Raw genomic sequence first — 55,899 nt, 5'->3', positions numbered from 1 at the left:
CGCCAGCTTCCTCGTTCACAAGGAAGCTACCCTGGCGGCCGAAGAAACGGCCAACGCCTTGTTTGACAAGCGCCTGGCCCAGGAAGAAGTCTGGATCCGTCAAGGCATCAAGGCGCGCCGCACCCGTAACGAAGGCCGCGTACGTGCCCTGAAAGCCCTGCGCGTCGAGCGTAGCGAGCGTCGCGAGCGCACCGGCAAAGCCAACATTCAGCTGGATACCGCTGACAAGTCCGGCAAGCAAGTGATGGTCCTCGAGAACGTCAGCTTCGCCCACCCGGATGGCCCGTTCCTGATCAAGGATTTTTCCATGGTCCTGCAGCGCGGCGACCGTATCGGTCTGCTGGGCGCTAACGGCACCGGCAAAACCACCTTGCTGAAGCTGATGCTCAGCGGTTTGCAGCCGACCAGCGGTAAAGTCGAAGAGGGCACTCGCATCGATGTGGCCTATTTCGACCAACTGCGCCATCAACTGGATCTGGAAAAGACCGTGATCGACAACGTCGCCGAAGGTCGCGACTTTATCGATATCGACGGTCAGAGCCGTCACGTATTGAGCTACCTCGGCGACTTCCTGTTCAGTCCGCAGCGTGCCCGCACGCCGGTCAAGGCGTTGTCGGGTGGTGAGCGTGCGCGTCTGTTGCTGGCCAAGTTGTTCAGCAAGCCGGCTAACCTGCTGGTGCTCGACGAACCGACCAACGACCTCGACGTGGAAACCCTCGAACTGCTGGAAGAGGTCTTGCTGACCTTCAACGGCACCGTGCTGATGGTCAGCCACGACCGGGCATTCCTCGACAACGTGGTCACCAGCACCCTGGTCTTTGAAGGTGAAGGCAAGGTTCGTGAATACGTCGGTGGTTATCAGGACTGGCTGCGTCAGGGCGGCTCGCCGCGCCTGTTGGGCGTGACTGAGAGTAAGTCCGGCAAGGCCGACCTGAACTCTGCGGTCGTCACCGCCGCACCTGCGCCAGTGGCTGCTCAAGAAGCGCCAGCGGCCAAGAAAAAGCTCAGCTACAAGCTGCAGCGTGAGCTGGAAGCGCTGCCGGGCGATATCGATAACAAGGAACAACAGATCGCCGCTGTGCAAGCCGACATGGCTGATGCGGGTTTCTATCAGCGTCCTGCTGCCGAAACCGCCAAGGTCATCGCGCAGCTTGAGCAGTTGCAAGCGGAACTCGATGTACTTGTCGAGCGCTGGGCCGAGCTGGATGCCTGATTGATCCGTTGCTGATGTAAAAAAAGCCCGGCCTCACCGATGTGAGTGCCGGGCTTTTCGTAGGAGGTGTCAGCAGAGGTGTCAGCTTTTGATCAGGCGCACCGCCAGTACATCGCAAGGCGCACCATGCAGCACGTCATTGGCGGTGGAGCCCAGCAGCAGTGCGAGACCGTGTCGGCCATGGCTGCCGACGACGATCAGGTCGCACTCCTGTTCCTTGGCCATATGATGGATTTCCTGGCGTGGTTGGCCATAGGTCAGGTGGCTGTATTCCTTGGAGAGCTCAGGGTACTTGTTGATCAGGCGCTCAAGGCGCTCCTTGGCCTGATCGAATTGCTGTTGCTGCAACTGCGACAGGTCCATCGGCACGTCACCACCAAAGGCCATGGCCATCGGTTCGACAATGTGAACCAGGGACAATTTGGCACCGCTGCCGACCGATAACTCTCGAGCGCGGTGAATCACAGGATCGCACTCTTCGGTTAGATCTACGGCGACCAGAATATGGTGGTAGGGCATGAGGTGCTCCTCCTGAGGATTGCGATAACGGTAAGTATGGCTGGTTTCAAGCAGATTGGTCCCGACAGGGATCAATCAGCCCATCAAGAATCGGGAGTACAGATATGACGGTCTGGATAGTGGTGTCAATCCTCGCAGTGGTGCTGAGCCCGTTGGCGTGGCTGCGGCCTTCGCGTAAGCAGGGTGGGCAGATGGCGTTGCGCATGGAGGCGCGACGTATGGGGCTGGCCATGCAGCTGGCGCCGCAGGAGTGGCCACATTGGCTGGAGCCAGAGCCGCCCAGCCCGTGCGCGCAATATCATCGTCCGCGGCGGGGCAATCAGCCGGCGTGCTGGATTTACTGGCAAAGTGCGCCCGGCGTGTGGGTCAATCAATGGCGAGAAGTTTGTCAGGATGAGTCGTTGCTGATTCATTTCCGGAAGTTGCCAGCCAACGTCTACAAGATCGAGGCTGACAAGCAAATGATCACTTTGTATTGGGGGGAGCGGGGCGAGGCCAGTGTTTTAAATGAGATCGATGCAGTGCTGAAGGCATTTGCCTGAAACGCACACAGGCAAAAAAAGCCCGACATCTTCATCGGGCCGGAGTTGGCCAGGCAGGCCGGTAATTCGCTAATTCGTCACGCTATCTCAGGCGTGGCGCTGATCTTGCGCTTGGCGTTCGCCATAAGTGCTTCTATTTTTCGTTTGCCGTCCCCGACGAGCGTAGCTGTGTATTTCCAGTTGCGCCGGTAATTAGGGCGACGTTTCTAAATATTGATTCTATGAATAGCTGCACATGCATCCGCGTGTTGCAGGTCTTCGTGGTACGGATATGACCGCAAAGTCGAGTGACAACCCGCATTTTGGGCGATTGACAATTGTCGGAAATTCCGTGAAGGTGGCGTACCCAAATCAAACGGGCGTATGAATTGAGCGTTTGTATTACAGACTGCTCCTACAGAATCCCGACTATCGCGTTGGCGGGTGTGCCTGGTGGAATGGCGTAGCATCGACGGTAAACGTCCATGCTGCGCCTGAACGTCAGCGTCCGACGTGTACTGTTCAGCTTCCATATCGTGGAGATCAGTTGATGATTTACGAAGGTAAAGCCATCACGGTTAAGGCTCTTGAAAGTGGCATCGTCGAATTGAAATTCGACCTCAAGGGTGAGTCCGTCAACAAGTTCAACCGTCTAACCCTGAACGAATTGCGTCAGGCCGTAGACACCATCAAGGCAGATGCTTCGATCAAGGGTGTGATCGTCAGCAGTGGCAAGGACGTGTTTATCGTCGGCGCCGACATCACCGAATTCGTCGACAACTTCAAGCTGCCGGATGCAGAGCTGGTTGCTGGCAACCTCGAAGCCAACAAGATTTTCAGCGATTTCGAAGACCTCAACGTTCCAACCGTAGCCGTGATCAACGGCATCGCTTTGGGTGGCGGTCTGGAAATGTGCCTGGCAGCGGACTACCGCGTCATGTCCACCAAGGCCAAGATCGGTCTGCCGGAAGTCAAGCTGGGCATCTACCCAGGCTTCGGCGGTACTGTTCGCCTGCCGCGCATCATCGGTGCCGACAACGCCATCGAGTGGATTGCCGCCGGCAAGGAAAACCGTCCGGAAGACGCGCTGAAAGTCGGCGCAGTCGATGCGGTGGTTGCTCCAGAGAAGCTGCAGGAAGCAGCCCTGGAACTGATCAAGCGCGCCATTTCCGGCGAGTTCGATTACAAGGCCAAGCGTCAGCCTAAGCTGGAAAAGCTCAAGCTGAACGCTATCGAGCAGATGATGGCGTTCGAAACCGCCAAAGGTTTCGTGGCAGGTCAAGCGGGTCCGAACTACCCGGCGCCGGTCGAAGCGATCAAGACGATCCAGAAAGCCGCGAACTTCGGTCGCGACAAGGCTCTGGAAGTTGAAGCTGCCGGTTTCGTCAAACTGGCCAAGACCTCTGCTGCGCAGTGCTTGATCGGTCTGTTCCTGAACGATCAGGAACTGAAGAAAAAAGCCAAGGCCTACGACGAAATTGCCAAAGACGTGAAACAGGCAGCCGTACTCGGCGCCGGTATCATGGGGGGCGGCATCGCTTATCAGTCGGCGTCCAAAGGTACGCCGATCCTGATGAAGGACATCAACGAGCACGGTATCGAGCAGGGTCTGGCTGAAGCCGCGAAACTGCTGGTTGGCCGCGTTGATAAAGGCCGCATGACCGCAGCCAAAATGGCCGAAGTGCTCAACGGCATTCGTCCAACCCTGTCCTACGGTGACTTCGGTCACGTCGACCTGGTGGTCGAAGCGGTTGTCGAGAATCCTAAGGTCAAGCAAGCGGTATTGGCCGAAGTCGAAGACAAGGTCAAAGAGGACACCATCCTCGCGTCGAACACCTCGACCATTTCCATCAGCCTGTTGGCCAAGGCCCTCAAGCGTCCGGAAAATTTCGTCGGCATGCACTTCTTCAACCCGGTGCACATGATGCCGCTGGTTGAAGTCATTCGTGGCGAGAAGTCCAGCGAGCTGGCTGTTGCCACCACCGTTGCCTACGCCAAGAAAATGGGCAAGAACCCGATCGTCGTCAACGACTGCCCGGGCTTTCTGGTCAACCGTGTACTGTTCCCGTACTTCGGTGGTTTCGCCAAGTTGGTCAGCGCCGGTGTGGACTTCGTCCGTATCGACAAGATCATGGAGAAGTTCGGCTGGCCAATGGGCCCGGCATACCTGATGGACGTGGTCGGCATCGACACCGGTCACCACGGTCGTGACGTGATGGCTGAAGGCTTCCCGGACCGCATGAAAGACGACCGTCGTTCGGCTGTTGACGTGCTCTACGAAGCCAAGCGCCTGGGCCAGAAGAACGGCAAGGGCTTCTACGCCTATGAGACCGACAAGCGCGGCAAGCAGAAGAAAGTAGCCGATCCATCGGTACTCGAAGTGCTCAAGCCAATCGTCTTCGAACAGCGTGAAGTGACCGACGAAGACATCATCAACTGGATGATGATCCCGCTGTGCCTGGAAACCGTGCGTTGCCTGGAAGACGGCATCGTCGAAACCGCTGCCGAAGCCGACATGGGCCTGGTCTACGGTATTGGTTTCCCTCCATTCCGTGGCGGTGCACTGCGCTACATCGACTCGATCGGTGTTGCAGAGTTCGTTGCCCTGGCTGACCAGTACGCTGATTTGGGCGCGCTGTACCACCCGACCGCGAAGCTGCGCGAGATGGCCAAAAACGGCCAGAGCTTCTTCGGTTAAGCGCCTCCAGGGAGAAATGAAAACGTCGCGAGCGAAGGCAAGACAAGGCAAAAACAGGCGAGGACGCGGAGTTTACAAGTTGTAAATGAGCAGTCCGAGCCTGTTTTTAACGCAGTATTGCCAAGCGCAGCAGTTTTCAGTCTCCCTGACCTACTAGAGCGAGAGTGATATTTATGAGCTTGAATCCTAGAGACGTCGTGATTGTCGACTTCGGTCGTACTCCGATGGGCCGCTCCAAGGGCGGCATGCACCGCAACACCCGCGCCGAAGACATGTCGGCGCACCTGATCAGTAAATTGCTGGAACGCAACGTCAAGGTTGACCCGAGCGAAGTCGAAGACGTGATCTGGGGCTGTGTGAACCAGACCCTGGAGCAGGGCTGGAACATTGCCCGCATGGCGTCCTTGATGACTCAGATCCCGCACACCGCTGCCGGCCAGACCGTCAGCCGTCTGTGTGGCTCGTCGATGAGTGCATTGCACACCGCAGCCCAAGCGATCATGACCGGTAATGGTGACGTGTTCGTGGTTGGCGGCGTCGAGCATATGGGTCACGTCAGCATGATGCACGGTGTCGATCCGAACCCGCACATGTCGCTGTACGCGGCGAAAGCCTCGGGCATGATGGGTTTGACCGCAGAAATGCTCGGCAAGATGCACGGCATTACCCGTGAGCAGCAGGATGCCTTCGGCGTGCGCTCCCACCAGCTCGCCCATAAAGCGACGGTGGAAGGCAAGTTCAAGGACGAAATCATCCCGATGCAGGGTTACGACGAGAACGGTTTCCTGAAACTGTTCGACTACGACGAAACCATCCGTCCGGAAACCACCCTGGAGAGCCTGGCGGCGTTGAAGCCAGCGTTCAATCCAAAGGGCGGCACCGTGACAGCCGGTACTTCGTCGCAGATCACCGATGGTGCTTCGTGCATGATTGTGATGTCGGCGCAGCGTGCACAGGACCTGGGTATCCAGCCGATGGCGGTGATCCGTTCGATGGCAGTGGCAGGTGTGGACCCGGCGATCATGGGCTATGGTCCAGTACCGGCGACACAGAAAGCACTGAAGCGTGCAGGTCTGGGTATTGCCGATATCGACTTCTTCGAACTCAACGAAGCTTTCGCTGCACAGGCCCTGCCGGTGCTGAAAGATTTGAAAGTGCTCGACAAGATGAACGAGAAGGTTAACCTGCACGGTGGCGCGATCGCCCTGGGCCACCCATTCGGTTGCTCCGGTGCACGTATCTCCGGCACGCTGCTCAATGTAATGAAGCAGAATGGCGGCACCTTCGGTGTATCGACCATGTGCATTGGCCTCGGCCAGGGCATTGCCACCGTCTTCGAACGCGTTTAAGCGATTCGTCGACGGAAGCCGGGGCCCAGTGCCCCGGTTTTTGTTTTTCTGAAGATTTTTTTTGTTTTTTATTTCAAGTGATTTGAGTGAGGGCCAAACCATGCCGATACAACCTGGGCTCTACCAGCATTACAAAGGTCCGCAGTACCGGGTATTCAGTGTTGCGCGGCACTCCGAGACCGAAGAAGAAGTGGTCTTCTACCAAGCCCTGTATGGCGATTACGGCTTTTGGGTACGTCCCTTGAGCATGTTCCTGGAGTCGGTCGAAGTTGACGGCGAACAGGTCCCACGCTTTGCTTTGGTGCAGGCCGAGCTGAGCCTTTTTTCAAGGCCATAAGCCGAGTGCGCGCAGAACCCTGCGCTTGACCTCACCTTGTTGCCACTATATATAGCGGTGCCGCGTCAGGCGCCAACCGCCTTTCACTTCTAGAATTCAGGAATTTTCTGATCCATGGGCAAATCGCTGGTCATTGTGGAATCCCCGGCTAAGGCCAAGACCATCAACAAGTATCTGGGTAACCAATACGTGGTGAAGTCGAGTATCGGCCATATCCGAGACCTGCCCACCAGCGGTTCGGCTAGCGCCAGCAAAGAGCCTGCTGCCAAGCGTGGCAAGGCTGCTGTTGGTGAAGCACCGGTGCTGTCGCCTAAAGAAAAGGCGCGTAAGCAACTGGTCTCGCGCATGGGTGTCGATCCCGATCATGGCTGGAAAGCCAAGTACGAGATCCTCCCGGGCAAGGAAAAGGTCATCGAAGAGCTGCGCCGGCTCGCCAAGGATGCTGACACCATCTATCTCGCAACCGACTTGGATCGCGAGGGGGAAGCCATTGCCTGGCACCTGCGCGAAGCCATCGGTGGTGACGACAGCCGCTACAAGCGCGTGGTGTTCAACGAAATCACCAAGAAGGCGATTCAGGAAGCCTTCTCCCAGCCAGGCGAGCTGGACATCGATCGGGTCAACGCTCAGCAGGCGCGTCGTTTTCTCGACCGAGTGGTGGGTTACATGGTTTCGCCGCTACTGTGGGCCAAGATCGCTCGCGGTCTGTCTGCCGGTCGTGTGCAATCGGTAGCCGTCAAGCTGGTGGTGGAGCGTGAGCGCGAGATTCGTGCGTTCAACCCGGAAGAGTACTGGGACGTTCACGCTGACCTTGGCACTGCCAAGGGCGCCAATGTGCGTTTTGAAGTGGCCCGTGAAAACGGCGAAGCCTTCAAGCCGCTCAACGAGGCCCAGGCCATGGCTGCGCTGGAGAAGCTCAAGGCTTCCAGCTACACCATCGCCAAGCGCGAAGACAAACCGACCAGCAGCAAAGCGTCGGCCCCCTTCATCACTTCCACGCTGCAACAGGCTGCCAGTAACCGCCTGGGCTTCGGCGTAAAGAAAACCATGATGATGGCCCAGCGTTTGTATGAAGCCGGTTACATCACCTATATGCGTACCGACTCGACCAATCTTTCGGCTGATGCCGTGGCGATGGCGCGTACTTACATTGACGGCGAGTTCGGCGGCAAATACCTGCCGGAAACACCGAACGTCTACAGTAGCAAGGAAGGTGCGCAAGAGGCTCACGAAGCGATTCGTCCTTCTGACGTGAATACCGATCCAAGCAAGCTGTCGGGTATGGAGCGTGACGCTGAGCGTCTCTACGAGCTGATCTGGCGCCAATTCGTCGCTTGCCAGATGCTGCCGGCAAAATACCTGTCGACCACCGTCAGCGTCGCAGCTGCCGGCTTCGAGCTGCGTGCCAAGGGCCGCATCCTGAAGTTCGACGGTTACACCCGCGTCATGCCGCAAATGGCCAAGCCTGGTGACGACGATGTGCTGCCGGACATGGCGCAGGGCGATGTGCTGAAGCTGATCAAGCTCGACCCGAGCCAGCACTTCACCAAGCCGCCGGCACGTTACTCGGAAGCCAGCCTGGTTAAAGAAATGGAAAAGCGCGGTATCGGTCGCCCTTCGACCTACGCGGCGATCATTTCGACCATCCAGGACCGCGGCTACGTCGCACTGCACAACCGTCGTTTCTACTCGGAAAAGATGGGCGACATCGTCACCGAGCGTCTGTCCGAAAGCTTCTCGAACCTGATGGACTACGGCTTCACCGCCGGCATGGAAGAGAACCTCGATGACGTCGCCCAGGGCGAACGTGACTGGAAAAACGTGCTCGACGAGTTCTACGGCGACTTCAAGAAGAAACTCGAAGTGGCCGAGAACGCAGAAAACGGCATGCGTGCCAACCAGCCGGTCATGACCGACATCCCGTGCCTGACGTGTGGTCGTCCGATGCAGATTCGCACCGCATCGACCGGCGTGTTCCTCGGTTGCTCGGGCTACAGCCTGCCGCCAAAAGAACGCTGCAAAGCTACCGTCAACCTGGTGCCGGGCGATGAAATCGCTGCGGACGATGAGGGTGAGTCGGAGTCTTTGGTGCTGCGTGGCAAGCATCGTTGCCCGATCTGCAGTACCGCGATGGACGCTTACTTGCTGGATGAGAAGCGCAAACTGCACATCTGCGGCAACAACCCTGATTGCGCAGGCTACGAGATCGAAGAAGGCAGCTATCGCATCAAGGGCTACGAAGGTCCGAGCCTGGAGTGCGACAAATGCGGCAGCGAAATGCAGCTGAAGACGGGTCGTTTCGGCAAGTTCTTCGGGTGCACCAACGCGACCTGCAAGAACACCCGCAAACTGCTGAAGAGCGGTGACGCGGCGCCGCCGAAGATGGATCCGGTGAAGATGCCAGAGCTCAAGTGCGAGAAGGTCAACGACACCTACATTCTGCGTGACGGTGCTTCTGGCCTGTTCCTGGCGGCGAGCCAGTTCCCGAAAAACCGCGAGACCCGTGCTCCGCTGGTGATCGAGATCGTGCCGCACAAGGATGAGATCGATCCGAAGTACCACTTCCTCTGCGAAGCACCAAAAAAGGACCCGGATGGTCTCCCAGCGGTGATCCGCTACAGCCGCAAGACCAAGGAGCAGTATGTGCAGACCGAGGTCGAAGGCAAGCCTACCGGTTGGAAGGCGTTCTACGACGGTGGCAAGTGGGTGGTTGAAGACAAGCGCGTAGCCAAGTAAACGGGCAATGCGATGCAAAAGGCCGCATGCGAACCCTCGGGTTTTCATGCGGCCTTTGTTTTTGGCTTGCACTGGGCTTGTCTGATCCATGACACTGTCAGGCCTGCATCACGCGTCTTATTTCGTTGTGGAGACTGCCGTCATGGCCTTTGAGCTCTATACCCGTACCAATCAGAAAATTTACTTCGCCGGTCTGTCGCTTGAGGCGTTGGCCCGAGCGGAGGAGGGGCGGGCGATGAACTCCCTGGCGTTGATCCAGGCAGGGCGTGAGTCAGCGTTGTTTCATTTATACGGCGCGCTGCTGGGTTTGTGCCATGAGATTGCCGGTTTCTACCGTTTGCCTCAGGCCAATGCGCCGAGAGCAGAATTGCTGCTGACCCGTGAAGTACTTGAAGCCATCGCTATTCCAGAGATGGCGGAGATGGTCGAGTTGGCGAACAATCCTGAAACCTGGCTGGCAAAGCTTCTGGCTGCCCATGCCGCGCTGTTTCAGCCACCACGCGTGCCGCACAAACCCAAAGGCGATGTGACGCGGCCGTTGATCATGGCGGTTAACCTGGACGAAGAAGAGACGCCTCAAGCGTTGAGTCGAGAAGAGCTGGAAAGCTGGCGCCAGAACCTCAAAGACTTGGCGATTCGGTTTCGCGAAGGGTTGAATGAGTGCTGAATCTCTGTACTGAACGCTGAGCGTTCAGCGATGGTCATGAATCAGGGATGATCTTCAGTATTGGTTTCGGTGACGTGCAGCCGGTCAAGATCCCGAGCGAAGCTGTGCTGATGACTATATAATCCCCGCCTTTCGTGGAGAACAGACCTTTATGCCAACGTCCTTTCTAGAAATTGTCGAGCTGCCAGACGGTCGTATTGAGCTGCGCAGAGCTGAGGATGAGGGTTCTCTGGTGACTTTGAACTTCTCTGAAGACGCCAAAGCGTTCCTGCAGGGCCAGCACGTTGAAGTCGCCAAGGCGATGTTGAGCGTGGGTGTGCAGATGGCTGGGCGCTTGGTTGAAGGCGAATTCGACAAAGAAGAAGGGCCGCGGATTCTTCATTGATTCCGTTCGACGTCTTTTCGTAAGGCATCATTTCACATCAGCGTTACAGATTGGCTTCTCTGTTCTGGAGAAGCCCTGCGCTTTTCAAGTGTACAGTGCGTATCACTTAACCCAGCCGAATATTCAGACTTTGAGCATCCCCGGTACGGGCGGCGCTGATCAGCTGTTGGCGCACGCTGGAGCTCAACGGGTTCAGCCAACTCACAACGGTGTGGCTGCGGCCCAGGCGCAAGGCTTCGCAAGCAAGTTGCTGGGCGCTTTGTGTTCCCCGTGGTTGCAGCAGCAGAATGCGTTCGCGGTTCAGGCCGGCATCTCGCAGCCAGGCTTGAGTCAGGCTGGCAGGCGGAGCGATCAGCGTCAGCCAGCGAGCGTCCTTGTCCTGGCTCAACTCTCTGAGGATGGGGGCTAGAAGGTTCAGGCAGTTCCCAGCCGCACCACGCAATGACAGCTCACTGAACGCTTCGGGTTCGGCGCTCCAGGGCGACTCAACCACGTCTTTGAGAATCGGCGCCAGCGGCTGAGCCATGAACGCTTCGAACAGCGGAAGTTGTGTGTGCTGTGGTGTGTGAGGGAACTGCATAACGCCTCCTTTAGCGGCGAATGACGCCGACACTCAAGCCTTCGATCACCAGGTCCTGATCTTTCAGGTTCACTTCGATCGGGGCAAACTCGGGGTTTTCGGCAATCAACCAGACCTTGCTGCCGTCGCGCTTGAAGCGCTTGACGGTCACTTCGTCACCGATCCGCGCAACTACGATCTGGCCGTTACGGGCCTCACGCGTGGTGTGCACGGCGAGTAGGTCGCCGTCGAAAATCCCCACGTCCTTCATGCTCATGCCGTGAACGCGCAACAAATAGTCGGCGCGTGGATGGAAGAAGGAAGGATTGATGTTGCAGGACTCTTCGATGTGCTGTTGGGCGAGAATCGGAGCGCCAGCAGCAACCCGGCCAATGATGGGCAGGGTAGACTCGTCGGCCTTGGCTTCGAAGCCCGGGATGCGAATGCCGCGTGAGGCGCCGGGCGTCATTTCGATTGCACCCTTGCGCGCCAGTGCCTTGAGGTGTTCTTCAGCAGCATTGGGCGACTTGAAGCCAAGCTCCAGGGCGATTTCCGCGCGGGTCGGCGGATAGCCGTTGTCTTCGAGGCAACGTTTGATAAAAGCCAGAATCTCAGCTTGGCGTGGCGTCAGTTTTAGCATGTCGATCGCTCTGTCTTTTTATACAGTGACTGGGATTATATACAGTGAAGTGGTCTTGGCAATCCTCCTTTTTTATCCGGCCGCTGGACGGTCGGTTTACAGGTCGTCAGCTTGCTGCCTGTAGGACTGGCTACAGCCCCCGACTTATATGGTTAAATAGCTGACCGACCGTTCGCAAAACGAACTGGCAGACTTGACAAGGCCCAGGCTGAAACGTATGTTTCAAACAAGTGTTTGTCAGGCGGAGTAGCCATGGCCCAGTCGGAAACCGTTGAACGCATTCTTGATGCTGCCGAGCAGTTGTTCGCGGAAAAAGGTTTTGCCGAAACTTCATTGCGGCTGATCACCAGCAAGGCTGGGGTCAATCTTGCGGCGGTGAATTATCATTTCGGCTCAAAGAAGGCCTTGATTCAAGCCGTCTTCTCGCGTTTTCTCGGGCCTTTCTGCATCAGCCTCGATCGTGAGCTGGAGCGCCGTCAGGCCAAGCCGGACAATAAGCCGAGCCTCGAAGAGCTGCTGGAGATCCTCGTTGAACAAGCCCTTGTGGTGCAGCCACGCAGCGGCAATGATTTGTCTATCTTCATGCGCCTGTTGGGGTTGGCATTCAGCCAGAGCCAGGGGCACTTGCGTCGTTACCTGGAAGACATGTACGGCAAGGTGTTCCGTCGTTACATGATGCTGGTCAATGAAGCCGCACCGCGTATTCCACCTATCGAACTGTTCTGGCGCGTGCACTTCATGCTCGGCGCAGCGGCGTTCAGCATGTCAGGGATCAAAGCCTTGCGTGCCATTGCCGAGACCGATTTCGGGGTGAACACCTCGATCGAGCAGGTGATGCGTTTGATGGTGCCGTTCCTGGCCGCTGGAATGCGCGCAGAAACCGGCGTCACCGACGATGCCATGGCGTCGGCCCAGTTGCGTCCTCGGAGCAAATCGGCACCCGTGGCCGCCAAGGTTTAACCGCGCACGGGTGGGCGCGGCAGCTTACATCCGCTAAGCTAGCCGCCCATGCCGACTCTCGTTTCAGACCCGCTCCATTTCTCCCTTGCCGACCACGTTCCGCCGGGCATCTCCCTTGGCGGCGAAGTCGTGTGTCTGCGCCGAGCCGGGCTCTTCAAAGATGCGCCGCGCGCGCTTTTCGTTATCAAGGAATTTTTATGACTGCTGGCCTGCAAGGCTCGTTGATGGTGGACGTCGCCGGTACCTGGCTGACGGCCGAAGATCGCCAACTGTTGCGTCAGCCCGAAGTGGGTGGCCTGATCATTTTTGCACGCAATATCGAACATCCGCGTCAGGTCCGTGAGTTGAGTGCGTCGATTCGTGCGGTGCGGCCAGACTTGCTGTTGGCAGTGGACCAGGAGGGCGGTCGGGTGCAGCGTCTGCGTCAGGGCTTCGTGCGTCTGCCAGCCATGCGCGCGATTGCTGACAACCCGAACGCCGAATACCTGGCCGAGCAGTGTGGCTGGATCATGGCGACCGAAGTGCTGGCCGTCGGCCTCGACCTGAGCTTCGCCCCGGTGCTGGACCTCGACTACCAGCGCAGTGCCGTGGTCGGTACCCGTTCGTTCGAAGGTGATCCAGAGCGCGCGGCCTTGCTGGCAGGGGCGTTCATTCGCGGCATGAACAGCGCCGGCATGGCGGCTACCGGCAAGCACTTCCCTGGTCACGGCTGGGCGGAGGCGGATTCGCACGTTGCGATTCCGAATGACGAGCGCAGTCTTGAGGAAATCCGCGCCAAGGACCTCGTGCCGTTCGCGCGCTTGAGCAAACAACTGGCGGCCGTGATGCCTGCTCACGTGATCTATCCGCACGTTGACTCGCAGCCGGCCGGCTTCTCGCGCCGCTGGTTGCAGGACATCCTGCGCGGCGAGTTGCAGTTTGACGGGGTGATCTTCAGCGATGATCTGTCGATGGCCGGCGCCCATGTGGTGGGTGACGCGGCCAGTCGAATCGAGGCAGCACTGTCTGCCGGTTGCGATATGGGCCTGGTCTGTAATGATCGCGCGGCTGCCGAGCTGGCCCTGAGTGCGGCTCAGCGTTTGAAGGTCAAGCCGTCTGCACGTATCGCAAAGATGCGAAGCCAGTCGTTCGCCAGTACCGATTACCGGCAGGATCCGCGCTGGCTTACCGCCCTTGGCGCGCTCAAAGATGCCCAACTGATTGATTAAGGACTTTTTGCAATGACGGTTTACGCGATTATCGGTGGCACCGGTCTGACCCAGCTCGAAGGTTTGAGCATTCGCCAGTCATTGGCTCTGGACACGCCGTACGGTGCGCCGTCGGCCGAGATCCAAGTCGGTGAGTACGCCGGGCGTGAAGTGCTGTTTCTCGCTCGTCACGGCCATCCGCACCGTTTTCCGCCGCATCAGGTGAATTACCGGGCCAACCTGTGGGCGCTGAAGCAGGCGGGCGCGGAGGCCATTCTGGCGGTCAACGCGGTCGGTGGGATTCATGCCGCCATGGGCACAGGACATTTCTGTGTGCCACATCAGTTGATCGATTACACCAGCGGTCGCCAGCATACCTATTTTGCCGATGATCTGGAGCAGGTCACCCACATCGATTTCAGCTATCCCTACAGCGAACCATTGCGTGAGCAGTTGATTGCCGCGTTGGCAGCTGAAGGCTGCGCTTACAGCAGCCACGGTGTGTATGCCTGCACGCAGGGGCCGCGTCTGGAAACCGTTGCCGAGATCGCCCGTCTGGAACGTGACGGTTGCGATATCGTCGGCATGACCGGTATGCCGGAAGCCGCATTGGCCCGTGAGCTGGAACTGGATTACGCCTGCCTGGCGCTGGTGGTGAATCCGGCAGCGGGCAAATCGACGGCGGTGATTACCATGGCCGAGATCGAACAGGCGCTGCATGACGGGATGGGCAAGGTGAAGTCGACATTGGCGCGGGTGTTGGCAGCGAATATCTGATTTTGTAGGAGCTGGCGAAGGCTCGGGCCGCGTTCGGACGATCTTTTGATCTTCAGCGCTCGCAAGAGCGCTAAAAGATCGCAGCCTGCGGCAGCTCCTACATTGGACCGCGTTCCGGTTTATAGGCTTAGCGTTTGCCTTGTTTGTCCGGTAGCGGCGCAAACAACGCTTCAATATCGTCGCTCTGCAGCTTCCAGTCCCCGGTCGTGCGCCCATCCAGTACGCCGGCCGCCAGGTCGGATTTTTCCTTCTGCAAATGCTGGATTTTCTCTTCGACGGTCCCGCGAGCAATCATCTTGTAGACGAACACCGGCTTCTCTTGGCCGATCCGGTAAGCGCGGTCGGTGGCCTGGTTTTCTGTCGCCGGGTTCCACCACGGGTCGTAGTGAATCACCGTGTCGGCTTCCGTCAGGTTAAGGCCAACGCCGCCCGCTTTCAGGCTGATCAGAAAGATCTGGCGCTTTCCGCTCTGGAAGTCTTTCACGGGAGTGCGTCGATCGCGGGTTTGCCCGGTCAATAGTGCGTAAGCAATACCGCGTTTATTCAGCTCATCTTCGATCAGGGACAGCATCGAGGTGAACTGTGAAAATAGCAGGATTTTGCGGCCTTCTTCGAACAGTTCCTCAAGCATGTCCATCAGGCTGTCGAGCTTGCCCGAGGTGCTGCCGCGAGTGGGCAGGGCGGCCTCATTGACCAGGCGCAGATCGCAGCACACCTGACGTAGCTTGAGCAGCGCCTCAAGAATGATGATCTGGCTACGCGCCACGCCTTTGCGGGTGATTTCGTCGCGGACTTTCTTGTCCATGGCCAGGCGCATGGTTTCATAAACGTCACGCTGCGCTTCGTTAAGCTCGACCCAGTGGACAATCTCGGTTTTTGGCGGCAACTCAGTGGCGACCTGTTCCTTGGTTCGGCGCAACAGAAACGGTTTGATCCGACCGTTCAGGTGTTGCAGTCGTACGTCGCTGGCACGTTTTTCGATTGGCACGCGGTAATCACGATTGAAGCTTTTCACGTCGCCCAGCCAACCGGGCAGCAGGAAGTGAAACAGCGACCACAGCTCACCCAAGTGATTTTCCAGCGGTGTGCCGCTCAGGCACAGGCGCTGCCGGGCATTGAGCATTCGCGCTGCATGAGCGGCCTTGCTGTTGGGGTTCTTGATGTATTGCGCTTCGTCGAGCACCAGCATGTGCAATGGTTGCGCCGCCAGGCGTTCGACATCCTTGGGCAGCAGCGCGTAGGTGGTGAGAATCAGGTCGTACTCGGCCAAATGCTCAAAGTGTTTTTTACGTCCGGCGCCATACAGCGCCAGTACTTTGAGCTGCGGGGCAAAGTGCGCCGCTTCGTCGAGCCAGTTGGGAATCAGGCTGGTGGGCATGACCACTATGCTCGGCCGGTCGAGGCGTCCGGCGTTTTTCTCGGTCAGCACATGCGCCAGGGTCTGTAGGGTTTTGCCTAGACCCATGTCGTCCGCAAGAATGCCGCCGACTTCCAGTTGCCGCAGCGACTGCATCCAGCTCAAGCCTTCAAGCTGATAAGGCCGTAATGTGGCGTTCAGCCCTTCGGGCGCCTCGGCTGCGTAGTCCTTGATGTCACGCAGGCGCTGGGCGAAGGTGCGGATGTGCTCGCCACCTTCCCAGAGCAGGGGCATATCTTCCAGCGGATTCAGGCGGGTGGCGTCGGCGCTGCTCAGGCGCAACCTGGTTTCGCCGGGCTCTTGCAGGTAAAACTCGCCAAGGGTCGCCAGCACCGGTTTCAAACGACCGAACGGCAGCGCGACCTGCAACGGGCCGTATTCGGAGTTCGGACGGTGCGGGATGCTCACCAGAATCAACTCGTCGTCGCGGCGCTTGGCCAGGCGTTCCGGATTGAGGATTTCGGTATGCGAGCGCATCAGGTTCAGCAGGATTGGCAGCAGACTGAGGCGCTCGCCATTGACGATAATCCCCAGTTCCAGATCAAACCAGTCGCGTTCCGGCGCCTCTTCGACCGTGGCGTACCAGTCATCGACCGCCGTCAGGTCAAAGCCGAAGTCTTCGTCAATTTGCAGCTCCCAGCCTTGGGTGCGCAACGTGGGCAGCTCATTGAGGGTGAAGGTCAGCCAGGCGCTGTCGTTGACCATCTCATAGAGTTCGCCGGCGCTTTCCGGCAAGGCTTTGCTTTGCCTCGTCGCGACCTTGAATCCAAGGATTCGCAACTGTTCCCGGTAGGCCTTTTCGACGTCCGGCTGGCGTTTGATCCGCAGCGTTTGCTGTTCCTGTCGGATCAGGATGTCGGTATTTTTCTGCCCGCTGACGTATTCATCCAAATAGCTGAAGGACAGCGCGGCACGGTGCTGGATGTAGCGCTGCATTTTGCCGTTGCGCGGTTCAAAGGCGCTGAACTCGATGCTTGCCAACCACAGGCGCGGCACCGGTTGTACGTTATCCACCCACTGTTGCGGCAAAGGCGCGGGCGTGCGGTTTTCGAGGACGGCCTGAAGCTTTTCCAGCAGCTCGGCGTCTTTGGCTGCGGCTGGGTACTCAAGGGTTTCCTGGACTTTGAGCAGCACCGCAGCGCAATGCTTGCAGTTCACGCGTACCGGGCAGCTGCACGTTGCATCAACCAATAACAGCGTGCCTTTGGCGGATTCGCGCAGCGTAATGGTCTGACGGTAAACATTGCCGCCAGAGCCTTCGCAACTGGCGGTGACGGTGCTGTCGCCGGCCTCGACGATCCTGGCGCGATTTTCCAGTGCGTAGCGGCGGCCACGCTCCAGGCTTTGTTCCTTGAATCGGCTGACCCAGGAAGGGGCCAGGGGTTTGCTCAGGCTCGGGGGCATAGGGACTTCGATCAGTCCGGGAGAACGTCGGGTACTGGTGGACGCGCAGTTGCAGTGAGCGAGGTGATCTTGATCATCAGAGCCAGGTGGCCGTTGTCGAGGTAGTTGAGCTGACCGTTCTTGGTGTGGCTCTCCTGCTTCAGTCGTTCGCTGGCAGTGACCCGGCCATTGGCGTCGAACTGGTTGACCCAGAAGTTCGCGTCGACGTCGGTGAAGCGGCCGAGTTTCAGGTTCAGCGTGCCTTCGATCGGGAACTGGCCGTACTGCTCCCGGCCGTCGCTGATCGAGACTTTGCTCTCGACGTCACCGAGGCTCTGTTGCCAGGCCTTGTGCAACAGCACTGTGTAATCGCTGCTGGCGCGCAGTTTTTCAGCCTCGGCGTTGAGGCTTGGTGTGCGCAGGCTGTCGGCGGTCACTGGCTGTGCGCCAGCGGCCCAGTCTTCCGGCGCGGAGCGGCTGACAATGGCCGGTACGGCGTTCTGGCGGACCAGGATCATTTCAACCTGATACAAGCTGTCGGCAAACGCCGTCGGGGCGACGAGGGTCAACAACAGGGTCAACAACAGGGTCAATGAGCGAAACAGGCGCATGTGGCGTCCTTCAAGCAGTTTTTGGAGTAAGGCGCTCAAACAGCGCCTCCACTGTATTAAAGCGCTCTTCCGGGCGCTCCATCGGCACCATGAATTTGAACATCGTGGCGCCTTCGAATTTGTAGCGGTTGGGTTGGCCCTGGATCAGCTTGATCAGCACCAGCGGATCGACCGGCGTTTGCGCGTCGAACTCGATACGACCGCCTTGCGGACCGCCATCGACTTTCTTGATCCCCAGTTGCTCGGCCTGCAGTTTCAGCAAGGTCATGCGCACCAGGTTCTTGGTCGGTTCGGGCAGCAGGCCGAAGCGATCGATCATCTCCACTTGCAGGTCTTTGAGACCCTCCTCGTCGGTCGCCGAAGCGATGCGTTTGTAGAGGATCAGTCGTGCGTGGACGTCCGGCAGGTAGTCTTCCGGGATCAGCGCCGGCAAGCGCAGGTTGATTTCCGGGCCGCCACCCAGCGGTTGATCGAGGTTTGGCTGCTCGCCCTTGCGGATGGATTTCACCGCGCGTTCGAGCATTTCCATGTACAGGGTGAAGCCGACAGCCTGGATCTGCCCGCTCTGACCATCGCCCAGCAGTTCGCCGGCGCCACGGATTTCCAGATCGTTGGTGGCAAGCACGAAGCCTGCGCCGAGATCCTGAGTATTGGCGATCGCTTCCAGACGTTTTTCCGCGTCTGGCGTGATCTGTTGGCGCGGTGGTGTCAGCAGGTAGGCGTAAGCCTGGTGGTGACTGCGACCGACGCGGCCACGCAGTTGGTGCAACTGCGCCAGACCGAACTTGTCGGCACGCTCGATGATGATGGTATTGGCGCTTGGCACGTCAATGCCGGTCTCGATGATGGTCGAGGCGATCAGCACGTTGAAGCGCTTGTGGTAGAAGTCGCTCATCACTTGTTCGAGTTCGCGCTCGCGCATCTGCCCGTGACCGATACCGATCCGTGCTTCCGGCACCAGTTCAGCCAGGTCGGCGGCGCATTTCTCGATGGTTTTCACGTCATTGTGCAGGTAATAAACCTGGCCGCCACGCAGCAATTCACGGAGCAGGGCCTCTTTGACCGTGCTCTTGTTCTGTTCCATGACGAAGGTGCGTACCGACAAGCGTCGCGCTGGAGGTGTGGCGATGATCGACAGATCGCGCATGCCTGACACCGCCATGTTCAGCGTGCGCGGAATCGGCGTGGCGGTCAGGGTCAGGATGTCGACTTCGCTGCGCAGAGCCTTGAGCTGTTCCTTCTGACGAACACCAAAACGGTGTTCTTCGTCGATGATCACCAGCCCGAGGTTTTTGATCTTCACGTCGTCTTGCAGCAGCTTGTGTGTGCCGATGACGATGTCGATCTTGCCTTCGGCGAGATCGGCGACGGCGGCATTCACTTCCTTGGTCGACTTGAAGCGACTCATCACTTCCACGGTCACTGGCCAGTCGGCGAAGCGGTCGCGGAAGCTGTTGTAGTGCTGTTGGGCGAGCAGGGTGGTCGGCACCAGAATCGCGACCTGACGTCCGCCGTGCACGGCAATGAATGCCGCGCGCATCGCCACTTCGGTCTTGCCGAAGCCGACGTCACCGCAGACCAGTCGATCCATCGGTTTCGGTGCGAGCATGTCTTCGCGCACTGCTTCGATGGTGGTTTGCTGGTCGGGAGTTTCTTCGAACGGGAAACCGGCGCTGAAGGTCGCGTAATCAGCTTTCGGGTCGGCGAAGGCATAACCTTCGCGGGCTGCACGACGAGCATAGATGTCGAGCAACTCGGCGGCGACATCGCGGACCTGTTCGGCAGCCTTGCGTTTGGCTTTCTGCCAGGTCTCGGAGCCGAGGCGGTGCAGCGGCGCCAGTGCGTCATCGCTGCCGGTGTAGCGGGCGATCAAATGCAGGTTGGCCACAGGCACATAAAGCTTGGCACCCTCGGCGTATTCGAGGGTCAGGAACTCGGCGGCCTGGTTGTCGATTTCCAGGGTCGCGAGGCCCAAATAACGGCCAACGCCATGATCGATATGCACCACCGGCGCGGCTTCGCGCAGTTCGGTGAGGTTTTTGATCACTGCATCGTTATTGGCATCGGCACGCTTCTCGCGGCGGCGGCGCTGCATCACTCGCTGACCAAACAGCGGACTTTCGGCGATCAGTGCCAGGGCCGGATCGTCCAGCAGCAGACCTTCATCCAGCGGTGCGATGGTGATCGCCAGGCGTTCTTTACTGGCGACGAAATCCGGCCAGCTGTCGACGGTTTTCGGCCGCAGCTTCAGGCGTTCGAGCAGTTCCAGCAGCACTTCGCGGCGACCGGCCGACTCGGCGGTAAACAGCACGCGACCGGAAAACGCATCGAGGAAGTTCGACAGCGCTTGCAGCGGTTGGTTGGCCTTGGCTTCGATGGCGAGGTTCGGCAGCGGCGTGGCCGGAAAGCGCTCGCGGCCGACACCGGTTTCGACGTCTTGCTGGCTGGCAACCACCCGTGGCCAACTCTTGAGGCGCGCGAAGCAGTCTTCCACCGGCAGGAACAGTTCGGCTGGCGGCAACAACGGCCGGGATGGATCAATACGGCGCTCTTCGTAGCGGTTGCGCACATCGTTCCAGAAGTTTTCCGCCGCCTGTTCGATACCAGGCAGGGAAAACACCTGGGTGTCCTGCGGCAGGTAGTCGAACAGCGTGGAGGTTTCGTCAAAGAACAGCGGTAAGTAGTACTCGATACCGGCCGGTGTAATCCCGCTGCTCAGGTCCTGAAAGATCGGGCAGCGCCGGAAATCGACATCGAAGCGCTCACGGAAGCGTGCCTTGAAGCGGGTCACGGCTTCCTTTTGCAGTGGGAACTCTTTGGCTGGCAGCAGCCGAACCGATTCGACCTTATCGATGGAGCGCTGGTTTTCCGGGTCGAAGGTACGCAGGGTCTCGATTTCGTCATCGAACAGGTCGATGCGGTAGGGCAGTTTGCTGCCCATCGGGAACAGGTCGATCAGCGCGCCGCGCACCGCAAACTCGCCGTGCTCATACACCGTGTCGACACAGCGATAGCCGGTGGCCTCCAACCGCGTGCGCATTTGCTCGACGTCGAGCTTCTGGCCGATGTCCAGTACCAGGCTGCTGCCGAGCAGGAATTTGGTCGGTGCCAGGCGATGTAGGGCGGTGGTGATCGGCACTACCAAAACGCCATGGCTCAACTCGGGCAGGCGATACAGGCTGGCGATGCGCTGGGATATAATGTCCTGATGCGGCGAAAACAGGTCGTAAGGCAGGGTTTCCCAGTCCGGGAAATGCAGCACCGGCAAATCGGGGGCGAAGAAACTCAGCTCCTGTTCCAGCCGTTCGGCACTTTGGCTGTCGGCGGTCAGTAGCAGGGTAAAGCGCTTGGCAGCGCTGGCGGCCTCGGCGATGGCCAGGCTCAGGGCGGCACCGGGCAGGTTGCCCCAATGCTGTTTACCTGCCGCGGCAGGGAGAAGCGGTAGACGCAGAACGGGCACGGAAGGTTGAGCTCCAGCGTTGCGACAAAGTCGGTAATTGTAGCGGGCGAAGGTGCCGGCTGTCAGTTGCAGACTACCGCCGACGAAAGGAAAAGCATGTTGCGATAGGCGTGCATTGCTCCGCAGGCGACTCGGCGGCATAATGTAGCCCCTTTTTTCAGCCCCTACATGTGGAAGGTTCCCGTGACTCAGAAGCCCGACCAGTGTCTTGGTGAATGGATCGACCGTGAAGCACTCGCAGAAGCGATGATTCCGCTTATCGGTCAGCTTTACCGCAATAACAACGTGGTGAGCTCGATCTATGGCCGCAGCCTGATCAACCAGTCTGTCATCGCGATTCTCAAAGCTCACCGCTTTGCTCGCCATCGTCAGTCCGATGACGCCGAACTGTCCGTTCACGAAACATTCCCGCTGCTCAAGGCGATGAGCGAGCTCAAACTCGGCGCCGCTTCGGTAGACCTGGGCAAGCTGGCGGTCAAATTCAAGACCGAAGGCAATGGTCGCACTGCCGAGCAGTTCGTCCGCGAAGAAATGGCCGATGTAGTGGGTCAGCAAAACGCTAGCGCACGCAAAGGCACCGACGTTGTGCTGTACGGCTTCGGTCGTATCGGCCGTCTGCTGGCACGCATCCTGATCGAAAAAACCGGTGGTGGCGACGGCCTGCGTCTGCGCGCCATCGTTGTGCGCAAAGGCGCTGAAAACGACCTGACCAAACGCGCCAGCCTGCTGCGTCGCGATTCGGTTCACGGTTCGTTCAATGGCACCATCACCATCGATGAAGCCAACAGCACCATCACCGCCAACGGCAACCTGATCCAGGTTATCTACGCGAAGAACCCGACTGAAGTGGACTACACCCAGTACGGCATCAACAACGCTCTGCTGGTGGACAACACCGGTGTATGGCGTGACGCCGAGGGCCTGGGCCAGCACCTGACCTGCCCGGGTATCGATCGCGTTGTTCTGACTGCGCCTGGCAAAGGCAAGCTGAAGAACATCGTTCACGGCATCAACCACGGCGAAATCACCGCTGACGACAAAATCGTTTCCGCGGCCTCTTGCACCACCAACGCCATCGTGCCGGTGCTGAAGGCTGTGAATGACAAGTTTGGCATCGTCAACGGTCACGTTGAAACGGTTCACTCGTACACCAACGACCAGAACCTGATCGACAACTTCCACAAAGGCGATCGCCGTGGTCGTAGCGCCGCGTTGAACATGGTAATCACCGAGACCGGTGCTGCTACCGCTGCTGCCAAGGCCCTGCCTGAGCTGGCCGGCAAGCTGACCGGTAACGCGATCCGTGTTCCAACGCCGAACGTGTCGATGGCAATCCTCAACCTGAACCTTGAGAAAGCCGCCACCCGTGAAGAGATGAACGAGTACCTGCGCTACATGGCGCTGCACTCCGATCTGCATAAGCAAATCGACTTCGTCAACTCGCAGGAAGTGGTTTCCACTGACTTCGTTGGCTCGCGCCACGCAGGCGTGGTGGACGCTGAAGCGACCATTTGCCAAGACAACCGCGTTGTTCTGTACGTTTGGTACGACAACGAATTCGGTTACAGCTGCCAGGTGGTTCGCGTGATGGAAGACATGGCTGGTGTAAACCCGCCGGCATTCCCGCGCTAAGCCTTAGCCGCACATGAAAACGCCCCGACTTGTCGGGGCGTTTTTGTTTGTGCGGCTTGTCTGTTCTGGCGACAGAATTGGCGAAATATTCTGTGATAAAACGCTTCTGGAACCATCGCATCAAGATGATAGTTTGTCGTCCTTTTTTGGCTCGAAAATAAGTAATTGAGGGCAACTTGAATGCGCCTAATCAAAAAGCGTTGTGCAGCGTCTCTTTTACTGGCCTGTACCGCCTCTTTCGGCAACCTCGCCATGGCGAATGCCGAGCCGTCGGCTATCGATAGCATCGTGCAAGATGCCGCTCAGAAGGTCATGCAGCAGTACAACATTCCCGGCCTGGCCATTGCGGTTACGGCTAATGGCAAGCAGCAGTTCTACAACTTCGGCGTGGCCTCAAAGGAAACACAACAGAAGGTCACGAGCGATACGCTGTTTGAAATCGGTTCGATCAGTAAAACCTTCACGGTAACCTTGGCGACCTACGCAGAGGTCAACGGTCAGCTTTCACTCACTGACCACCCCGGCAAGTACCTGCCTGCGCTGGCGGGCAGCCCGTTCGATAAAGTGACACTGGTCAACCTGGCGACCCATACCGCAGGCGGCTTCCCCTTGCAGGTGCCAGATCAGGTACAGAACAACCAACAACTGATGGACTACTTCAAGACGTGGCAGCCGACGTATGCGCCAGGTGCTCAAAGAACCTATGCCAACCCCAGTATCGGGGCGTTGGGCATGATTGCGGCGACCAGCATGAAGATGCCGTTCGCGGTGGCGCTGGAACAGCGACTCTTTCCTGAGCTCGGTATGCCAAACAGCTTCATCAATGTTCCGACGAGCAAAATATCGCTCTATGCTCAGGGTTACAACAAACTGGATGCCCCGGTCAGGTTGAATTCCGGTGTGCTGGGTGACGAGGCCTACTCGGTAAAAACCAGCGCCACGGACCTGATTCGCTTTGTCGAAGCCAATCTGGGAGTCGCAAAGGTCGAAGCAAAACTCAGTCGCGCGCTGATGGAGACGCACAAGGGCTATTTCCAGGTAGGCCCCATGACTCAAGACCTGATCTGGGAGCAGTACGACTACCCGGTGCAGCTGAGCGCGCTGCTTGAAGGCAACGCCGACAAGATGATTTACGAAAGCCATGTCGTCACAGCATTAAACCCGCCCCTGTCACCGCAGGAAGCGGTTTGGGTCAACAAGACGGGTTCCACCGGCGGGTTCTCTGCCTATGTGGCTTTCGTCCCCGAGAAGAAGCTTGGCATTGTGGTGCTGGCCAACAAGAGCTACCCCAACGAGCCCCGGGTTCGCCTGGCGCATCGAATCCTGAGCGAGCTGGATCACTGACAAATGAAAACGCCCCGAGAGTGTCGGGGCGTTTTGCTGTGGGGACAATCAAGGGAAGACGATCAAAGGATCGTCCGAACGCGGCCCGAACCTGCGGCAGCTCCTACAGGACGTACGCCAATCCACTGTAGGAGCTGCCGCAGGCTGCGATCTTTTCTAGCGAGCGCCGCTGGCTACAGCGGCTTGCGCGGTACGCAGTGCATGCTTGTTGCCGCGGAACAGCACCAGCGTTGCGATCAGACCAAGCACCGCCGCGCCGCTGAGCCAGATGCCCGGTGCAGCCTTGTTGTCCAGCACGTAGATCAGGTAAGTACAGGCCGCCGGGGTGAAACCGCCAAACGTCGCGGTCGCCAGGCTGTAAGCCAGGGAGAAACCAGTGGTGCGGACTTCAATCGGCATGATTTCGGTCAGGGCCACCACCATGGCGCCGTTGTACGAGCCATAGAGGAACGACAACCACAACTCGACAATCAGCAGATGGCTGAAGCTCGGGTTGGCGACCAGCCAGGACAGCGCCGGGTAAGCCGTCAGGATTGCCAGAATGGTCGCCGCCAACAGCAGCGGTTTACGCCCGATCTTGTCGGACAGCGCACCCATCACCGGCAGCCAGAAGAAGTTCGACAGACCGATGCACACGGTTACCAGCAATGCGTCGAAGTCCGACAGGTGCAGTTCGGCTTTACCGAACGTAGGGGTGTATGCGGTGATCAGGTAGAACGACACGGTGGTCATGACCACCAGCGCCATGCCGGCCAGCACGATGCCGAAGTTCTGACTGATCGAGCGGACGATGTCTCTCAGGCTTGGGCGATGTTTGCGCGCCTGGAACTCAGGGGTTTCTTCCAGCGAGCGCCGAATCACGAAAATGACCGGCACGATCATGCAGCCGATCAGGAACGGCACACGCCAGCCCCAGTCGCCCATTTGTTCCGGGCTCAGCCAGTGGTTCAGGCCCACGCCCAGCAAACCGGCAAATACTACGGCGGCTTGTTGGCTTGCGGACTGCCAGCTGACAAAGAAGCCCTTGCGACCCGGGGTAGCAATCTCGGCCAGGTAAACCGACACACCGCCCAGTTCCACGCCAGCGGAGAAACCTTGCAGCAAGCGGCCAAACAGCACGATCAGCGGTGCAACGACGCCAAGGGTCGCATAACCCGGCACGCAGGCAATCAACACGGTCCCGGCAGCCATCAGCGCGAGGGTAATGATCAGGCCTTTGCGGCGGCCGTGACGGTCGATGTAGGCGCCGAGAAAGATTGCACCCAGCGGACGCATAAGGAAGCCAGCACCGAAGGTCGTCAGTGCCAACATAAGGGATGCGAAAGCGCTGTCGGCAGGAAAGAAGGTTTTGGCGATGGCCGTGGCGTAGAAGCCGTAGACCATGAAGTCGAACATCTCTAGGAAGTTGCCGCTGACAACGCGAAATATCGCTTTGCCTTTGCCCGTGGTCGAGGACATTTGATCTTACTCACTTTGGCTGTCTTGTTAGAAGTCCCTGGTCTTGAAACATCCTCACTGACGGGGCTGGTCTGTGCTGGTGCCGCGAACAGTTTTGTAACGATATGTGTAACAAGAACAGTAGGCAACCAATAGTTAGCGTGCTGCTTAAACGTTATAGCCATTAGGTAGTTCAGATCCCGGACCTGAGTGAATTAAAACCGGGTGTCTGGGCGAAGCTGATCAAGCTCGCTCCCACACTTCTATCGCATAATGGCCAGCCTTGGCGTTCTGTCAGGGAATTCTTTGGGAGATGCGCGAATTGTTGAACCGGCGATTGGGCGTTTTCGTGGTGCTTGTCGGCGCCTTATCAGGCTGCGGTAACGGCGATTCAATGGAAAGCTTCGGCGGCCCGACCATGGGCAGCACTTATTCGATCAAATACATCCGCCATCCGGGTACCCCTGGGCCGCTCGAGGTGCAGAAGCAGGTCGAGTTGATTCTGGCCGAGGTGGATCAGCAGATGTCGACTTACCGCAGTGACTCTGACATTGAGCGATTTAATGGTTTGCCGGCCAATAGCTGTCAGTCAATGCCGGCACCGGTCCTGCAGTTGGTCAAGGTTGGCGAGCAACTGTCGGAGGCGAGCGACGGTTCCTACGACCTGACGGTGGAGCCGCTGCTGAACCTTTGGGGGTTCGGCCCACAATCGCGCGATGAAAAAGTCCCAAGCGCCGAGGCCTTGGCTCTGGCCCGGCAACGCGTCGGTTATGCTCACCTGCGCATTGAAGGCGATCAGTTATGCAAAGACGCGCCGGTCGAGGTTGACTTCGGCAGCATTGGCGCCGGGTACGTCATCGACAGGATCGCTGCGAAGTTGCAGGAAATGGGCATCGACAGCTTCATCGCCGATGCCACGGGTGAGCTCAAGGCCGTTGGCAAGAAGCTCGATGGCTCGCCCTGGAAGATTGCGCTGGAGGAGCCGCGCGATGACCAGCAGGTTGTCGAGCGGGTGATTACGCTGAACGGCAACGGTGTTTCGACCTCAGGCGATTACCGCAATTATTTCATGCAGGATGGCCGGCGCTATTCCCACACGTTCGATGCCCGAACCGGTGCACCGATCACCCATACTCTGGCGTCCGTCACGGTGATTCATCCTTCGACGCTGATGGCCGATGGCTTATCGACGCTGTTGCTGATTCTCGGCCCCGAGCGCGGTCGGGATTACGCCGAAAAGCATGACATTGGTGCATTTTTTGTGATTCGAACCGATACAGGCTTTGTCACGCGAACCAGTCAGGCTTTTGATCGACTGAGCGCCGAAAAAACCAAGTAAATACGGTGTCATGGACACTCATTGTTGGCGTTGTAGTGCAGGCAAAACTAGCCTACGACGCGACCAAGGGTTAATGTGCGCGGCGTTGACGCTTCTATAGACTGTGTCCGGGTTCTCGACTGACCCCAAATTGTTCCTTCATGCCGCAAAGCCGGCATGATTTAGCCGCAGGTGCCAACGGGGTGCCGCGGCCTGTTCTGAGGAGTACGCATGGCTGTCTACAACTACGACGTGGTGGTGCTGGGTTCCGGCCCGGCGGGAGAAGGCGCGGCAATGAACGCTGCCAAAGCAGGGCGCAAGGTGGCGATGGTCGACAGTCGTCGCCAAGTCGGCGGTAACTGCACCCACCTGGGTACCATCCCGTCCAAGGCTTTGCGTCACTCGGTCCGGCAGATCATGCAGTTCAACACCAACCCGATGTTTCGGGCCATTGGTGAGCCTCGCTGGTTCTCGTTCCCGGACGTGCTGAAAAGCGCAGAAAAAGTCATTTCCAAGCAAGTCGCCTCGCGCACCGGTTACTACGCGCGCAATCGGGTTGACGTGTTCTTCGGCACCGGCAGCTTCGCTGACGAGCAAACCATCGAAGTGGTCTGCGCCAACGGCGTGGTCGAAAAACTGGTGGCCAAGCACATCATCATCGCCACCGGCTCGCGTCCGTATCGCCCGGCCGACATCGATTTCCACCACCCGCGTATCTACGATAGCGACACCATCCTCAGCCTCGGCCACACCCCGCGTAAACTCATCGTTTACGGCGCGGGCGTGATTGGTTGCGAATATGCCTCGATCTTCAGTGGTCTGGGTGTGCTGGTAGAGCTGGTGGACAACCGCGGTCAACTGCTGAGCTTCCTCGACTCGGAAATCTCCCAGGCGCTGAGCTACCACTTCAGCAACAACAACATCACTGTGCGCCACAACGAAGATTACGATCGTGTTGAAGGTGTGGACAATGGTGTGATCCTGCACCTCAAGTCCGGCAAGAAGATCAAGGCCGACGCCTTGCTCTGGTGCAACGGCCGTACCGGTAATACCGACGCTTTGGGCCTGGAAAACGTCGGTGTGAAGGTCAACAGCCGTGGCCAGATTGAAGTTAACGAGAACTATCGCACCTGCATCCAGAACATCTACGGTGCAGGCGATGTGATTGGTTGGCCGAGCCTGGCCAGTGCCGCCCACGACCAGGGTCGTTCGGCCGCTGGCAGCATCGTCGATAACAACAGCTGGCGCTTCGTCAACGACGTACCGACCGGGATCTATACCATTCCGGAGATCAGCTCGATCGGCAAGAACGAGCAAGAGCTGACCCAGGCCAAAGTGCCGTACGAAGTCGGCAAGGCGTTCTTCAAGAGCATGGCGCGTGCGCAGATCGCCGGTGAGCCGCAAGGCATGCTGAAGATCCTGTTTCATCGCGAGACGCTGGCAGTGCTTGGCGTTCACTGCTTCGGTTATCAGGCGTCGGAGATCGTTCACATTGGCCAGGCGATCATGAATCAGCCGGGTGAACAGAACACGTTGAAGTACTTCGTCAACACCACGTTCAACTACCCGACCATGGCCGAAGCCTATCGAGTAGCGGCCTACGACGGCCTCAACCGGCTTTTTTGAGCGGCTCCGGCCGGTGGCCTGAGCCGGCCGGGGAGACCGATTTCAGCAATTCTCGAGCGTGGCGCTGGCCAAACCGGGAAAGTCTGTAATCAGGCTGTCAACGCCGAAATCAGCGAGCCTGCGCATCAGCGCAGGTTCGTTGACTGTCCATACCGACACATGCAGACCTTGTCGCTGCGCCTTCTGCAGGCGTTCCGGCGTACACAGGGTCCAGTTCAGCGCAAGCATCTCACAGCCATAACTTTGCGCGACCTTCAGCGGGTCGAGCCAGGCATATTCGGCGACCAGTCCACGCGACACATCCGGAACCAGATCCACTGCGGCTTTCAGCACTTCGCGCGAGCTCGAAGTGATGGTGACCTTGTCCAGCAAGCCGAACCGTTGCGCCACTTCGCGGATCGCCAGCACCGTCGTCGCCGCGCGCATACGCGAAGCGCTCTTGACCTCCAGCTGCCAGTGCTCGAAATCGCATTTTTCGAACAGCTCTTCCAGGCGAGGAATCGGGCAGGGCTTGATCCAGCCCGGCCCCCCCTTGCGCGCATCGTAGGTCGCCAGTTCTGCCGCCGAATGTTCGACCACCTTGCCGCGACGCTCGGTGGTGCGCTTGAGCGTCGGATCGTGGATGACCATCAACTCGCCGTCCATGGACAGGTGCAGGTCCAGTTCGCAGCGGCGAACGCCGTGCTTGAGGCATTGCTGGAAACTGCTCAGGGTGTTTTCCGGTGCTTCGCCTTTGGCGCCGCGGTGGCCGTAGATTAGGGTCACGGTTCTTCCTTAATTAATTGCCTGATTCGTTTTGCTCGCGTGCCAGGCGTCGCTTATGCGCCTGTCTCTGCAAGATATAGCGGGCCAGCAGCTGTCGTTGCGCATCGGTCAGGGCTTCGAACTCGCTGCCGATTGCAAAGGTGCCGAAGCTTTCCGGTTCACAGTGAGTGACCTTGGCCCGCAGCAGCAGGCCCAGCGCTTGCGGCATCAACAACAGCTTGACTGCCAGATGGCTGCCGGTCGGGTAGGCGAGGTGGTGCTCGAACTCAATGCCGCCTTCCGACAGCACCACGTGCTGCGGCTCACCGAACTTGCCGAGCACGGTTTGTGCCACGACCTGACTCAGCAGGTCGATGCGCTTGTTCATTGCCTTCAGATAGTTGGCGGTGTTTCGATCACGCTCACTGATCTGGCGCAGCAAGTGCTGCGACTCGAATTCGCTCAGGTGCAGTTCGCTGAGCAGGTTGAAGAGCGGGGAAGCATCCTGCAACACTTCCTGGTCTGCGGCTTCAGGGGCAGACAGGGGCCGAATTTCCAGTGCGATCGAGTCCTCGATACGGTAGTATTCGCGGCGATCTTCTTCATCTAATGTCGACATGGCGAACCCATGGTAGCGGCGGTGGTCTGAGTGTAAAGCTGGTTATCGACCCCCGCCACAAGGACGTTCCTTTTCCCTCCGAACAAGCCCCGACATGTTCAGACCTCTCTTCGTATTTATCGGCACGCGTTATACCCGTGCAAAGCGTCGCAATCATTTTGTGTCGTTCATTTCCCTGACCTCGATGATCGGACTCGCCCTTGGCGTGGTCGTGATGATCGTGGTGTTGTCGGTCATGAACGGCTTCGATCATGAGATGCGCACCCGCGTGCTGGGCATGGTGCCTCACGCGACCATCGAGTCCGGTGAGCCCATCAGCGACTGGCAAAGCCTGGCCGCCAAGGTCCAGCAGAACCCGCAGGTGGTGGCGGTTGCGCCGTTCACCCAGATGCAGGGTTTGCTGACTAACAACGGTCAGGTGCAGAAAGTCCTGCTCAATGCCGTCGACCCGGTCCAGGAGCGCAAAGTCTCGATCATCGACAATTTCATGACGCAGGGCAAACTCGACGACCTGTCGCCGGGCAGCTTTGGCATCGTGATCGGTGACAAGGCCGCGACCAAACTCGGCGTGGGTCTCGGCGACAAGCTGACGTTCGTCGCCCCGGAGGTCACCGTGACCCCGGCCGGGATGTTCCCGCGGATGAAGCGTTTCACCGTGGTCGGCATTTTTCATGTCGGCGCCGGTGAGCTGGACGGCTACCTGGGGCTGACCAATCTGGATGACCTGGCGCGTCTGCATCGCTGGAAGCCGGACCAGGTCCAGGGTTTGCGGCTGAAGTTCGACGATTTGTTCCAGGCTCCGCGCACCGCATGGAACATCGCTCAGGACTTGGGTGAAAACCATTACTACGCCCGTGACTGGACCCGTACCCACGGCAATCTGTATCAGGCGATCCGCATGGAAAAAGCCATGATCGGTCTGTTGTTGCTGCTGATCGTTGCGGTGGCCGCGTTCAACATCATTTCGACGCTGGTGATGGTGGTGAACGACAAGAAGGGCGACATCGCGATCCTGCGGACCCTCGGTTCCACGCCGGGCCAGATCATGGCGATTTTCATGGTCCAGGGCACGGTGATCGGCGTGGTCGGCACGGCGATTGGTGCCGTGGTCGGCATGTTCGCCGCACTGAATGTCAGTGCCGCGATTTCCGCCCTCGAAGGCCTGATCGGGCACAAATTCCTTAATGCCGACGTGTACTTCATCGACTACCTGCCGTCGCAACTGATGGCTGAAGACGTGTTGATGGTCTGCGGCGCGGCGTTGGTCCTGAGTTTTCTCGCCACCCTGTATCCAGCCTGGCGTGCTGCGCGCACCCAGCCTGCGGAGGCGCTACGTTATGAGTGATTTGGGTATGAGTACTAAAGCAGTCTTGAGTTGCCGCGATCTGGGTAAATCCTACGAGGAAGGCCCGGAATCGGTGGTGGTGTTGTCCGGTTTGCAGCTGGAGCTGCACCCGGGTGAGCGCGTGGCGATTGTCGGCACCTCCGGTTCCGGTAAAAGTACCTTGCTCAACCTGCTCGGCGGCCTTGATACGCCGACCAAAGGCAGCGTCTGGCTGGCCGGTGAAGAGCTGTCGGCGCTCAACGAAAAGGCGCGTGGCCTGCTGCGTAACCGCTCGCTGGGCTTCGTTTACCAGTTCCACCACTTGCTGCCCGAGTTCACCGCGCTGGAAAACGTCTGCATGCCGCTGTTGATCGGCCGCACTGCGATCCCTGAAGCCCGTCAGCGCGCCACGGCATTGCTGGAGCGGGTAGGGCTGGGCCATCGCCTGGAACACAAGCCGGCCGAACTGTCCGGTGGCGAACGTCAGCGCGTGGCCATCGCCCGCGCGCTGGTGAACAAGCCAGGGCTGGTGATGCTCGATGAGCCGACGGGTAACCTCGACTCTCACACCGCCCAGGGTATTCAGGACTTGATGCTGGAGCTCAGCACCTCGATGCGCACCGCGTTCCTGGTGGTGACCCACGACATGAACCTGGCTCGCCAGATGGATCGCGTCCTGCACCTGCAGGAAGGTCGCCTTACCCCTATCTGATTGGCCGAAACCCGGCACGACTGAAAAACGTGTCGGGTCTTTTATTTTTATACGGTGCCCCAGCGAATGTTCAGACCGTTATCGATCTTTATCGGCACGCGCTATACCCGCGCCAAGCGCCGCAATCGCTTTGTTTCGTTTATCTCGATGACCTCGATGATCGGCCTCGCCCTGGGCGTACTGGCGATGATTGTGGTGCTGTCGGTGATGAACGGCTTCCAGCGCGAAATGAGCTCGCGCATCCTCGGCATGGTGCCCCACGCAACCATCGTTGGCGTCAAGCCGATCGATGACTGGCAACCCGTTGCGGCCGCTGCGATGAAGAATCCTGAAGTGACGGCCGCCGTGCCGTTCACCGAGATGGAAGGCATGCTGTCGTACAAGGGCTCGATGCAGCCAATCCAGATCAGCGGCGTTGATCCGGCGCAGGAAGGCAAAGTGTCCATCGTCGCCCAGCACATCGTGCAGGGACATCTGGAAGATCTGAAGCCGGGTGAGTTCGGGGTGGTGGTCGGTGAAATCACCGCACGGCGCTTTCGTTTGAACGTCGGCGACAAAATCACCCTGATCGTCCCGGAAGTCAGCACCGCACCGGGTGGCATCACGCCGCGCATGCAGCGGCTGAATGTGGTCGGCGTGTTCAAGGTCGGTGCCGAACTCGATGGTTCGATGGCGCTGATCCACGTCGCCGATGCGGCGCAAATGCAACATTGGGAACCGAATCAGGTGCAAAGCGTGCGCCTGGCGGTGAAAGACCTGTACGCCGCACCCAAGGTGTCGTCAGACATTGCTGGCGGCCTGGGCGCCGACTTCAAGGCCGATGACTGGACCCACACTCAAGGCAGCCTGTTCAGTGCCATGAAAATGGAAAAAACCATGATCGGCCTGTTGCTGCTGATGATCGTGGCGGTCGCTGCGTTCAACATCATCGCCACCTTGATCATGGTCGTGAACGACAAGGGCGCGGACATCGCGATCCTGCGGACCATCGGCGCCACGCCTCGGCAGATCATGGCGATTTTCATGGTTCAGGGCACGGTGATCGGCATCGTCGGCACGCTGATTGGCGGCGTCCTCGGGGTGATTGCGGCGTTGAACGTGAGTGAAATGGTGGGTTGGCTGGAGCGTGTGACCGGCCAGCATATCTTCAGCTCCGACGTGTACTTCGTCAGCAACTTGCCGTCGGAACTGCAGGGCGGTGATGTGCTGCTGATCTGCTCGGCGGGCTTCATTCTGAGCTTCCTGGCCACCGTGTACCCGGCCTGGCGCGCAGCGAAGATTGAACCGGCGCATGCGTTGCGCTATTCGTAAGGCCTGAAAAGATCGCCGCCTGCGGCAGCTCCTACACCCGCTCTGTAGGAGCTGCCGCAGGCTGCGATCTGTTGATCTGTTGATCTGTTGATCTGTTTAGCTCTTCGCCGGCAACTCCATCAAAAACCGCGTCCACCCCTGGCCTGATTCGCAACGAATCGTCCCGCCATGGGCGCGGATGATCGACTGAGTGATCGCCAAGCCCAATCCTGCATGCTCGCTACTGCCTTCATGGCGCGCCGGGTCTGCGCGGTAGAACCGGTCAAACAAGCGCGGCAACAGGTCTTCAGAAATCCCGTCGCCACTGTTTTCAACAGTCAGGCTCAACCCCTTCGGCTCATCGGCAATCCGCACCTGAACCTCACCGTTTGGCGGGGTGAAGCGCAGCGCGTTGTCCAGCAGATTGGAGAGGGCGCGGCGCAGCATGCTGCGGTCGCCACTGAGGTTGGCGCTGCCGAGGCGGGTCAGTTTGACGTGTGCCTCCTCGGCCAACGGTGCGAAAAACTCCAGCAACAGATCTGCCTCCTCGGCCAGTTGCAGCGGTTCGCGTTTTGGCGTCAGCAAGCCGTGATCGGCCTTGGCCAGATAGAGCATGTCGTTGACCAGTTGCGCCATCCATTGCAGCTCTTCGAGGTTGCTGTGCAGCGCCTCGCGGTAATCTTCCAGGTCGCGCGGGCGAGTGAGGGTAACCTGAGTGTGGGTCAGCAGGTTCGACAGCGGCGTGCGCAGCTCGTGGGCGATGTCGGCGGAGAAGGCTGAAAGCCGCTGAAACGAGTCATCGAGACGGCCGAGCATGGCGTTAAAGGTGCGGGCCAGATCGGCGAGTTCCGTGGGCATTTGATCTTCGGGCAGGCGCTGGGTCAGCGAGGTGGCGGACACCCCGGCGGCCACGTCACTCATGCGCCGCAACGGCCGTAAACCACTGCGCGCCGCCCACGCACCGAGCAGCGCGGTGGCCAGCGCCGAGAGGCTGACGGTCAGCCAGATCAAATGCTGCATACGCTGCAAAAAGTGCTGATGGTGGGTGATGTCGAGCATCAGAATCAGTTGCGCGGAATCGGCTTTGTCCGGTGCTAAAGCGGCGCTGTAGACCCGATACGCCGTGCCGGCTTTTTGCAGGCTGCGAAGACCGGACTGGGTTGGTAAGTCGTCAGGCAGGTTCGCTGCACTGTCGAACCACACACGACCATCGGCGCCGCGCACCCGCAATGCCAGGTCCGGCTGATGGCCCATTTCATCCTGCAGTCTGGTTTTTCGTTCGGCGAACAACCGCGGGTCGTCGGCGCCCGCCAAGGCACTGCGCAGGGCGATCAGCTTGCCGTCGAGCAATTGCTGGTCGAGTTCAATGAAGTGCGTCTCGCTGGCGCGATTGAACAGCACGCCGGCAAACAACGAAACCACCGCCGTGCAGGCGGCAAACAACAGCGCCAGGCGGCCACTCAGGGATAGACGGCGCATCAGGCGGGACGCTCTTCAAGCACATACCCCATGCCGCGCACGGTATGAATCAACTTGTTCGGGAAGTCGTCGTCGATCTTCAGGCGTAGCCGGCGGATCGCCACTTCAATGACATTGGTATCACTGTCGAAGTTCATGTCCCAGACCTGCGAAGCGATCAGCGATTTGGGCAGCACTTCGCCCTGACGGCGCAGGAGCATTTCCAGCAGGGCGAACTCCTTGGCGGTCAGGTCGACGCGCTGGCCGCTGCGCTCGACCCGGCGGCGAATCAAGTCCAGCCGCAAATCGGCCAGTTGCAGACTGGTTTCCGGTGGCGTCGCGCTGCCGCGACGTAGCAGGCTGCGCACGCGGGCGAGGAGTTCGGAAAAGGCGAAAGGCTTGACCAGGTAATCGTCGGCGCCCAGTTCCAGGCCATGAACCCGGTCTTCCACGGCGTCGCGGGCGGTGAGAAACAGCACCGGGATGTCCAGGCCGGCGCTACGCACGGCTTGCACTATCTGCCAGCCGTCACGGCCGGGGAGCATCACGTCGAGAATCAGCAACGCGTAATTGCCGGTCAGCGCCAGATGCTGGCCGGTGTTGCCGTCGGCCACCAGTTCGACGTTGAAACCGGCCTCGGTCAGGCCTTGGTGCAAATAATGGCCGGTTTTCGGTTGGTCTTCGACGATCAGCAGTTTCATGGGTAGCTCGAGGTCAATGGAGCAAGTGCGTTATACCGTGGCAGGCGGCCATGCAGCGCAACCTTACAAAGTTGTAATCTAACTGTCAGCTGGCTGGCAGCGGCGCAGCCGTAAAGTTTCCCACAGGCTGAACCTTATCTTGTTGGAGAGTGATCATGTTTTTGCGTCATCGATTGGTGCTTGCCGGCTGTTTGCTGGTGTTGAGTTTTCCCGTATGGGCCTCACCCGTACAGACCTACGACTTCGGCGCGCCAGCCCCGGCGGCCAAGGCCACACGCACCGTCGAAATCGTGATGGGCGATATGTCGTTCACGCCCAAGGCGCTGGAAATCAAAGCCGGTGAGACGGTGCGTTTTGTCCTGATCAATAAAGGTCAATTACTGCACGAGTTCAACCTGGGCGACGCGGCGATGCACGCTGCGCATCAACAGGAGATGCTGAAAATGCAGCAGAGCGGCATGCTCACCCCGACCACGATGAAAAGCACTTCTATGGACCACGGCTCGATGCCGGGCATGGATCACGGTGCAAGCATGCAGCACAACGATCCGAACAGTGTGCTGGTGGAGCCGGGCAAAACCGCCGAGCTGACCTGGACCTTCAACAAGGCCGGCAATCTGGAATTCGCCTGCAACATCCCCGGCCATTATCAGGCGGGCATGGTCGGCAAATTGACTGTCAGTCAGTAAGCACTCAAAGGCGGGAGCAAAGGCTGATAGAATCCGCTGATTCTTCAGTCAGGTTTCCGTCATGCATCCCGCAGCCGAACATTCGCCGCTGGGCAAATCCAGCGAATACATCGCCACGTACACGCCGTCCTTGCTGTTCCCGATCCCGCGCACCGCGAAATGGGCCGAGCTGGGCCTGACGGCGGAAACTCTGCCATACAAGGGCGTGGACTTCTGGAACTGCTTCGAACTGTCCTGGCTGCTGCCATCGGGCAAGCCGGTGGTGGCCATCGGCGAGTTCAGCATCCCGGCGGACTCGCCGAACATCATCGAATCGAAGTCGTTCAAGCTGTACCTGAACTCGCTGAACCAGACGCCGTTCGCCGATACCCAAAGCCTTGAGGCCACGCTGGTGAGCGATTTGTCGGCGGCCGCGGGCAAGCCGGTCGGCGTGCGCATTCGCAGCTTGAACGAGGTTCAGGCCGAAGGCGTTGTCGCGCTGCCGGGTGTGTGCATCGATGATCTGGATATCAGCGTCAGCAACTACGAGCATCCGCGCCCGGAACTGCTGCGTTGCGACAATTCGCGCATCGTTGAAGAGAGCGTGCACAGTCATCTGCTCAAATCCAATTGCCCGGTCACCAGCCAGCCGGACTGGGGCAGTGTCGCGGTCGAGTACCGTGGCGCGGCGCTCGATCACGCCAGCCTGCTGGCTTATCTGGTGAGCTTCCGGCAGCACTCGGACTTCCACGAGCAGTGCGTAGAACGGATCTTCCTCGATCTGCAACGCTTGCTGAAACCGGAAAAACTAACCGTGTATGCGCGTTATGTGCGGCGCGGTGGGTTGGACATCAACCCGTATCGCAGCACTGAAGCGGTGCAACTGCCGAACCTGCGGTTGGTGCGCCAGTAAGAAGATTAAAGGATTGCAGCCTGCGGCAGCTCCTACGGGAAAATGCGTCCTGTGTAGGAGCTGCCGCAGGCTGCGATCTTTTCGGTATTTGCCGCCGACTGCACACGAAAAAGCCCCGCTATCACTAGCGGGGCTTTTTTTGCATTCGAGGGGTCAGATTCCGATGTTGCCCAAGGTCTGCACAATGTTGCGCAAAACGGTGGCCAGCGCCGGGTGGTCCACTTCGAAACGCTCTACGGCAAGGTTTACGCCGTCAGCCAGGCTGCTGTCAGACGTCGCGGTTTCCAGTTTGATCTGCGCCTCAATCTTCTGCATCAATTCTTGCAGGTGCTCACGTTCTTCCAGCGTGAGCGGTGGGTTCTGGTCCAGTTGCTCGCGCAGGGCGTTGAGCTGTTCTTGCAGTTCGCGGGCAGGCATGGCGTTCTTCCTTTTATCGATAGGCACTGGCATAGACCGCAGCGATGGGCCAAAGGTCTGCCTCTGACCTTTAGATTAATCCACTGGCGAGCGAAGTGCATGATCTTGATCAAGATCGACCCATCAGGGCTTTTCACCCTTGCGTCGGCGCAGGCCGATGTCTGACAGGCAGGTGTCGAGTTCGCCCAGATGATCGACCACCGAGTGCACGCCAAGGCCGAACAATTGCACGGTCGCCTTGCCGCGCTTGAGCTCGCGTTCCTGCTGACTCAAGGCTTGCCACTCACTGGGCGTCAAACCGCAGAGCGAGCCGCAGGACGCCAGGCCGATGGTCCAGAGCCCGGCGTTGAGGCCTGATTGCAGCAAGCGCGGTTCGCCGCTGACCAGTACGCAACCGTCCAGGCGATCGATGTTCAGCACCATCAATGCTTGCCAGCAGGCATCGGGGGACGGCCATTGTCCCCTGTTCAGCGTGTGTGGGCTGGCGGTGATCCAGTCCGGAAGCGAAGTGGCCAGCGCGAGACTTTGCGCGTGCGGCAACTCGTCGAGCCAGGCACACGGAATGCCTTGAAGTTGCAGGCTGTTCAGCGCTTCCAGTGCGCCTGGGGTCAGGTGCGCTCGTTCAGTGGCGTCGTTGTTGTTCTGACGGCTGCGGGCGCCGAAATCCACCAGGCAGCCACTCAGACCAAAGAGCACCGCGGTTGGGTTGGGAATGCTATGGAGGAGGGCTTGGGTGTGGGGCATTTCAACGTCCCTGAAATAGCCTCAGAGATTAGGCATGCCCCATGACAGTTGAGTGACATCAGGATGAATCGGTCGCACCAAGGCTGGTTCGCCATAGGGCGTTTCCCGGGTGGCTGCCTAAAAATGCTTATCCGCCTTATACTAACGCGCTTATCGCCCGGGTATTGAGGCCCGCGCCAGTACGGTCCAAGGAGTTTTTGCTATGCGCTGGAGCAATCGTCTAGCTCGACTATGTGTGTGTGCCAGCGTATTGCTGGTTCCGTTCGCCGCCCAGGCGGCATCGGAAGATGACCCTTGGGAAAGCGTTAACCGGCCGATCTACACGTTCAACGACGTGCTGGATACCTACGCTTTGAAACCGATTGCGCAGGGCTATCAGTTCATTACGCCGACATTTCTCTCGGACGGCATTCACAACATGTTCCGCAACATCGGTGACGTCGGCAACCTGGCCAACGATATCCTGCAGGCCAAGCCTCGCGCCGCTGGCGTCGATACGGCTCGCGTGCTGATGAACACCACCTTCGGCCTGGCCGGGTTCTTCGATGTGGGCACTAAAATGGGCCTGCAACGCAATGACGAAGACTTCGGTCAAACCCTTGGCCACTGGGGCGTACCTAGCGGCCCTTACGTGATGCTGCCGTTCTTCGGCCCAAGCACATTGCGTGATGCGCCGTCCAAGTACATCGACACTTACGCTGAACCCTACCGCTACATGAACGACATTCCGGCGCGCAATATGGCGTATGGCATGAGCGTGATCGACACCCGTGCCAGCCTGTTGTCGGCCGAGAAGCTGATCACGGGTGACAAATACATCTTCATCCGCAACGCTTATCTGCAGAACCGCGAATTCAAGGTCAAAGACGGCAAGGTGGAAGACGATTTTTAAATCGTCACCCACACAACAAGAAGGCGGCCATTTGGCCGCCTTCTTGGTTTCTGTTCTTGCTCAGTTCATTTTCAGGATTGTAAGCCCAAGTTTCTGACTGCCTGCGTCCTGTTGGGTCACCCAGACCACTTCGGTCTCGGCTTCAAGGCCCTTGAGCGCCGCGTGCTCGGAATCGATGCGTACGTTCAGCTTGTCGCCCACCTGGAACGAACGGGCGGCGCGAACCTGCATGCCGCTGCTGGAAAGGTCAATACAGACGGCTGGAATCAAATCGCCGGCGTGAATCAATGTGACATCCGCATCGACCCGCATGCGGATGTAATCGCGCTTTTCACTGTAGTCACGATCAGTTTGGCTCATGGGCTTGATCCTTCCATTGTGTTGCGGTTTTGGCTGTTCTTATAACTCCCGGTGATTTGCGATGTAAAGACGCCTGATGACCATCGGCGTGAGCTTGAAACGCCTCGCGGATGGGAGTACCGTCTGCGCCTTAGAAGGGCACCTCTGATGAACACGCTGTAGGGCAAATGCTCGAAAGCGGTGCGACAGAGAGGCTAGAAAGCGAATCCAGTAGTGTGTGCCGGGCCGAATGCCCTGCCAGCTACGCCAACCTAATTCTGGCGCCGTTTGCCCACATGCAAAAAACCAGTGCCACGCTGCTGATAATCGATGACGACGAAGTAGTACGTGCGAGTCTCGCGGCCTATTTGGAAGACAGTGGGTTCAGCGTCCTTCAGGCCAGTAATGGCCAGCAGGGGCTTCAGGTATTCAAGAAAAACCGACCCGATCTGGTGATCTGCGATCTGCGCATGCCGCAGATGGGCGGGCTCGAACTCATTCGTCAGGTCACAGACCTTTCGCCGCAAACGCCGGTGATCGTGGTTTCGGGTGCCGGCGTGATGAACGACGCCGTCGAGGCCTTGCGCCTGGGCGCGGCGGACTACCTGATCAAACCACTGGAAGATCTGGCCGTGCTCGAGCACTCCGTGCGCCGAGCCCTGGATCGTGCACGTCTGCTGCTGGAAAACCAGCGTTATCGGGTAAAACTCGAAACCGCCAACCGCGAGCTCGAAGCCAGCCTGAACCTGTTGCAGGAAGATCAGAACGCCGGGCGTCAGGTGCAGATGAACATGCTGCCGGTCAGTCCCTGGACGATCGACGAGTTCAAGTTCGCGCACCAAATCATCCCGTCGCTGTACCTGTCAGGCGACTTCGTTGATTACTTTCGAGTCGACGAGCGCCGGGTAGCCTTCTACCTGGCGGACGTTTCAGGGCATGGCGCTTCATCGGCATTCGTGACCGTGCTGCTGAAATTCATGACCACGCGCTTGCTGTTCGAATCCAAGCGCAACGGCACCTTGCCGGAATTCACCCCTTCAGAGGTCCTTGGTCATATCAACCGAGGCCTAATCAGTTGTAAGCTGGGCAAACATGTCACGATGGTCGGTGGAGTCATCGACGAGGAGACGGGTTTGTTGACCTATAGCATCGGCGGACACCTGCCGTTGCCAGTGTTATACACGCCAGACAGTGTGGGTTATCTCGAAGGGCGCGGTCTGCCGGTGGGCTTGTTTAATGAAGCCACCTACGAAGACCACGTTATCGAGCTGCCGCCGGTGTTCAGCCTGACGCTGATGTCCGATGGCATTCTGGACCTTTTGCCAGAACCGACACTCAAAGAGAAAGAGGCCGCCTTACCTGAACGGGTAAGAACGGCGGGCGGCAGCCTGGATGGCTTGCGGCAGGTTTTTGGATTGGCCACGCTAGGGGAGATGCCGGATGATATCGCCCTGTTGGTGTTGAGCAGGAATCTTTAATGAGTACCGGTAGAATCCAGTTCGCCGAGCAGGACGGCACCTTCGTCCTGAAGTTCGTCGGTGAAGTTCGCCTGACCCTGTGTTCGGCGTTGGATGCGACTATTGAGCGGATCTTCACCGCGTTGAACTTCAACGCGATCGTGATCGATCTGACCGAAGCCCGCAGCATCGACAGCACCACCCTGGGCCTGTTGGCCAAGCTGTCGATCATGTCGCGGCAAAAGGTCGGCCTGCTGCCGACCGTCGTCACCACCCACGAAGACATCACGCGGCTGTTGGAGTCCATGGGCTTCGAGCAGGTGTTCAACATCGTTGATCGCCCGATTCCGTGCCCGGAATGCCTGACCGACCTGCCTGACCAGGATCAGTCCGAAGAAGTGGTGCGGATCAAGGTGCTGGAAGCGCACAAAATCCTCATGGGCCTGAACGACTCCAACCGCGAAGCGTTCCATGACTTGGTGAACGCCCTGGAGCGTCACTGATTTCATAAAGCGCTAGCGCACAAAAAAGGGCGAACCTGTGAGGGTTCGCCCTTTTTGCGCTTGCCCGGATTAGATCAGAGCTTGGCTTGCAGCAGCGCCTCGAGTTTTTCCTGGTCGCGAGCGAACTGACGAATACCTTCAGCCAGTTTCTCGGTGGCCATGGCGTCCTCGTTCGACGCCCAGCGGAACTGCGCTTCAGTCAGGCTCTGACGCGCTTCGCCGGCGTGACCTGGCGCCAGCTTACGCTCCAGCTTGCCGGTGTCGGCCGCCAGTTTATCGATCAGGTCCGGGCTGATGGTCAGGCGATCACAGCCGGCCAGTTGCTCGATCTGATTAAGGTTGCGGAAGCTCGCACCCATGACCACAGTCTTGTAGTCATTGGCCTTGTAGTAGTTGTAGATGCGCGTCACCGACTGCACGCCTGGATCATCGGCGCCGGTGTAGTCGTTGCCGTTGGCCTTCTTGTACCAGTCGTAGATGCGGCCCACGAACGGCGAAATCAGGAATACCCCGGCCTCGGCGCAGGCAACCGCCTGGGCGAAGGAAAACAGCAAGGTCAGGTTGGTCTGAATGCCTTCGCGTTCCAGCTTCTCGGCGGCGCGGATGCCTTCCCAGGTGGACGCGATCTTGATCAGCACGCGGTCGCGGCCAATGCCGGCCTTTTCGTACAGCTCGATCAGACGGTGCGCGCGCTTCAATACGGCGTCAGTGTCGAACGACAGGCGTGCATCCACTTCAGTGGAAATACGCCCCGGAATCACTTTCAGAATCTCTTGACCGACCGCGACACCAAAACGGTCGCTGGCCAGGCCCGCGTCGCCTTTGCAATCGCTGACACAGGCGTTCAGCAAATCGGCGTAGGCAGGAATGGCCGCCGCTTTAAGCAGCAGGGAAGGGTTGGTGGTGGCATCCACCGGTTTAACGCGAGCGATTGCCTCGAAGTCGCCAGTATCGGCCACTACGGTGGTGAATTGTTTGAGTTGTTCCAGCTTGGAAGTCATGAGCGTGCTCTATCCTGTGGGTCTGTTGACATTACCCGAGGGCTGACGGCCACTCAAGGGCGCAAATGCGTAACAACGGCCAGGGCGGCAACATCCTGAGAACAGGCGTTTGAAAGGCCCGGCGCTATCCGTTAATTACGATGTCAAAACAGACCACAGGTTCAACCTGAGTGACGGTTAACGCCCCTCAAGCAACTCCGCTGCCTGATCCAGCAACGCCAAAGGTTCCTTGGCCTTGTGAATATCCACCGACAACAACTGCCGAAACTTGCGCGCCCCCGGGAACCCGGTGCCCAAGCCCAGCACATGCCGAGTGATATGGTGCATCGAACCGCCCGCGTCCAGATGCGCAGCGATATAAGGCCGCAACTGCGCCAACGCTTCGGCCCGCGAAATCACCGGTGCCGTGCTGCCGAACAGTTGTTGATCCACTTCAGCCATTACATACGGGTTGTGATATGCCTCACGGCCCAGCATGACTCCGTCAAAAATCTGCAAATGCTCGTGACAGGCCTCCAGCGTCTTGATCCCGCCGTTGAGAATAATCTCCAACTCCGGAAAATCCGCCTTCAACTGCGCCGCCACGTCATAGCGCAACGGCGGAATGTCCCGATTCTCCTTCGGCGACAACCCCTCCAGAATCGCAATCCGCGCATGCACTGTAAAACTGGTGCACCCGGCATCCCGAACCGTCCCGACGAAATCACACAACTCAGCGTAACTGTCCCGCCCATTGATCCCGATCCGATGCTTCACCGTCACCGGAATCGACACCGCATCGCGCATCGCCTTCACACACTCCGCCACCAACACCGGATGCGCCATCAGGCACGCACCAATCATGTTGTTCTGTACCCGATCACTCGGACAGCCGACGTTCAGGTTCACCTCGTCGTAACCGTGCTCCTGCGCCATACGTGCACAGGCGGCCAGGTCGGCTGGGACGCTGCCGCCCAACTGCAGGGCGAGCGGGTGCTCGGCTTCGTTGTGACGGAGGAAGCGCTCGTGGTCACCGTTGAGGAGCGCGCCGGTGGTGACCATTTCTGTGTAGAGGAGAGCGTGCTTGGAGAGCAGGCGCAGGAAAAAACGGCAATGGCGGTCGGTCCAATCCATCATCGGCGCCACGCTGAAGCGGCGCGACGGCTCGGAACGGGCGGGACTAGAGTTTACGGGCGTTTCAGGTTTTTCAAAATTCATTGATACTGATCTTTTATACAGCGGTTTTTACCCATTTTTCCTTGTTTTTCGAAGTCGCTTGCTACAATGTAGCAAGCGAGATCAGCAATGTAGCAACTGGAAATGGGCACGATCACATCACGCAAGCGCAAGGACAACTCGACGGCCTACACGGCGCAGATACGGATCAATCGGGACGGGAAGACAGTTTATCAGGAAAGCCAGACCTTCGACCGTAAGCAGGTCGCCCAGGCTTGGATCAAGCGCCGCGAAACGGAGCTGGCGGAGCCTGGTGCCATCGAGCGCGCGAACCGTAAGGGTGTGACGATCAAGAAGATGATCGAGCAATACCTGGATGAGTACGAGAAGATCCGGCCGCTGGGCAAGACCAAGAGCGCGACACTGAACGCAATCAAGGACACCTGGCTGGGCGAGCTCGACGACTCGGCACTGACCAGTCAGAAGCTGGTGGAGTTCGCTCAATGGCGGATGAGCAAGGAGGGCGGTGGCGTCCAGGCGCAGACGGTCGGCAACGATCTGTCGCACCTGGGCGCGGTGTTGTCGGTGGCGCGACCGGCCTGGGGTTATGAGGTGGATGCGCTGGCCATGCCGGACGCGCGCAAGGTGTTGCGCAAACTGGGCATGGTCAGCAAGAGCAAAGAACGCAACCGTAGGCCGACCTTGGAAGAGTTGGATAAGCTGATGGAGCACTATTTCGAGATGCAGGCACGACGTAAAGCCCAGATCGACATGCCAAAGATGATCGCCTTCGCGATCTTCTCGACGCGCCGGCAAGAGGAAATCACGCGTATTCGTTGGGAGGATCTCGATGAATCCCGACAGGCCGTCCTCGTCCGAGACATGAAAAACCCTGGGCAGAAAATTGGCAATAACGTGTGGTGTCATCTGCCGGATGAAGCCTGGGCGATCATTCAGTCCATGCCTAAAAAGGAAAAGGAAATCTTCCCCTACAACGGCAAGTCGATTTCAGCGTCCTTTACCCGGGCCTGTCCGCTATTGGGCATTGAGGATCTGCATTTCCATGATTTGCGACATGAAGGGGTAAGCCGGCTGTTTGAGATGGACTGGGATATTCCGAGGGTGTCGAGTGTTTCGGGGCATCGTGACTGGAACTCGTTGCGTCGGTATACGCACCTGCGAGGCCGAGGTGATCCCTATTCTGGATGGAAATGGCTGGGCAGGATCAACGCTGGTTGATGTATAGCTACGAAGACTAAGCGGCTCCTGTATTTTTGCTTAATATGGGCCACTGAGAGCAGCTAATCGAGGCATGGAGAAGGGGGCGTCATGAAGAAGCTTGGGGCAAAAGAAAAAAAACGTAAGAAAAAGAAAAAAGTCGTAAGCATTCCTGTTCCCTTTCTTGATCCGGATTTTATTGAGAGTGAATCATATCGTCGCGTCCGATTTTGTGATGATCGAGTTAGTCTTGAAGAGGTATGCTCGACGCTAGAGGTTGAGTCGGGCCTGCGCGTCATCTTTTCCAATGACGTTTCGACAGCATTAGGAATTATCGATTTTAGTACCTCTGTCGTGACTATATTTACAGTGGGCAGAAGTTTAGATGTGCAGCGTTTGGCGCTGGCCCATTGTATTGGTCATGCCGCTCTGGACCATGGTAGGTTCATGGAGTCAGGGGTTGTTTACGATTCGCATGTGGATATTCGGCTGAAGCCCAGCACATCTATTAATGGTTCAAGCAGCTTGGAGTGGCAGGCGAGGTCTTTTGCTTCGAGTTTACTGATGCCACGTCAGGTTTTTTTAAGTTATTTCTCACACCTTCAGGAAAAATTAGATTTCAAAAGTCGTGGGCATGGACCCATTTATCTGGATGATCAGCTTTGTAATCGGATGTTGTACGCAGAAATTGTCACGGAGATGCGAATTTTCTTCGATGCCCCGAAAACACTGGTGGCGTTCCGTATTAACGCGCTCAAACTGTTGACTGATGCTCGTAGGCCGCTGCGCGTTACTGAAGAAGTGGCCGCAGAAACGCTAAATACATTTTTTAAGTAGGTTTGTTTTTTTGATGTGCGTTGCGGCTTGTAGGCTGCTTTTGTTGATTGCTCGGTGGGAATGATAATGCGTAAATTTTCAAGTGGTGTCGAAGATAAATTATATATCCCGCTGAGCGAACAAAAAGCCAATGCTTTAGTCGCATCCAACACCGCTTTCGAGATGTTAGACGTATTAACTGATGCGGAAATTGCTGCGGTCCTGATGATTCAGCATCTTACGAGTTTTGATCAAGGGAGGAGCATGGTTTTTCCCGCTGAACGGCTCTTGGCTAATCTAGTTGCTTGGGGGGTTAGGCAAAAGCAGGGCGGCGGAAATTTAGTGCAGGAAGTAAAGCGGTTGTTCGACGTGAGTAAGTTAAGTGCTGGGCTGGATGTGTTGCACGAGACGGGATTGGAATTATTGTCTCAAGATGATGTGGATGCAGGTGAATATTTGTTGGGTGATGGTAGTTGGGACTTCGAGTATCGAGTTCGTCACTATAAAAAAGTAGCCGCATTTAAGGCGGAAGTCGAGACGCCTAAGGGCAAACTGTTGGTGTTGAGTGCCCCGCAGGATCTTATCGTTCGATCCTTTTTAGCAGAAAAGGATGAGTCAATTCATATTCAGGGTTACGCCGGTACTGGGAAAACGTATCTCATCTCTTCGTTGGCAAAGTTTATGGATCCATGCACAACGTTGGTGCTCGCACAAACCCAGGCCCAGTTGTACCAGTTAACCTATCGTTTGCAACAGGGGCATATTGTTGCAAGGACGTTCATGATGTTGGCGATGGAACTACTGGTATCGAAACGTCCACATCTTGTAGAGGCGGCGGATGACTACCTCAACCTGAAAGATTCTGAAGTATCACGGGTTTTGAATATAGGGTCTGTTGGGGTAATAACTCCCGCTAGGGTTACGGCAATTTGCAGGCGAGCTGTAAAGAAGTACTGCCAAAGCGGGGATAAATATATAGCCAAGTGGCACCTTCCTTACATTAAGGAAGATGTCACTCCAGTTGATGTGGCTATTCTTGTTCAATATACGGAAAGAATTTGGGAGGCGACGATATCTCCTCCCGTTTACGAAGTGAAATTTCCAGTGCGGGGTTTTCACTTAATTAAGTACTTGTCGTTAACTGAGGAGGTTATACCTGAAAGCTTTGCTCACGTAATTGTAGATGAGAGTCATGATCTTTCTCGTCCAATACTTAAAATTCTTGATCGGAGTCCTCAGGCAGTCATAACCTTGGGGGATGAATATCAGTGTATTAATGGTCCTGTGTTTAAGCGGTCCAAAAATATACGTCAGCGGGATATCACGCTGTCCGTGAGGGCTGGGAAGAATATGGAGAATATCTTAAATCCCCTGATTGATGCTCATCCAACGAAAATTAAGCTGCCCTTTGAAGGTGGCAGCAATGATGGAACTAAAGTAGTTTATTATGATGTTAGCAAGGTGCCTGACAGGCCGTCGACAATTCTAGTTGACTCAGAGTGGGGGATGTTCGAATGGTTTCAGCGCCTGTCTCACGCGGGCCTGCGTTTCGCTTTGTTGCACGGATCGAAGCAGGAGTTTGTCGATTTTATGACGGATTGCATAAATCTGTTTCATCGCGGTGCGCAACCCAAGCATAGAATTTTATTTTTTCACACTTCATGGGAGTCGTTGGCGCAAGCTCAAATCAATAATGGAGTGTTTGAGAAAATCGAGGCAATGTTGGTAAGAGGGTATGATATCGATAAGCTTAAAGTTTCTTTGTTGTTACTTGATGACGTCTCACCTAGCGGTTACCAGTTGGGCATGGTAGGGAATGTGAAAAATGCGGAGTTTGATTCGGTCATGCTTGCTCCGGACTTGTTAAACGAAATTAGGCCTGGAGATGTTCTAGGGTACGACAGGAAAATTTGTGCGTTGTACACCGGTGGATCCCGAGCTAAATACGAACTGCTAGTGCCTGGGGGAATCGGAGAGTGGATTGGAAGTCAGAAATACAACGCGACCAAAAGTAAATGATCTGATGCTGGGTTACTTCTGATCGTTACAGGGTTTAAGTAAGTGGGGCCAAAATGGCCCCGTTCGTTTGGTTTAGGCGGCACGTCCCATTAATTTGTTTTGTTCGATGGCAGCTTTCTCACGCTGCCTGTCTATGTAGTCTGCCAAGTCTTTTAAATGGATGCCAAGGGCTGCTTTTTGACTGTTGGCTCCTAGTCGCACAATAGGTATGTCTATCTCGCCCGATAAACATTTCAGTTTAAATTTCTCGACAGTCAAAAACATATAATCGGCGCAAACACGGCTCAGTGGAATCACTGCCTGGCCATCGTACTGGGCCATAAGTAAAAAGAGTGTATTCATTCTTCCTCCTGGGACTTCTTCATCGCCAGACGGACTTGGACAGGCTTCTTCGCGTCCCAAACGGCTCGCTTCCAAGATCGGCGCAACCATCCAGCAAGGCCCGCTCTATACGCGTAAAGCTCACGGGCGAACGTATCGGATGTACTCGCACATGGTGAGCTGATATACGTCCCGCGTTGTCGGCAGTACTGCACGCCTTCGGGGACTGGAAACTCTTTCTCGAACTCGGCGCGCTCGTCAATTTGGAGCACGTCGACGGCTAGCTGCTGAGCAGTTTTCTGTTCAGGCAGAGGGGGCTTATACCCCACGATAGGCTGCGCGGGCGGGCGATTCTGAGCGATTAGCGTTGCATTGGGTGTGGCTGCCTCGCGCAGCTTTTCGTGGGGTATGAGCGCCTCGGTGGTGCAGCTGAAAGGGGCAATAATGCCTGCTGCTGCGCAGCAGAGGCTGTTTGTTTCTAGTATGTCGACGCTGCCTTCCTTGCGGAGCAAAGCGGTCGTGGATTGTGTGTTGTGCTGGTCCTTTTGCATGCCGCTTTCCTCCGAAGTTCGATTGCGCGTTGGTTCATCAGCCGCTGGTGGGGCGTGAGCCGGGTTGCGGTGGGTGTTGAATTGGGGGCGGACCTGGCTCATGCGGCGCTTTCCTGATCTGCCGGCTCCAGTAGTGCTGCGATGGCGAGCGCCTGGTCGCGGAGGGTGCGGGTGTCGCGTTCCAGCTTTTTGCCTGTGCGAAAGGCGCTGAATGTCTCAGATGTAATCCGTAGTTTTTCGGCGATTTCCAGTAGGGTCAGTCGTGTTGATTCACCTAATTTGGAGGCAGCCACGGCGCGCTCGTAATGGGCGTACAGTTGCTTGTGTTGGTCGCGAGCCTGATCAAGTGAGAACATCAGGTTGCGGATTTCTTCCGAGTTGTCAGAGCGCTGAATAGCTTTGCCTTCTTCAATTCCGTCTCGATGCCCAACGCAGCAGCCGTCGTCATAGCCATCGCTGTAACCCTCTAATTGACCCTCGGAGCGGCCATTACTTAAGCCATTCCGGTAGGCGAGCCAGTAGACGGCGGCCGTCATGAGGATGATTGCTATCAGCGCGTAAATTTGAACTGCAGTCATTTGGTTTGCTCCTGATTCAGTGTCGGACTGGTGGTGGCAGTCCTTGGGTGGTGGCTTACTCGGTTGGCTCGTCCTGCTGAGACTGCATGTCTTCGTCAGCCTGGTAGGCTCGAATGTCGATGAGCGATGCGACATGCCGAATGTGTGCGTATTTCGGCGCTTTCCGGCTTGAATCCAGCGTGGTGATCGGAAGCTGAATCCGGCCACTGTTGATTTCAGACACGAACTTTTGCTCGTTTAGATTTCGGAAATACTTCTCGCGCACCGTCTCCAGTGGAATCAGCACGTCACCGAAGGTGCGGTAAAGCAGCTCGATGGTGGTGGATTCAGGGGCGGGACGTAGCCGTAGTGGAGCTTGGGCTGCGTTACTCATGGCTTTGTGTGGCCTCCTTGCTTTGTTTTCTTGCGGGGTGGTTCCAGGCGTTCAGGCAATGGCGTTTGGTCAATTCCCGCAGATGCTCGGGCACTTCAAGGAGCGCGGCATTGCGCTCCTCTCGTGTCCGCATTGCGATGATCTGTCGGGCGAATTCCCTAGGCCACGTCACGGCGATCTGCCGGGATTGCGGGCAGGTCGATGCCGAGTTGTTCAGCCAGCCAGCGGATGCCTGGTTGTCTCACCCTGGTCGACTGGCTGTACTGCATGCCAAACGTTTCGTGAAACCACTGGCCGTCCTTGACGCGCAAATACTCTTTGTCGCGTGTGGGATATGCAGGCAAGTTGCCCTTGAGCAGGTCTTTCTCCCGCATGAGTGCAACCAGCTTTGGACGGGTCAGGCCGAGTTGCGCTGCAGCTTGGGCGAGGGTGCGTTCCATGGCGTCCCCCTCATGCCGCGTGCGCAGCAGGAGTGGCCGCTGCAGCAAGGTGGTTGATGGACTCAATGATCCTTGCGTAGATCTCAGCATCGGAGTCGTACAGGGTGAAGCATCGCGTGTGCGGGCTTTTATTGCCGATGCTCAAGATGGTGGTAACACCGCGTCGCGAATGGGTGCGATGCAACGCCACATGCAGGGGAAGCTCAAAACCCATGTCGAGGCTCAGCACGCCGCCGGTGTGCACCAGTTCGAATACGCGTTGCTTGTCCTGGACTTCGAAGCGGCCGTATTGACGATCTGCATGCGGACGCTGCACCAGGGCACTGGTGTTGCTGGCGTCGAACGGACCGTTGGCAATCTCTTCGATGAAGTCGGCCAGTTTGAGGTGCATCTTTTTGTCATTCTGCAGGGTCAGCGTGTGGCGTTCGCTGCCCAGCTCGACGACAAAAGTGCTTTCCACTGTGCCGCGTTCAGCCTTGAGGCGGAATGCCAGGCATTCACGCTTAGGTGCTGTTCGCAGGACGTGGTTGAAGGTCTCGGTCAGGTTGACCTGGGCGTTGAGCAACTGCAGGGTGCGGTTGTCGATCTTGTACTTGATCATGCCGCGTGCCCTCCGTCATTCGGATCGAAAGGGAGGGGCTGGGATTTGGCTATCAGCTTGGGTTTGCTGTTATGAATGATGACCAGGCAGCCGGTGGCTGACTGCAGCTGCTCGATCATCTTTTTGTTGCTGACGCACGCCGGATGGACGTGGAGGGTTGCGCAGGTTTGCATGGTTTTGCCTCGCTCTGTGGTGAAAGAGTGAGGCGAATATCACGCAGTGTGTTTTTTAAGTCAACACGAAATGTGATTATTCTGTCACGTTGCGTGCAAAAACCGTGATGACTTTAGGATGCCGCCGACTAAGTGAATCTCAATCACGTCGCTCGCGGCGATATGGATTGGCGGGTGTTCGGCATTTACGCTGTCCAAGCGGTACATCCCATCTCTCAGGTAAATGAATTCCTTGATCATCGTTCGGCCCTCTGTGGTTCTGACCACAACCTCATCGCCGCTGAAGTAGCTCTTGTTGGGTTCGATTAGCACGTACTCACCATTTTTTATCCTGGGAAGCATGCTATCGCCGGTAACCTTTAATCCATAGGCATCAGGGTCATCGCTGTGGATGCTCAAGTAACCATCGCCGTGACCTGGAGGAAAATCAAGCGCTTCAAAATATCCTTCATTGCCCAGCTGTGCGGTCCCAACCACCGGAACACTCCCTGTTTTCGCTCGTCCTGCAGATGTTAATCCTTCGCTCTGGCTGCTCTTGAGTCGAGGGGGATATCTGATGTCGAAAATGTTTCCAAGCGCATCACCAGATAAATGGGGTAATGGTCCCTCGACATCTTTGACCAGTTCTGTCAGCGGCGTTTTCAGGGCAGCAGCAATTTTCCCTAGATCCTGAAGGTTGGGCTGGCGTTGATCCTTCTCATAGTTACCAATACGAGACTGTGATTCCCAGCCACAGGCAAGTGCCAGATCCTTCTGGCTCATACCTTTGGCTTTTCTGAGTGATTTGATGCGTGAGCCTAGTGTGTTCATTTGTCTTTTTTACCACGCATTGAAATAAATTTATCGCACTTTGCGTGTTGTAAAAATCACGAATCGTGTTTATTCTGCGCTCCAGTTACAGGAGATCTTTATGAACAGGATTGCTGACCATCGAGAGAAGGCGGGTATCAGGCAGCGTGATTTGGTTTCGATTCTGGGCTGGACGCAGACACGGATTAGTAATTATGAGTCCGGACGCCGTGTAGCCGGACTTGCAGAATCTCGTGCAATTACGGCTGCGTTGAATCAACTCGGAATCAAATGCTCGCTTGATGATGTTTTTCCGCCGGAGATGGATTTCAAGAAAGTAGCTTAGAAAAAAGGCGACCCAAGGGTCGCCCAGTTCCTCCCGACACGCACCACCACAGCGCTGTCGGGCCGCGATTGGGGGTGGCGGGCAAACCAAATGCAAAACCGCCCACACCTTTCGCGTTTTCCAAGGCTCGGAAGCCTTGGTGTTGCTGCCATTTCCACCACAGAGCTGGCAGCTGTTGCGCCAGGGGTGAACAACGGATTGTTCGCCTCGGCACGGTGCCGGTGTTGGTCTTAGGAACCTCGCCGGCGTTTGGGCCTATCAAGCCACACGACAAATGTATCACCACTCCCTGTCGTGCGGCACTGGCAACATTCAAGGATTAATGCCATGAGCCGTATCATTCTGAGCTCTCTAGACCGGGCGCAGCGGGAAGTCCTGCCGCTCGATCTTGCGCTTTACCATGCCGCACGGGACTACCCCGGTGGTGCCGCCGCCATCGCCGCCACCACCGGCCGGAATGCGACCACACTGCAGCACAAGCTTTCCCCAACCCACCCCAGCCACACGGTGAACATTCAAGAGTTCGGCGAGATTCTGGAGCTGACCAAGGATCGCCGCATTCTGGATGCAGTACATGCGTTGGTCGGTGACACGATCTGGCAGGAGCTGGCCGAGGCGTATACCAATGACATGCCCGAGACGTTGACCACCGGCATCGCGGAATACTTCCGCAAGGTGGCGGATCTGGCAGACATCTGGGCCAAGAGTATCGGTGACGGTGTCGTTACTGATGAGGAACTGGCCGCGATTCGCCTGCAGGTGTTTCGTGGGATTCAGGGGCTGTTGGGGCTGTTCAACCGCGCCACGTATGTCAACCAGACGACGCGGGGTGTTGAGCGTGGCTGATATCGCTGACTTCGCTAATGACCTGGTGCAAGAGCGCATCGATCAAGCGCTCGCTGCACGCAACGCCACCAAGCCTGCCTTGGTGGCGCATTCGTTTCTGTTCTGCGAAACGTGCGATGACCCGATCCCTGAGGCTCGTCGTTTGGCGCAGCCCGGCTGCACGCAGTGCGTGGGGTGCCTTTCTCTCGCGGAACTAAAGGGGGCCCGCCATGCTTGATGAGGTACTTGGGCAATTTGCGGATTACGGGCTTGAGCCTGCGCAGCCGCTGGTGTTTGGAAAGCTAACTCGGTGCAAGACGGCACAGGACAAGGGCAAGGAAAAGAACGGCTGGTACATCGCCCATGAACATCGCACCGAGAAGGGCGAAACGCTCATTTTCGGCGCGTTCGGTGATTGGCGTTCGGGTGAGTCGCAGAAGATCAAGGTCAAGGCCGGGCGGATGTCGCCTGAAGAGCGTGAGGTCATGCGCGCTCGGCAGGAGGAGGCGAAGCGGCGCGCTGCGGAGATCGCAGCCAGTGCGGCACGTCGAGCGGCCAAGCGGGCGGCGGGCATGTTCAGACGCATGCCGGAGAAGGGCCGTAGCGACTATCTGGATCGCAAGCAGATCGTTGGTATCGGTGTTCGGTATGCGCCTCGCACCGGTGCGTTCCTGGTGCCGATGTGCAACGTGCGCGACGAGATTGTCGGCCTGCAGGTGGTGTATCCAACCAAGCAAGAAGACACCGGTCGGGACAAGACCTATTGGCCTTACGGGATGTCGAAGGAGGGCGCCTTTCACTTGATCGGGCCGCATCCGGATCCGGGTGAGCCAGTGCTCGTATGTGAGGGCTACGCTACCGGCGTAAGCCTGCACATGGCGACTTCGCTGACCGTGGCCATCGCGTTTGATGCGGGCAACCTTCTGGTGGTGTGCAAGGCGATGCGTGAGCGTTTCGCCGGCTGCCCGTTGATCATCTGCCGTGATGACGACTGGAAGACCACGAAGCCGAACGGCGATGCCTGGAACCCTGGTGAAGAGAAGGCCAACAACGCGGCGCTGATCGTTGGTGGCCAGGTGGTTGTGCCGATCTTTTCCGGTGAGCGGGAGATCAAGTGGACCGACTTCAACGATCTGCACGTTGCCGAAGGTTTGGAGGCGGTGCGCCGCCAGGTGCTGGCGGTGGTCAAGCCGCCGGCAGCGGGTGGCTGGAAAGATATGCTGGCTCGGAGCGAAAGCGGCGCGCTGATCGCGCATATGCAGAACGTCGAGCTGATCCTGGCCAACGATGAGCGCTGGGCCGGGGTGATCAGTTACAGCGCTTTCAGTTCGAAGATCGTGAAGCTGCGTGCGGCGCCGTATGGCGGTGGCACGGGAGACTGGGCGGACATCGATGATGTGCGGGTGATGAAGTGGCTCGCGCAGCAGTACAACTTGCGGGTCAAGGCGTCGCATGTGATCGAGGCGGTGAGCGTCGTTGCGCATGATCACGCGTTTCATCCGGTGCGCCAGTACCTGCGCAAGCTCGAATGGGATCGCGTGCCGCGCTTGGAGAGCTGGCTCACGGATGTTATGGGCGTGAAGGCCACCGACTACTCGTCCAAGGTGGGCAAGCGCTGGATGTTGTCGGCCGTGGCGCGGGTGATGAAACCGGGCTGCAAGGCTGACTCGGTGATGATCCTTGAGGGCGCGCAGGGCGCCGGTAAGTCGACGGCGATGAGTATCCTCGGCGGCGAGTGGTTCATGGATACGCCGTTCGCACTGGGCGACAAGGACGGCTTTCAGGCAATCCGTGGCAAGTGGATCGTCGAGCTGGGCGAGCTGGACAGCTTCAACAAGGCCGAAAGCACCAAGGCCAAGCAGTTTTTCTCCGCGTCCACCGATACCTACCGCGAGAGCTATGGCCGCCGCACCATGGACGTTCCGCGCCAGTGTGTGTTCGTGGGTACGACGAACCAGGACGAGTATCTGAAGGATGCCACGGGTAACCGGCGCTATTGGCCGGTGGCGTGTACCAAGGTGGATCTGGAGCTGTTGCGCTCGATCCGCGACCAACTTTGGGCCGAGGCGGTGTTCTGCTACGACGCGGGCGACCTTTGGTGGGTAACGCTGGATGAAGCGGCACTGTTCGCCGAGGAGCAGGACGAGCGCTTCGTAGTGGACGAATGGGAAACGCCAATCTTGACCTGGTTGGAAGAGTCGCAGATCGGTGAGACCACTACCGGCAGTGAGGTGTTGACGCAGGCGCTCAAGCTCGACCCGGGGCATTGGGGCAAGCCCGAGCAGATGCGGGTCGGCGCGATCCTGCATCGGTTGGGGTGGCGACGTTATCGGCTCGGGGCTATGACCAAGAGCCGGCAACGACTGTGGGGCTACAAGAAACCTGCGGATTGGGGCAGGGCTCCTGCTTTGGAACAACCTGCTTTCGAGGAGCCTTGCTTCGATGATTAAGGAGATTGATTCGTTGCTGAAGCTGTGGGCTCAGGAGCTGCATTCCGAACATTCGAAAGGGGGGCTTGCGGGGGGAACATGGTGGCCATGATGATGGAGAGTAATGGGCAACTGATCCGTGGGCGGCGTGCCTTTCGTGCACCGCTGGAGAGTTCTCTCGACATCGAGCTGATCGTGAATAAGCATCTCGCGCCCGAGCTGGTGACGGTTGTGCGGGAGCATTACTGCACGCTCGATGTGGATATGCGCTTGCGCTACGCCCATTGCGGTTGTGGTCGCGACACCTACTACCAGCGTCTGCATGACGCGCATCTGGTTATCTGGGGCATGTTTATGGGGGTGGCTGCTTGACCCTAGGCATGGCTCCGGCAGTTGTTGTCCTACCGGCCCGCCATGTCCCACTATGTTTTGACGTAGTGGGACAGGTGCGGGCCTTGTCTTTACAGGGTTGTCCCACCGTCCCACCTTGCAACGTCACCCGCCCGCATATGCGTAGCGGGCAGCAGTACGCGCGTTTCACGCGCAAGCGTGCTCTTTAAGTTCTTCCTTTACACGAGAAAGTAGAGAAGAAAGTAGGACGGTGGGGCGAGGCCCCTAATTTAGGCGCTCTCAGGCGTCCCACCTCAATTCTAAAAGGTGGGACGGATGGGACGCCGCCAAAACAACAGAATGCCGGGGTGGGTTAT

The 55,899-nt window shown here is 57.9% G+C and carries 53 protein-coding genes and 1 pseudogene (1 of these 54 running past the window's edge); 31 read left to right on the top strand and 23 right to left on the bottom strand.

What is annotated here, in order from left to right; genetic code table 11:
* On the top strand, positions 1–1,213 hold the 3' portion of the coding sequence (locus BLL42_RS04510; RefSeq protein WP_071550965.1) for an ATP-binding cassette domain-containing protein. The gene continues 704 nt to the left of window position 1, outside the view; only the last 1,213 of its 1,917 coding nucleotides appear in the window; its start codon lies beyond the left edge, outside the window; the stop codon is at positions 1,211–1,213.
* An 81-nt stretch (positions 1,214–1,294) separates the two neighbouring features.
* Here BLL42_RS04510 and BLL42_RS04505 read toward each other — a convergent pair whose 3' ends face one another.
* On the bottom strand, positions 1,295–1,732 hold the full coding sequence (locus tag BLL42_RS04505) for a universal stress protein (protein WP_071550964.1): 438 nt from the start codon (positions 1,730–1,732) through the stop codon (positions 1,295–1,297).
* Between the two features lie 104 nt (positions 1,733–1,836).
* On the opposite strand from BLL42_RS04505, the gene BLL42_RS04500 reads away from it, so the two are divergent.
* From BLL42_RS04500 to BLL42_RS04470, 7 genes are all read left to right on the top strand, one after another.
* A complete protein-coding gene (locus BLL42_RS04500; protein ID WP_071550963.1) occupies positions 1,837–2,274 on the top strand; it encodes a hypothetical protein in 438 nt (145 codons plus the stop codon).
* A gap of 529 nt (positions 2,275–2,803) precedes the next feature.
* Positions 2,804–4,951 (top strand): fatty acid oxidation complex subunit alpha FadB, encoded by a 2,148-nt coding sequence (gene fadB, locus BLL42_RS04495; RefSeq protein ID WP_071550962.1) that lies wholly within the window; start codon positions 2,804–2,806, stop codon positions 4,949–4,951.
* Between the two features lie 173 nt (positions 4,952–5,124).
* Positions 5,125–6,300 (top strand): acetyl-CoA C-acyltransferase FadA, encoded by a 1,176-nt coding sequence (gene fadA / locus BLL42_RS04490; protein ID WP_019692749.1) that lies wholly within the window; start codon positions 5,125–5,127, stop codon positions 6,298–6,300.
* Positions 6,301–6,400: 100 nt separating this feature from the next.
* Positions 6,401–6,637: a DUF1653 domain-containing protein gene (locus BLL42_RS04485; protein WP_071550961.1), complete on the top strand. Its 237-nt coding sequence runs from the start codon at positions 6,401–6,403 to the stop codon at positions 6,635–6,637.
* Positions 6,638–6,751: 114 nt separating this feature from the next.
* Complete coding sequence (gene topA, locus BLL42_RS04480) at positions 6,752–9,373, top strand: type I DNA topoisomerase (RefSeq protein ID WP_071550960.1); 2,622 nt, start codon at positions 6,752–6,754, stop codon at positions 9,371–9,373.
* Positions 9,374–9,515: 142 nt separating this feature from the next.
* A complete protein-coding gene (locus BLL42_RS04475; RefSeq protein ID WP_071550959.1) occupies positions 9,516–10,040 on the top strand; it encodes a DUF6586 family protein in 525 nt (174 codons plus the stop codon).
* A 151-nt stretch (positions 10,041–10,191) separates the two neighbouring features.
* Positions 10,192–10,425: a hypothetical protein gene (locus BLL42_RS04470; protein WP_019692745.1), complete on the top strand. Its 234-nt coding sequence runs from the start codon at positions 10,192–10,194 to the stop codon at positions 10,423–10,425.
* A 106-nt stretch (positions 10,426–10,531) separates the two neighbouring features.
* On the opposite strand, the gene sulA is transcribed toward BLL42_RS04470, so the two are convergent.
* Both sulA and lexA read right to left on the bottom strand, forming a co-directional pair.
* Positions 10,532–11,005 (bottom strand): SOS-induced cell division inhibitor SulA, encoded by a 474-nt coding sequence (gene sulA / locus BLL42_RS04465; RefSeq protein ID WP_071550958.1) that lies wholly within the window; start codon positions 11,003–11,005, stop codon positions 10,532–10,534.
* A gap of 10 nt (positions 11,006–11,015) precedes the next feature.
* A complete protein-coding gene (gene lexA / locus BLL42_RS04460) occupies positions 11,016–11,624 on the bottom strand; it encodes a transcriptional repressor LexA (RefSeq protein WP_019692743.1) in 609 nt (202 codons plus the stop codon).
* A gap of 252 nt (positions 11,625–11,876) precedes the next feature.
* Between lexA and BLL42_RS04455 the strand changes: the two genes are divergently transcribed.
* The 3 genes from BLL42_RS04455 (at position 11,877) to BLL42_RS04445 (ending at position 14,548) form a co-directional block, all read left to right on the top strand.
* A complete protein-coding gene (locus BLL42_RS04455; protein WP_071550957.1) occupies positions 11,877–12,584 on the top strand; it encodes a TetR/AcrR family transcriptional regulator in 708 nt (235 codons plus the stop codon).
* Positions 12,585–12,781: 197 nt separating this feature from the next.
* Positions 12,782–13,792, top strand: coding sequence for a beta-N-acetylhexosaminidase (nagZ, locus tag BLL42_RS04450; RefSeq protein ID WP_071550956.1), 1,011 nt, complete (start codon positions 12,782–12,784; stop codon positions 13,790–13,792).
* 12 nt (positions 13,793–13,804) lie between these two features.
* Positions 13,805–14,548 carry an S-methyl-5'-thioinosine phosphorylase gene (locus tag BLL42_RS04445; protein WP_071550955.1) on the top strand — a complete coding sequence of 248 codons (744 nt, stop codon included), beginning with the start codon at positions 13,805–13,807 and terminating at the stop codon, positions 14,546–14,548.
* 127 nt (positions 14,549–14,675) lie between these two features.
* Here the strand turns inward: BLL42_RS04445 and BLL42_RS04440 are convergent, their stop codons facing one another.
* Genes BLL42_RS04440 through mfd form a run of 3 tightly spaced genes read right to left on the bottom strand, consistent with a single transcriptional unit; the run spans position 14,676 to position 21,419 of the window.
* Positions 14,676–17,369, bottom strand: coding sequence for a DEAD/DEAH box helicase (locus BLL42_RS04440; RefSeq protein WP_071550954.1), 2,694 nt, complete (start codon positions 17,367–17,369; stop codon positions 14,676–14,678).
* 11 nt (positions 17,370–17,380) lie between these two features.
* Positions 17,381–17,959 carry a CsiV family protein gene (locus tag BLL42_RS04435; RefSeq protein ID WP_071550953.1) on the bottom strand — a complete coding sequence of 193 codons (579 nt, stop codon included), beginning with the start codon at positions 17,957–17,959 and terminating at the stop codon, positions 17,381–17,383.
* 10 nt (positions 17,960–17,969) lie between these two features.
* Positions 17,970–21,419 carry a transcription-repair coupling factor gene (mfd, locus tag BLL42_RS04430; RefSeq protein ID WP_071555699.1) on the bottom strand — a complete coding sequence of 1,150 codons (3,450 nt, stop codon included), beginning with the start codon at positions 21,417–21,419 and terminating at the stop codon, positions 17,970–17,972.
* Positions 21,420–21,587: 168 nt separating this feature from the next.
* Between mfd and BLL42_RS04425 the strand changes: the two genes are divergently transcribed.
* Complete coding sequence (locus tag BLL42_RS04425) at positions 21,588–23,051, top strand: glyceraldehyde-3-phosphate dehydrogenase (RefSeq protein ID WP_071550952.1); 1,464 nt, start codon at positions 21,588–21,590, stop codon at positions 23,049–23,051.
* A gap of 180 nt (positions 23,052–23,231) precedes the next feature.
* Positions 23,232–24,395 (top strand): class C beta-lactamase, encoded by a 1,164-nt coding sequence (gene ampC / locus BLL42_RS04420; RefSeq protein ID WP_071550951.1) that lies wholly within the window; start codon positions 23,232–23,234, stop codon positions 24,393–24,395.
* Between the two features lie 156 nt (positions 24,396–24,551).
* Here ampC and BLL42_RS04415 read toward each other — a convergent pair whose 3' ends face one another.
* A complete protein-coding gene (locus BLL42_RS04415) occupies positions 24,552–25,853 on the bottom strand; it encodes an MFS transporter (RefSeq protein ID WP_071550950.1) in 1,302 nt (433 codons plus the stop codon).
* A 292-nt stretch (positions 25,854–26,145) separates the two neighbouring features.
* On the opposite strand from BLL42_RS04415, the gene BLL42_RS04410 reads away from it, so the two are divergent.
* Both BLL42_RS04410 and sthA read left to right on the top strand, forming a co-directional pair.
* Positions 26,146–27,171 carry an FAD:protein FMN transferase gene (locus tag BLL42_RS04410; RefSeq protein WP_071550949.1) on the top strand — a complete coding sequence of 342 codons (1,026 nt, stop codon included), beginning with the start codon at positions 26,146–26,148 and terminating at the stop codon, positions 27,169–27,171.
* Between the two features lie 210 nt (positions 27,172–27,381).
* Positions 27,382–28,776, top strand: coding sequence for a Si-specific NAD(P)(+) transhydrogenase (sthA, locus tag BLL42_RS04405; protein WP_071550948.1), 1,395 nt, complete (start codon positions 27,382–27,384; stop codon positions 28,774–28,776).
* Between the two features lie 42 nt (positions 28,777–28,818).
* Here sthA and BLL42_RS04400 read toward each other — a convergent pair whose 3' ends face one another.
* Both BLL42_RS04400 and BLL42_RS04395 read right to left on the bottom strand, forming a co-directional pair.
* Positions 28,819–29,541 carry a glycerophosphodiester phosphodiesterase gene (locus BLL42_RS04400; RefSeq protein ID WP_071550947.1) on the bottom strand — a complete coding sequence of 241 codons (723 nt, stop codon included), beginning with the start codon at positions 29,539–29,541 and terminating at the stop codon, positions 28,819–28,821.
* 13 nt (positions 29,542–29,554) lie between these two features.
* On the bottom strand, positions 29,555–30,139 hold the full coding sequence (locus tag BLL42_RS04395; protein ID WP_071550946.1) for a PilZ domain-containing protein: 585 nt from the start codon (positions 30,137–30,139) through the stop codon (positions 29,555–29,557).
* A 94-nt stretch (positions 30,140–30,233) separates the two neighbouring features.
* On the opposite strand from BLL42_RS04395, the gene BLL42_RS04390 reads away from it, so the two are divergent.
* From BLL42_RS04390 to BLL42_RS04380, 3 genes are all read left to right on the top strand, one after another.
* Positions 30,234–31,484, top strand: a complete 1,251-nt coding sequence (locus tag BLL42_RS04390; RefSeq protein ID WP_071550945.1) for a lipoprotein-releasing ABC transporter permease subunit — start codon at positions 30,234–30,236, stop codon at positions 31,482–31,484.
* A gap of 7 nt (positions 31,485–31,491) precedes the next feature.
* Positions 31,492–32,175, top strand: a complete 684-nt coding sequence (lolD, locus tag BLL42_RS04385) for a lipoprotein-releasing ABC transporter ATP-binding protein LolD (protein WP_167368529.1) — start codon at positions 31,492–31,494, stop codon at positions 32,173–32,175.
* 66 nt (positions 32,176–32,241) lie between these two features.
* Positions 32,242–33,486, top strand: a complete 1,245-nt coding sequence (locus BLL42_RS04380; RefSeq protein ID WP_071550944.1) for a lipoprotein-releasing ABC transporter permease subunit — start codon at positions 32,242–32,244, stop codon at positions 33,484–33,486.
* A 96-nt stretch (positions 33,487–33,582) separates the two neighbouring features.
* Here the strand turns inward: BLL42_RS04380 and BLL42_RS04375 are convergent, their stop codons facing one another.
* Positions 33,583–34,944, bottom strand: coding sequence for a heavy metal sensor histidine kinase (locus BLL42_RS04375; RefSeq protein WP_071550943.1), 1,362 nt, complete (start codon positions 34,942–34,944; stop codon positions 33,583–33,585).
* Positions 34,944–35,624, bottom strand: coding sequence for a heavy metal response regulator transcription factor (locus BLL42_RS04370; protein WP_071550942.1), 681 nt, complete (start codon positions 35,622–35,624; stop codon positions 34,944–34,946). The genes BLL42_RS04375 and BLL42_RS04370 overlap by 1 nt, the downstream gene beginning before the upstream one ends.
* 155 nt (positions 35,625–35,779) lie before the next feature.
* On the opposite strand from BLL42_RS04370, the gene copI reads away from it, so the two are divergent.
* Together copI and queF are read left to right on the top strand one after the other, a co-directional pair.
* Entirely contained in the window at positions 35,780–36,313 is a 534-nt protein-coding gene (gene copI, locus BLL42_RS04365; protein WP_071550941.1) for a copper-resistant cuproprotein CopI, read from the top strand.
* A gap of 61 nt (positions 36,314–36,374) precedes the next feature.
* Positions 36,375–37,205: an NADPH-dependent 7-cyano-7-deazaguanine reductase QueF gene (queF, locus tag BLL42_RS04360; protein WP_071550940.1), complete on the top strand. Its 831-nt coding sequence runs from the start codon at positions 36,375–36,377 to the stop codon at positions 37,203–37,205.
* Between the two features lie 153 nt (positions 37,206–37,358).
* Here the strand turns inward: queF and BLL42_RS04355 are convergent, their stop codons facing one another.
* Entirely contained in the window at positions 37,359–37,622 is a 264-nt protein-coding gene (locus BLL42_RS04355; RefSeq protein WP_071550939.1) for a DUF4404 family protein, read from the bottom strand.
* 123 nt (positions 37,623–37,745) lie between these two features.
* Entirely contained in the window at positions 37,746–38,366 is a 621-nt protein-coding gene (pcrP, locus tag BLL42_RS04350) for an HAD superfamily inactivated hydrolase PcrP (RefSeq protein ID WP_071550938.1), read from the bottom strand.
* Positions 38,367–38,568: 202 nt separating this feature from the next.
* On the opposite strand from pcrP, the gene BLL42_RS04345 reads away from it, so the two are divergent.
* Entirely contained in the window at positions 38,569–39,258 is a 690-nt protein-coding gene (locus BLL42_RS04345; RefSeq protein WP_071550937.1) for an MlaA family lipoprotein, read from the top strand.
* Positions 39,259–39,318: 60 nt separating this feature from the next.
* Here BLL42_RS04345 and BLL42_RS04340 read toward each other — a convergent pair whose 3' ends face one another.
* Complete coding sequence (locus tag BLL42_RS04340; RefSeq protein ID WP_071550936.1) at positions 39,319–39,618, bottom strand: PilZ domain-containing protein; 300 nt, start codon at positions 39,616–39,618, stop codon at positions 39,319–39,321.
* A gap of 275 nt (positions 39,619–39,893) precedes the next feature.
* On the opposite strand from BLL42_RS04340, the gene rssB reads away from it, so the two are divergent.
* Complete coding sequence (gene rssB, locus BLL42_RS04330; protein WP_071550935.1) at positions 39,894–41,075, top strand: two-component system response regulator RssB; 1,182 nt, start codon at positions 39,894–39,896, stop codon at positions 41,073–41,075.
* Positions 41,075–41,557 carry an anti-sigma factor antagonist RssC gene (rssC, locus tag BLL42_RS04325; RefSeq protein WP_071550934.1) on the top strand — a complete coding sequence of 161 codons (483 nt, stop codon included), beginning with the start codon at positions 41,075–41,077 and terminating at the stop codon, positions 41,555–41,557. Before rssB ends, rssC begins: the two co-directional genes overlap by 1 nt.
* A 74-nt stretch (positions 41,558–41,631) precedes the next feature.
* Here the strand turns inward: rssC and tal are convergent, their stop codons facing one another.
* The gene (gene tal / locus BLL42_RS04320; RefSeq protein ID WP_071550933.1) at positions 41,632–42,558 is read right to left on the bottom strand and encodes a transaldolase; all 927 of its coding nucleotides are present in this window, start codon (positions 42,556–42,558) and stop codon (positions 41,632–41,634) included.
* Between the two features lie 177 nt (positions 42,559–42,735).
* On the bottom strand, positions 42,736–43,755 hold the full coding sequence (gene dusA / locus BLL42_RS04315; RefSeq protein ID WP_071550932.1) for a tRNA dihydrouridine(20/20a) synthase DusA: 1,020 nt from the start codon (positions 43,753–43,755) through the stop codon (positions 42,736–42,738).
* A gap of 102 nt (positions 43,756–43,857) precedes the next feature.
* On the opposite strand from dusA, the gene BLL42_RS04310 reads away from it, so the two are divergent.
* The 3 genes from BLL42_RS04310 to BLL42_RS04300 all read left to right on the top strand — a co-directional run bounded on the left by BLL42_RS04310 (position 43,858) and on the right by BLL42_RS04300 (position 47,766).
* Complete coding sequence (locus BLL42_RS04310; RefSeq protein ID WP_071550931.1) at positions 43,858–44,952, top strand: site-specific integrase; 1,095 nt, start codon at positions 43,858–43,860, stop codon at positions 44,950–44,952.
* Between the two features lie 90 nt (positions 44,953–45,042).
* Positions 45,043–45,768 (top strand): ImmA/IrrE family metallo-endopeptidase, encoded by a 726-nt coding sequence (locus BLL42_RS04305; RefSeq protein WP_071550930.1) that lies wholly within the window; start codon positions 45,043–45,045, stop codon positions 45,766–45,768.
* 66 nt (positions 45,769–45,834) lie between these two features.
* Positions 45,835–47,766, top strand: a complete 1,932-nt coding sequence (locus tag BLL42_RS04300) for a DEAD/DEAH box helicase family protein (RefSeq protein WP_071550929.1) — start codon at positions 45,835–45,837, stop codon at positions 47,764–47,766.
* 72 nt (positions 47,767–47,838) lie between these two features.
* On the opposite strand, the gene BLL42_RS04295 is transcribed toward BLL42_RS04300, so the two are convergent.
* The 7 genes from BLL42_RS04295 to BLL42_RS04265 form a co-directional block, all read right to left on the bottom strand.
* Complete coding sequence (locus BLL42_RS04295) at positions 47,839–48,108, bottom strand: pyocin activator PrtN family protein (RefSeq protein WP_071550928.1); 270 nt, start codon at positions 48,106–48,108, stop codon at positions 47,839–47,841.
* Complete coding sequence (locus tag BLL42_RS30405; protein ID WP_236721968.1) at positions 48,105–48,740, bottom strand: hypothetical protein; 636 nt, start codon at positions 48,738–48,740, stop codon at positions 48,105–48,107. The genes BLL42_RS04295 and BLL42_RS30405 overlap by 4 nt, the downstream gene beginning before the upstream one ends.
* Complete coding sequence (locus BLL42_RS04285; protein ID WP_071550927.1) at positions 48,737–49,216, bottom strand: hypothetical protein; 480 nt, start codon at positions 49,214–49,216, stop codon at positions 48,737–48,739. The genes BLL42_RS30405 and BLL42_RS04285 overlap by 4 nt, the downstream gene beginning before the upstream one ends.
* Positions 49,217–49,271: 55 nt before the next feature.
* On the bottom strand, positions 49,272–49,589 hold the full coding sequence (locus BLL42_RS04280) for a pyocin activator PrtN family protein (protein WP_071550926.1): 318 nt from the start codon (positions 49,587–49,589) through the stop codon (positions 49,272–49,274).
* A 158-nt stretch (positions 49,590–49,747) separates the two neighbouring features.
* A complete protein-coding gene (locus BLL42_RS04275; protein ID WP_071550925.1) occupies positions 49,748–50,029 on the bottom strand; it encodes a phage antirepressor KilAC domain-containing protein in 282 nt (93 codons plus the stop codon).
* A 10-nt stretch (positions 50,030–50,039) separates the two neighbouring features.
* Complete coding sequence (locus tag BLL42_RS04270) at positions 50,040–50,630, bottom strand: hypothetical protein (RefSeq protein WP_071550924.1); 591 nt, start codon at positions 50,628–50,630, stop codon at positions 50,040–50,042.
* A 257-nt stretch (positions 50,631–50,887) separates the two neighbouring features.
* On the bottom strand, positions 50,888–51,613 hold the full coding sequence (locus BLL42_RS04265) for an XRE family transcriptional regulator (protein ID WP_071550923.1): 726 nt from the start codon (positions 51,611–51,613) through the stop codon (positions 50,888–50,890).
* A gap of 100 nt (positions 51,614–51,713) precedes the next feature.
* Here BLL42_RS04265 and BLL42_RS04260 point away from each other — a divergent pair, with 100 nt between their 5' ends.
* The 5 genes and pseudogenes from BLL42_RS04260 (at position 51,714) to BLL42_RS04240 (ending at position 55,564) form a co-directional block, all read left to right on the top strand.
* Positions 51,714–51,938: a helix-turn-helix transcriptional regulator gene (locus tag BLL42_RS04260; protein ID WP_071550922.1), complete on the top strand. Its 225-nt coding sequence runs from the start codon at positions 51,714–51,716 to the stop codon at positions 51,936–51,938.
* Positions 51,939–52,265: 327 nt separating this feature from the next.
* A complete protein-coding gene (locus BLL42_RS04255; protein ID WP_071550921.1) occupies positions 52,266–52,784 on the top strand; it encodes a phage regulatory CII family protein in 519 nt (172 codons plus the stop codon).
* A complete protein-coding gene (locus tag BLL42_RS04250) occupies positions 52,777–53,001 on the top strand; it encodes a TraR/DksA family transcriptional regulator (protein WP_071550920.1) in 225 nt (74 codons plus the stop codon). The genes BLL42_RS04255 and BLL42_RS04250 overlap by 8 nt, the downstream gene beginning before the upstream one ends.
* The gene (locus tag BLL42_RS04245; RefSeq protein WP_071550919.1) at positions 52,994–55,213 is read left to right on the top strand and encodes a VapE domain-containing protein; all 2,220 of its coding nucleotides are present in this window, start codon (positions 52,994–52,996) and stop codon (positions 55,211–55,213) included. Before BLL42_RS04250 ends, BLL42_RS04245 begins: the two co-directional genes overlap by 8 nt.
* Positions 55,206–55,564, top strand: a pseudogene (locus BLL42_RS04240) (PA0613 family protein). Before BLL42_RS04245 ends, BLL42_RS04240 begins: the two are co-directional and overlap by 8 nt.
* Positions 55,565–55,899: the final 335 nt, after the last annotated feature.

This window comes from Pseudomonas frederiksbergensis (assembly GCF_001874645.1).
GTDB classification, from domain to species: domain Bacteria; phylum Pseudomonadota; class Gammaproteobacteria; order Pseudomonadales; family Pseudomonadaceae; genus Aquipseudomonas; species Aquipseudomonas frederiksbergensis_B.
Note: the sequence above shows the minus strand (reverse complement) of the source record. Positions and strands in the feature narration are given on the sequence as shown.

What these genes read in the sequence shown, in the direction of transcription:
- BLL42_RS04505 (WP_071550964.1), bottom strand. Translation starts at nt 1,732, where the DNA reads ATGCCCTACCACCATATTCTGGTCGCCGTAGATCTAACCGAAGAGTGC.
- BLL42_RS04500 (WP_071550963.1), top strand. Translation starts at nt 1,837, where the DNA reads ATGACGGTCTGGATAGTGGTGTCAATCCTCGCAGTGGTGCTGAGCCCG.
- fadB (WP_071550962.1), top strand. Translation starts at nt 2,804, where the DNA reads ATGATTTACGAAGGTAAAGCCATCACGGTTAAGGCTCTTGAAAGTGGC.
- fadA (WP_019692749.1), top strand. Translation starts at nt 5,125, where the DNA reads ATGAGCTTGAATCCTAGAGACGTCGTGATTGTCGACTTCGGTCGTACT.
- BLL42_RS04485 (WP_071550961.1), top strand. Translation starts at nt 6,401, where the DNA reads ATGCCGATACAACCTGGGCTCTACCAGCATTACAAAGGTCCGCAGTAC.
- topA (WP_071550960.1), top strand. Translation starts at nt 6,752, where the DNA reads ATGGGCAAATCGCTGGTCATTGTGGAATCCCCGGCTAAGGCCAAGACC.
- BLL42_RS04475 (WP_071550959.1), top strand. Translation starts at nt 9,516, where the DNA reads ATGGCCTTTGAGCTCTATACCCGTACCAATCAGAAAATTTACTTCGCC.
- BLL42_RS04470 (WP_019692745.1), top strand. Translation starts at nt 10,192, where the DNA reads ATGCCAACGTCCTTTCTAGAAATTGTCGAGCTGCCAGACGGTCGTATT.
- sulA (WP_071550958.1), bottom strand. Translation starts at nt 11,005, where the DNA reads ATGCAGTTCCCTCACACACCACAGCACACACAACTTCCGCTGTTCGAA.
- lexA (WP_019692743.1), bottom strand. Translation starts at nt 11,624, where the DNA reads ATGCTAAAACTGACGCCACGCCAAGCTGAGATTCTGGCTTTTATCAAA.
- BLL42_RS04455 (WP_071550957.1), top strand. Translation starts at nt 11,877, where the DNA reads ATGGCCCAGTCGGAAACCGTTGAACGCATTCTTGATGCTGCCGAGCAG.
- nagZ (WP_071550956.1), top strand. Translation starts at nt 12,782, where the DNA reads ATGACTGCTGGCCTGCAAGGCTCGTTGATGGTGGACGTCGCCGGTACC.
- BLL42_RS04445 (WP_071550955.1), top strand. Translation starts at nt 13,805, where the DNA reads ATGACGGTTTACGCGATTATCGGTGGCACCGGTCTGACCCAGCTCGAA.
- BLL42_RS04440 (WP_071550954.1), bottom strand. Translation starts at nt 17,369, where the DNA reads ATGCCCCCGAGCCTGAGCAAACCCCTGGCCCCTTCCTGGGTCAGCCGA.
- BLL42_RS04435 (WP_071550953.1), bottom strand. Translation starts at nt 17,959, where the DNA reads ATGCGCCTGTTTCGCTCATTGACCCTGTTGTTGACCCTGTTGTTGACC.
- BLL42_RS04425 (WP_071550952.1), top strand. Translation starts at nt 21,588, where the DNA reads ATGTGGAAGGTTCCCGTGACTCAGAAGCCCGACCAGTGTCTTGGTGAA.
- ampC (WP_071550951.1), top strand. Translation starts at nt 23,232, where the DNA reads ATGCGCCTAATCAAAAAGCGTTGTGCAGCGTCTCTTTTACTGGCCTGT.
- BLL42_RS04415 (WP_071550950.1), bottom strand. Translation starts at nt 25,853, where the DNA reads ATGTCCTCGACCACGGGCAAAGGCAAAGCGATATTTCGCGTTGTCAGC.
- BLL42_RS04410 (WP_071550949.1), top strand. Translation starts at nt 26,146, where the DNA reads ATGCGCGAATTGTTGAACCGGCGATTGGGCGTTTTCGTGGTGCTTGTC.
- sthA (WP_071550948.1), top strand. Translation starts at nt 27,382, where the DNA reads ATGGCTGTCTACAACTACGACGTGGTGGTGCTGGGTTCCGGCCCGGCG.
- BLL42_RS04395 (WP_071550946.1), bottom strand. Translation starts at nt 30,139, where the DNA reads ATGTCGACATTAGATGAAGAAGATCGCCGCGAATACTACCGTATCGAG.
- BLL42_RS04390 (WP_071550945.1), top strand. Translation starts at nt 30,234, where the DNA reads ATGTTCAGACCTCTCTTCGTATTTATCGGCACGCGTTATACCCGTGCA.
- lolD (WP_167368529.1), top strand. Translation starts at nt 31,492, where the DNA reads ATGAGTACTAAAGCAGTCTTGAGTTGCCGCGATCTGGGTAAATCCTAC.
- BLL42_RS04380 (WP_071550944.1), top strand. Translation starts at nt 32,242, where the DNA reads ATGTTCAGACCGTTATCGATCTTTATCGGCACGCGCTATACCCGCGCC.
- BLL42_RS04375 (WP_071550943.1), bottom strand. Translation starts at nt 34,944, where the DNA reads ATGCGCCGTCTATCCCTGAGTGGCCGCCTGGCGCTGTTGTTTGCCGCC.
- BLL42_RS04370 (WP_071550942.1), bottom strand. Translation starts at nt 35,624, where the DNA reads ATGAAACTGCTGATCGTCGAAGACCAACCGAAAACCGGCCATTATTTG.
- copI (WP_071550941.1), top strand. Translation starts at nt 35,780, where the DNA reads ATGTTTTTGCGTCATCGATTGGTGCTTGCCGGCTGTTTGCTGGTGTTG.
- queF (WP_071550940.1), top strand. Translation starts at nt 36,375, where the DNA reads ATGCATCCCGCAGCCGAACATTCGCCGCTGGGCAAATCCAGCGAATAC.
- BLL42_RS04355 (WP_071550939.1), bottom strand. Translation starts at nt 37,622, where the DNA reads ATGCCTGCCCGCGAACTGCAAGAACAGCTCAACGCCCTGCGCGAGCAA.
- pcrP (WP_071550938.1), bottom strand. Translation starts at nt 38,366, where the DNA reads ATGCCCCACACCCAAGCCCTCCTCCATAGCATTCCCAACCCAACCGCG.
- BLL42_RS04345 (WP_071550937.1), top strand. Translation starts at nt 38,569, where the DNA reads ATGCGCTGGAGCAATCGTCTAGCTCGACTATGTGTGTGTGCCAGCGTA.
- BLL42_RS04340 (WP_071550936.1), bottom strand. Translation starts at nt 39,618, where the DNA reads ATGAGCCAAACTGATCGTGACTACAGTGAAAAGCGCGATTACATCCGC.
- rssB (WP_071550935.1), top strand. Translation starts at nt 39,894, where the DNA reads ATGCAAAAAACCAGTGCCACGCTGCTGATAATCGATGACGACGAAGTA.
- rssC (WP_071550934.1), top strand. Translation starts at nt 41,075, where the DNA reads ATGAGTACCGGTAGAATCCAGTTCGCCGAGCAGGACGGCACCTTCGTC.
- tal (WP_071550933.1), bottom strand. Translation starts at nt 42,558, where the DNA reads ATGACTTCCAAGCTGGAACAACTCAAACAATTCACCACCGTAGTGGCC.
- dusA (WP_071550932.1), bottom strand. Translation starts at nt 43,755, where the DNA reads ATGAATTTTGAAAAACCTGAAACGCCCGTAAACTCTAGTCCCGCCCGT.
- BLL42_RS04310 (WP_071550931.1), top strand. Translation starts at nt 43,858, where the DNA reads ATGGGCACGATCACATCACGCAAGCGCAAGGACAACTCGACGGCCTAC.
- BLL42_RS04305 (WP_071550930.1), top strand. Translation starts at nt 45,043, where the DNA reads ATGAAGAAGCTTGGGGCAAAAGAAAAAAAACGTAAGAAAAAGAAAAAA.
- BLL42_RS04300 (WP_071550929.1), top strand. Translation starts at nt 45,835, where the DNA reads ATGCGTAAATTTTCAAGTGGTGTCGAAGATAAATTATATATCCCGCTG.
- BLL42_RS04295 (WP_071550928.1), bottom strand. Translation starts at nt 48,108, where the DNA reads ATGAATACACTCTTTTTACTTATGGCCCAGTACGATGGCCAGGCAGTG.
- BLL42_RS30405 (WP_236721968.1), bottom strand. Translation starts at nt 48,740, where the DNA reads ATGAGCCAGGTCCGCCCCCAATTCAACACCCACCGCAACCCGGCTCAC.
- BLL42_RS04285 (WP_071550927.1), bottom strand. Translation starts at nt 49,216, where the DNA reads ATGACTGCAGTTCAAATTTACGCGCTGATAGCAATCATCCTCATGACG.
- BLL42_RS04280 (WP_071550926.1), bottom strand. Translation starts at nt 49,589, where the DNA reads ATGAGTAACGCAGCCCAAGCTCCACTACGGCTACGTCCCGCCCCTGAA.
- BLL42_RS04275 (WP_071550925.1), bottom strand. Translation starts at nt 50,029, where the DNA reads ATGGAACGCACCCTCGCCCAAGCTGCAGCGCAACTCGGCCTGACCCGT.
- BLL42_RS04270 (WP_071550924.1), bottom strand. Translation starts at nt 50,630, where the DNA reads ATGATCAAGTACAAGATCGACAACCGCACCCTGCAGTTGCTCAACGCC.
- BLL42_RS04265 (WP_071550923.1), bottom strand. Translation starts at nt 51,613, where the DNA reads ATGAACACACTAGGCTCACGCATCAAATCACTCAGAAAAGCCAAAGGT.
- BLL42_RS04260 (WP_071550922.1), top strand. Translation starts at nt 51,714, where the DNA reads ATGAACAGGATTGCTGACCATCGAGAGAAGGCGGGTATCAGGCAGCGT.
- BLL42_RS04255 (WP_071550921.1), top strand. Translation starts at nt 52,266, where the DNA reads ATGAGCCGTATCATTCTGAGCTCTCTAGACCGGGCGCAGCGGGAAGTC.
- BLL42_RS04245 (WP_071550919.1), top strand. Translation starts at nt 52,994, where the DNA reads ATGCTTGATGAGGTACTTGGGCAATTTGCGGATTACGGGCTTGAGCCT.